Here is a 54912-nt window from a genome sequence, read left to right as displayed (position 1 = left end):
AACCGCCGCATGGCCGAGGCGCCGGGACAGTTCAATGGGTGCATGACAACTACTCAGTTACTGCTCACCGACAAGGTCGTCATGATCACCGGTGCCTCCAGCGGCATCGGCGCGGCCGCCGCCCGGCTGTTCGCGGCGGAGGGCGCGGCCGTCGTCCTGGTGGCCCGCCGCGAGGAGCGGCTGCGGGCCCTGGAGAAGGAGATCGCCGACAGCGGCGGCCGGGCCACGGCGGCGCCCGCCGACGTGACGCGGTCGGACGAGGTCGAGCGCGCGGTGGCCCTGGCGGTGGACACGTACGGCGGCCTGGACGGCGCGTTCAACAACGCCGGCTGGGCGACGGTCGGAACGGAGCTGCACGAGACCGACGACGCGGTCTTCCAGCAGATCATGGACGTCAACGTCCGGGGCGTGTGGAACTGCATGCGCCATCAGGTGCCGGTCATGCTCGGCTCGCCCTCCGGCGGCGCCATCGTCAACACCTCCAGCGTGGCGGGCGTCCTCGCCACCGGTGCCGTCGCCCCGTACGTCGCCGCCAAGCACGCGGTCATCGGCCTTACCCGGGCCGCCGCCGCCGAGTACGGGCAGCGGGGCCTGCGGGTGAACGCGCTGGTGGTCGGCAACACCCGTACGGAGCTGATGGACGAGGTGCTGGAGGAGACCCCGGAGATCGAGGCGCGCTTCCTCGCCCGCCCCATCCAGAAGCGGATGGCCGCCCCCTCCGAGGTGGCCCAGGCGGCCGCGTGGCTGTGCAGCGACCGCTCCTCCTTCGTGACGGGGGCCGCGGTCCCGGTGGACGGCGGCTGGACGGCCGCGTGAGCCCGACCCTCACCTGAGACCCGCCTACCAAGGTCCGCCGCCCCGGAACGGCCCGGGCGGCGGGCCCCACCCCCGGGCCTCCGTTACGCCCAGAGGCTGATCGCGGCCCCCCGGTCCTCGACGGCCTGGGCGGCGTCGAGGACGAGCTCCTCCTCGAAGCGGCCGCCGATGAGCTGGGCGCCGACGGGAAGGCCGTCGTCGAGGCGGACGGGCACCGTGACGGCGGGGAAGCCCAGGACGGGCACGGCGGTCATCGGCCACATCGCGGTGAACAGCCGTCCGGCGCGCGCCTCTTCGCCGAGGTCGGCGTCCTGCTCGAAGGGCAGCTCCGCGCAGACCGGGGTGAGCAGGAGCCGGCCGGAGCCGAGGAGCTCCTGGAGCCGGGTGACGAGCGTGGCGCGGCGGGCCCAGCCGGTGATGTAGGTCTCCAGGGTGGGGCGTTCGCCCCACTCGACGGCCGCGGCCGCGAAGTGCCCTGCCAGGGCTGTGCGGATCGCCGCGTCGCCGACCTGCTCGACCACCGGCAGCATGGGGCGCAGGTCCTCGGTGATCAGCAGCGACCACAGGCGCGCCGCCTCGGCGAGCAGCGGCAGGCCGTCCAGCTCCTCGACCTTGTAACCGGCGTCGCTGAGCCGCGCGGCGGCGTCGCTCAACGCCCGGTCGACGGCGGGGTGGTTGTCGACGGTGCCGATGCCGCGGACCACGGACACCGTGACGGGCCCGGTGCCGCCCGCCCGTTCGGGGATCGCCGGGACGCCGTGCGGGTGCCGCAGGTCGGGGGTGGTCATCGCCCGCAGGGCCAGCCGGGCGTCGGCCACGGTCCGGGCGAGCGGGCCCTGCACGGCGCAGGCGTGGACGGTGGGCGGGAAGTCCAGCTCGACGGGCCCGTCGGGCGTCTCGGCGAAGGCGGGCGGCGCCCAGTCGGAGATGCGGCCGACGGTGGGGCGTACGCCCACGACTCCGCAGCAGGCGGCGGGGAAGCGGATGGATCCGCCGATGTCGTTGCCCTGGGCGAGGGGCGTCATACCGGCGGCGAGGCTGCTGGAGGCGCCGCCGCTGGAGCCGCCCGGGGTGCGGCCGTGGTCCCAGGGGTTGAGCGTGCGGCCGTGCAGGTCGTTGGTGGTGAACCAGCGGAGGGAGAAGGCCGGGGAGTTGCTGCGGCCGAGCGGGATGGCGCCGGACCGGCGCAGGGCGGTGACGCAGGCCGCGTCGCCCTCGGCGGCCCGGTGGGCGAAGGCGGCGACGCCGTTGGTGGTGGCATACCCCTTCTGCTCCGTATTGACCTTGATCGACACCGGCACGCCGTGGAGCGGGCCGAGGTCTGCGCCCGCGGCGACCGCCTCGTCGGCGCGGCGGGCGTCGGCCAGGGCCTCGTCGGGGCGTACGTCCACCAGGGCGTTCAGCCGGGGGTTGGTCTCCTCGATGCGGTCGAGGCACGACCGCACCACCTCGACGGCGGAGACCTCGCGGGCCCGGACAGCGGCGGCGAGGTCGGTGGCGGTGCGCTGCCACAACTCGGTGGGCTGGGCTGCAGTTCCCATGGGATACCTCTTGGAAGGAGAGCCCCCGGGCGCGGCAGGGCGCACGGCGGGGACGGAGAAGAGGGGCGGAGAGGGCGGGGAGGAGCAGGGCGCCACGCGTGAGGTGTTCCGTGGCCGCTCGACGACAGAGGAGGAAACGCCGTCATACAACGGCGTTTCATCTCGGGGTCAGCCTGCTTCCGGGCGCCCGGACCTGTCAACCCTCACCCCTCACTCCTCTCCGGAGTGCCGCTCTCCCGACTGCCGCGACAGCAGGTCGACCAGCGCCAGCGCGACGCGCGTCCCCCGGTCGGGGTTCCAGGTGTCGGGGTCCTCCAGGGTGGACAGCCAGTAGCCCCGGAAGAGCAGGTGCAGGATGTCGGCGCTCAGCGCCGGATCGGGAACGCCGGCCTCGGCCACGAGGGCGCCCATCTCCTCACGGCTGCGCCGGGCGGTGGCCCGCCGGAGCTCCTCGACGTCCGAGCCCGCGTCGGAGCCGGCGCTGGCGATCTCCATCAGCAGGCGGCGCAGCACCTCGTCGTCCCGCTGGGTGGTGCACATCCAGCGGGCGACGGCCTGGAGCCGGTCCGGGCCGCTGACGCCCTCCAGCACCTCCTCCATCTCGCGCGCCCAGTCCTCCTCCGCGCGGCGCAGGGCGTTGATCATGAGCGCGGAACGGCTGGAGACGTAGTTGGTGACCATGGCCGTCGAGCCGCCGAGCTGCGCGGCCACGGCGCGGATGGTGACGGAGCGGACGCCTCGCTCGCGGGCGACCTGGATGGTGGCGGCGGCGATCTCGTCGAGCCGCCTCGCCTCGTCTACCTCAATCGGCATGTCGCAGACCTTAACTCAGGGGGTTGACCCGCTTATCCGGAGCTGCAATGTTGTCATACAACGCCGTTACATGACGCTGTTGTTTCTCAATTCCTGGAGAACACCGCATGACTCTGCCCTGCGAGCGGATCGGCCCCGCCCCCGTCCCCGACCAGGCCCGGCAACACCTGGTCCGGATGCGCGACGGGGTACGGCTGGCCACGGACGTCTACCTCCCGGAGGACCTCGACGAGGCCGCGGTCCCCGCCGTCCTCGTCCGCCTCCCGTACGACAAGAACAGCCGCTACGTCTTCTTCGACCGGATCGCCGCGCTCTTCACCGCCCGCGGCTACGCGGTCGTCGTGCAGGACGTGCGCGGCAAGTTCCGCTCCGGCGGCCGGACCCTGCCGTTCCTGCGCGAGCCGCAGGACGGTTACGACACCCTCGACTGGATCGTCCACCAGCCCTGGTCGGACGGGGTCGTGGGGATGTTCGGCGACTCTTACTACGGTTTCACGCAGTGGGCGGCGGTCGCCGCCGAGCACTCGGCGCTGCGTGCCATCGTCCCGCGTGTCACCACGGTGGACTTCAACGCGACCTCGCAGAGCGACCCGCTCGACGGGGGCGCGGTCGGCAGTCCCGTCTGGCTGGAGGGCATCGAGTACTACGCCCACTACTGGGTCGACAACGGCACGTACGACTACGAGCCGGACCGCTCGCTGCGCCCCGTGATCGAGCAGTACGAGCAGGCGTTCCGCGCCATCGGCGCGCGCTCCGCGTGGTTCGACACCCTCGCGCCCCGCTACACGAACCTCTTCCCGGCGCTGGGCCGCCACCCCTTCGACGCCCGGCCCGTGCCGGTGCTGCACTGCGTCGGCTGGTTCGACAACATCCTGATCCCGCACATGCGCGACTATCTGGAGCTGGCCTCGCGGCCGGGGTGGGACGCCGTGCAGTACCTGTGGGCCGGTGCGGTCGACCACGAGAACTACCACCTCGACCGTGCGCCGGTGGCCGAGGAGGACGACCACGCCGTGAGCGAGGCGGCCCTCGCGCGCATGCTGCCCGCCTACGTCGAGCCCGCCCTCGCCTTCTTCGACGTGTTCCTCAAGGGCGTCCGTCCGGTCTCCTCGCTCCCCAAGGTGGACTGGGAGCTCGGTCACGCCGGCCGGCGCACGTCCGGCGCATGGCCCCCTGCCGAGTCCGCCGAGCGCGTCCTCTGGCTGGGCGACCCGGCCGACGCGGCGGGACCTCTGCCGGGCGCCCCGCTGACCGAGGAGCCCGCGGCCGAGCAGCGCGGCACGCGGTGGGTCCACGACCCGGGGTCGCTCGTGCCGTCGCTGGTGCCCAACTCCTTCGCCTTCCTCCAGACACACCCCGACGTGGCGCCCGTCGCCGCGCGCGAGGACGTCCTCGCCTTCAGCGGACCGGTGCTGTCCGAGCCCCTCGACCTGGCCGGCCCGCTCGGCCTGGACCTCCATGTGACCAGTACCGCCCCGGTGTTCGACCTCTACGCCAAGGTGCTCGACGTCTCCCCCGACGGCCGGGCGCACCTGATCGCCCGCGGCCAGGTGTCGGTGCGCGGCCCCCAGGCGCCGGACGAGGTGCACATCGACCTGGGCCACACCGGTTACCGCGTACGCCCCGGGCACCGGCTCGCGCTGATCGTGGCGAGCAGCGACTACCCCATGTTCCTGCCGTGCCCGGGCACGGACGAGAACCCCTGGACCACGGTCACCGCGAAGTCGAGCACGCAGACCCTGCGCACCGGCGGGGCGTGCCCGTCGCGCCTGACCGTCACGGTCCTGCCTCCACGGGCCGACTGACCCCCGCTCGTACACGCCCCCCACAGAAGGATTCCCTGAAGGACCGTCAGAGCCACGCAGTCCCCGATCAGGAGCACCTCATGCACGCTCCCAGAACCACCCCCGGCACCGCCCCCGGAACCGCCCGCACCCTCGCCGCCGCCCTGTCCGCGCTGGTGACCCTCTCCGCCTGCACGTCCGGCGCCGGCGGCCCCTCCGACCCGTCGACGAGCGCCCCGAAGCTGACCACCACCACGCCCGCCGCCACCGGCGCCCTCGACCAGGTCACCTGGAACCTCCCGATGGGCGAGCCCACCACGCTCGACCCGGCCAAGGTCGGCGACTACTCGCCCAGCACCGTGGTGTCCAACCTCTGCGACCCCCTGCTGAGGCTGAAGGCCGACTACTCCATCGCGCCGGGCCTCGCGACCTCCTGGCACCGCCCGGACCCGAAGACCCTCGTCCTCGACCTCCGCGAGGGCGTGCGGTTCTGGAACGGCGAGCCCATGACCGCGCGGGACGTGGTCGCCAGCCTGCTGCGGCAGCGCGACCCCGCCACGCAGAGCGTCAACGTCGCGGTGATGGCCGGCGTCACCTCCGTCACGGCCACCGGCGCCCACCAGGTGACCGTCCGTTTCAAGGCGCCGGACCAGCTGTTCCTGAAGTACCTGGTCAACGGCTTCGGAGCGGTCAGCGAGGCCGCCTACCTGAAGAAGGTCGGCTCCTCCTACGGCACCGCCAAGGGCGGCCTGATGTGCACCGGCCCCTTCCGGCTCTCGAGCTGGAAGTCCGGCGAGTCCATCACTGCGGTGCGCAACGGCGGCTACTGGGACGCGGCGCTGCGGCCGAAGGCCGAGAAGCTGACCTTCAGGTTCATCACCGACAGCTCCACCCTCACCAGCGCCCTCCTCTCCGGCCAGATCGACGGCAGTTACGAGATCCCCTCCACCGTCACCAGGGCGCTGCGCTCCTCCCGTGCCGGCACCGTCTACTACGGCCCCTCGGCCCAGACCGTCTTCCTCTACCCCACGAGCACGGCCTCCCCGCTCGCCGACCGCCGCATCGCCGACGCGCTGTCCCTGATCCTCGACCGCGACGCCCTGATCAAGAACGTCTACGACGGCGCCGCTCAGAAGCCGAAGACCTTCATCCCGTCCCTGGTGTGGAAGAACAGCGAGGCCGCGGCCGTCTACGCCACGGCCCATGACGCGCTGCCCGCGCTGCCCGCCGTCGACGAGGACAGGGCCAGGAAGCTGGTCGAACAGGCCGCTCCCCGGCAGCGCACCCTCACCGTCGCCATGGGCGCGGGCGACCAGCAGTCCCTCCAGACCCTCACCTTCCTCCAGGCCGCGGCCAGGCGGATCGGTCTGGAGGTCGTCATCAGGCAGCTCCAGCCGACGCAGATGTCCGGCCTGTTCTACGACCCGTCCGCCCGTGAGGGCCTGGACGCCACCATGGTGCTGGGCTACGTCGAGGTACCGGACCCCCTGTCGTACGCGGAGATGCTGACGGCGCCCGAATCCCCGCTGAACTGGACGAAGTACCGCAACGCCGAGGTGACCGCGCTGCTGCGGCAGGCCAGGGCGACGCTGGACCCCGCCCGGTCGGCCGCGCTCTTCACCCGGGCGCAGGCGCTGTACGCCGAGGACCTGCCCCTGGTGCCCCTCGCCTGGCCCCACGAGCGGATGTTCCTCAACAAGCGCCTCAGCGGCGCCCCCGCGTCGTTCGCCTACATCAACATGCCGTGGGCGGCCCACCTCGGCGGCACCGGCGAGGGCGGCTCATGATCTGGCGGTTCGTCGTCCGCCGTGCGGCGATGCTGGCGGTGACCGCGCTCGTCGCCGGACTCGCCCTCCACGGCGCCCTGTTCCTCTCCCCCGGTGACCCCGCCACCCTGCTGATCGGCGGGGGCAAGCCGCCCAGCCCCGAGCTGCTGGCCGAGATCCACCGCCAGTACCACCTCGACGACCCCTTCCTGGAGAGCTACTGGCGCTGGCTGAGCGGCATGCTCCAGGGCGACGCGGGCCAGTCCCTGACGTACAAGGACTCCGTCACCCACCTGATCGCCGACCGCATCGGCAATACCCTGTTCCTGGTGGCGTACGCCGCCGTCCTGATCATCGTGCCGGGCGTGCTGCTGGGCACGCTCGCCGCCCTGCGCGGCGGCTGGGCCGGCACGCTCGTGACCGTGGTGACCACCTCCCTCATGGCGGTGCCCACGTTCGTGATGTCCGTCCTGCTGATCTGGTGGCTCTCGGTGCGGACGGGCTGGTTCCCGGCGTACGGCGCGGGAGAGGGCTTCGGCGGGCGGATCGAGCACCTCACCCTGCCCGCGCTGGCGCTCGCCGCGTCCTGGCTGGCGTACGTCGCCCAGGTGACGCGCTCCGCCGTCCGCGCCGAACTGGGCGCGGAACACGTCCAGACCGCGCGCAGCCGGGGCGTTCCCGAACGCGTCGTCGTGCGCAAGCACGTCCTGCGCAACGCCTCCGGGCCGATCTTCTCGGTGTCGGGTGTGGCGGTCGCGGGCCTGATCGCCGGCTGCGCGATCGTCGAGCAGGCCTTCGGCGTCAACGGCATCGGCGCCCTGCTCATCCAGAGCGCCGCCAAGCAGGACTTCGCGGTCGTGCAGGCACTGGCCCTGATCGCCGTGGTCGTCTTCGTCGCGGTCAACACCCTCGTGGACGTGGTCACCGCCGCCCTCGACCACCGCGTTCCGCTGGGAGGCGACGCATGAGCACGTACCAACTCGCCGCGCTCACCGGGGGCGAGGGACGGTTCGGCCGGGTCCGTGCCCTGGCCCGGGGCCGGGGCGTCCTGATCGCCGCCGGGTCGGTCGTCGTCCTGGTCGTCCTCGCCGCCGTGTGCGCGCCGCTCCTCGCGCCGTACGACCCCGACGCCGTGGACCCGTTCGCCGTGTACCAGGGCGGCTCGGCCGCGCACTGGCTCGGCACCGACGACACCGGGCGCGACATCCTCTCGCGGCTGCTGTACGGGGCCCGGCCCAGCCTGCTGGCGCCCGCCGTGGTCACACTGGCGGCCGGAACGGCCGGCACCGCCCTGGCGGTGTCCGCCGCCTGGCTCGGCGGCTGGTACGACCGGCTGGTCTCCGGCCTGCTGGACCTGGTCTTCGGCTTCCCGGGGCTGGTCCTCGCCGTCGTCGCGGCCGCCGCCTTCGGCGCGGGCCTCGGCGTGGCGGTGATGACGCTCTCCCTCGCGTACCTGCCCTACATCGCCCGCACCGTGCGCGCCGCGGCGCTGCGCGAGTGCCGGATGCCGTACGTGTCCGCCCTGCGGATGCTCGGCATGTCCGGGTGGCGGATCTGCCTGCGCCACCTGGTGCCCAATCTGCTGCCGCTGGTCCTGGTCCAGCTGACGACCGCCTTCGGGTACGCGCTGCTCGATGTGGCCGCGTTCTCCTTCATCGGTCTCGGCACCCAGCCCCCGGCCGCCGAGTGGGGGCTGATGGTCGCGAACGGCTCCACCGGGATCCTCGCCGGGCGGGCCGAGCAGTCGCTCTACGCCGGGCTGGTGATCGTGGTGTTCGTCATCGCCTGCAACCTGCTCGGCAGCGGCCTGTCCCAACGCCTCCTGGGAGACGACCGATGACCGAGTCCCCCGCCCTCCTCGAAGTGGACGGGCTGCACGTCACCCTGCCCGTCAAGGGCGGCCGCCGCGGCACGGTGATCCACCGGGTCGACCTCACCGTGCCCGCCGGGACCGCCGTGGGTCTGGTCGGCGAGTCCGGTTCGGGCAAGTCGCTGACCGCGCGTGCCGTGCTGCGCCTGCTGCCGCCGGGCGCCCGGACGAGTGGGGACATCCGCTTCGACGGCGCGTCCGTCCCGGCCATGGGCCCGGCGGCGCTGCGCGCGCTGCGCAGCCGGGACGTCGCCATGGTGTTCCAGGACCCGCGCGCCCACATCAACCCCGTGCGGACGATCGGCGACTTCCTCACCGAGGGGCTGGTCACCACGCGGGGCGTACGTCCCCGGACCGCCGAGGCGACCGTCACAGAGCTGCTGCGCGCGGTGGGCATCGCCGACGCGCCGCGCCGGCTGCGGCAGCGCCCGTCGGAGCTGTCCGGCGGCCTGCTCCAGCGGGTGATGATCGCCGCCGCGCTGGCGGGCGAGCCGCGGCTGCTGCTCGCCGACGAACCGACGACGGCGCTGGACGTGACCACGCAGGCGGAGGTCATGGCGATCATCGAGGAGGCCCGCGCCGAGCGGGGCCTCGCGATGCTGTTCATCACCCACGACCTGGCCCTCGCCGCCGCCGTCTGCGACCGCATCGCCGTGATGTACGCGGGCACGGTGGTGGAGGAGCTGCCCGCCGAGCGCCTGCACACGCGGGCGAACCACCCCTACACGCGGGCGCTGCTGGCCTCCCGCCCCGCACCGGGCGCGGACGCCCGGCCGCTGCGGGCCATCGCGGGCCGGCCGCTGTCGGCGTTCGAGGCCGGGCCGGGGTGCGCCTTCGCGCCGCGCTGCCCCGGCGTACGGGAGGTGTGCCGGACCGAGCGCCCGGCGCTGCGGCCCGTCGGCGGAGCCGCTCCGGACGGGGGCGGCGCCGCCTGCCACTTCCCGGTCACCTTCCCGATCCAGCCGCACGCCGTGCCGCGCGCGGGCGACAGGAGCACCGACCGTGTCCGACGCGACCACTGAGCCGCCCGCCCTGGAGGCCTGCGGACTGCGCAAGCTGTACGGGGACTTCGTCGCCGTCGACGAGGTCGGCCTGACCGTCCCGCCCGGCGGCGCCCTGGCCGTCGTCGGCGAGTCCGGGTCGGGCAAGACGACGACCGCCCGCATGATCGCCGGGCTGGAGACGCCGACCGCCGGGACCATCCGGCTGGGCGGCCGCGGCCGGCCCGGCCCCCGGGCGCGGACGGCCGAGCGCAGGCGCTTCGCCCGGGAGATCCAGATGGTGTTCCAGGACCCGTACGCCTCGCTCGACCGCCACCAGCGGGTCCGCGACTGCGTCGGGGAGGTCCTCGCGCTCCACACCGGGCTGCGCGGCTCCGCCCTCGACCGGAAGGTGGCCGAACAGCTGCGTGAGGTCGGGCTCGACGAGCGCCAGGCGGGGTCACTGCCCCGCGCGCTGTCGGGCGGGCAGCGCCAGCGCGTGGCCCTCGCCCGGGCGCTGGCGGTGCGGCCGCGCGTGCTCGTCCTCGACGAGGCGGTCGCGGCGCTGGACGTCTCCGTGCAGGCGCAGATCCTCACGCTGCTGCGCGACATCCGCGAACGGACGCGCGTGGCCTACCTGTTCATCACCCACGACCTCGGCATCGTGCGGCACGTCTGCGACGACGTCGTGGTGATGCGCCGGGGCCGCGTCGTCGAACGGGGCCCGGCGTCCGCCGTCCTGTCCGACTCCCAACACCCCTACACCCGTCATCTGCTCGACGCCGTGCCCCGGCCCGGCTGGAAGCCCACCCGTCGCACCGAACCCACTGGAGCATCCTCATGACGTCCGCCCCTTCCCTGACCTTCGTCTTCGAGATCCGCGCGCAGATCGCCGAGCACCTGCACATCGGCCACGGCGACGGTGAGCGCACCGAGTTCACGCCCATCACCGGCGGCAGCGTCGCCGGCCCCCGCCTCAACGGCACCGTCCTTCCCGGCGGCGGCGACTGGTCCAGCACCCGGGGCGAGATCTTCCAGCTGGAGGCCCGCTACCTCGTCCGCGCCGACGACGGCGCCGTCATCGACATCGTCAACCGCGGTTACTACCACGAGGGCGCCAAGAGCCCGGAGCAGTACGACGGCGAGCTGATGGTCGCTCGGGCCGGCACGTACTTCCGTACCGCCCCGGTGTTCCGTACCGACGCCCCGGCGCACCGCTGGCTCGCCGAGACGGTCTTCGTGGGTCTCGCCCGCGAGGAGGACGGCCACATCGTCATCCGCTGCTACAGCGTCGACTGACCCTCGGTGACGCGCAGGAGCAGCGCGTGGAGCGCGCGGCGCTGCTCCTCGTCGAGGGGGGCGAGGAGCTGCTCGGTGACGTGCGCCGCGTCGCGGTCGCTGTCCCGCAGCAGCGTCCGGCCCTCGTCCGTCAGGACGACGATCCGGTTGCGGCGGTCGCCCGGATCCGGGCGCCGCTCGGTGAGCCCGAGGCGCTGGAGGTCGTCCACGAGGCTGACGATGGCGCTGGGGTCGTAGCCGAGCCGGCTGCTCAGTTCGCGCTGGCGGGCGCCGTCGACGGTGGCGAGGTAGCGCAGCAGCGCGTAGTGGCGCAGGCGGAGTCCGTGCTGTTCGAGGGCGCTGTTGAAGAGGCTGCCGGAGCGCAGGCCGAGCCGGTAGAGGAGGTAGCCGGTGTCGGCGTGCAGCGCGCGCATCCAGGGGGCGCCGGTGATGTCGTCGCTGATCGGGGGCTCCTTGGGCCGTTCGGGACACGGATCGCGCTCACGATCCCATAGACGAGTCATCACAACAACCATTGACGACGACAATGATTGCTCTTAGCTTCTTTTCAGCGCGCCTCCCGGCGCGCTTCCGTTCGACAGATGGAGGCCGGCGATGTCCGTGGACCTGAAGCCTGTGGATCTGACGGGGAAGGTGGCCGTGGTCACCGGCAGCGGGCGCGGCCTGGGGTACGCGTACGCCGCCGCGCTCGCCCGGGCGGGCGCCGCGGTCGTGGTGAACGACGTGGACGCCGACGCGGCCGAGACCGCCGCGAAGTCCCTCAACCAGCTGGGCGGCCGCGCGGTCGCCGAAGCCGTGGCGGTGGGCACCACGGAGGCGGCGGAGCGCCTGGTGGCCCGGGCGGTCGAGGAGTTCGGCCGACTGGACGTGATGGTCACCAACGCGGGCATCCTGCGCGACCGGGTGCTGTGGAAGATGACGGACGACGACTTCGACACCGTCATCGCCACGCACCTGCGGGGCACGTTCACCTGCGCGCGCGCCGCGGCGGTACGGATGCGGGAGCAGGGCGAGGGCGGCAGCCTCGTCATGGTCGGCTCCCCCGCCGGCCAGCGCGGCAACTTCGGGCAGACCAACTACGCGGCCGCCAAGGCCGGTATCGCCGCGATGGTGCGGACCTGGTCCATGGAGCTGGCCCGGTCGGCGATCACGGTCAACGCGATCGTGCCCGTCGCCGCCACCGCGATGACCGAAACGATCCCCGCCTTCGCCCCGTACGTCGACGCCCTGAAGCAGGGCCGGCCGCTGCCCGGCTTCCTGCGCAAGGGCGAGGGGTTCGGCACCGCCGACGACTGCGCCGCGCTGGTGCCCTTCCTCGCCTCCGACGCCGCGCGCGGCGTCACGGGGCAGTGCGTCGGCATCGGCGGCGACCGGCTCGCCCTGTGGTCGCACCCGCGGGAGACGGCGGTGGCGTACGCGGACGGCGGCTGGACCCCGGAGTCCATCGCCGCGGTGTGGGACACGTCGGTCGGACGCGAGCCGCAGAGCGTCGGCATCCCCGCACCCCGGATCCCGGAGGCGTAAGTCATGTCAGCGACGCAGCAGTCGGCCCGCATCGACGTCGACTCCCTGACCGCGATCGACGTCCACACCCACGCCGAGGTCTCCAAGGACGGCCACGGCGCGCTCAGCCCCGAGCTGTTCGCGGCGTCGGAGGCGTACTTCAAGGCCCACGGCCACCGGCAGCCCACCATCGACGAGATGGCCGCGCACTACCGGGAGCGGAAGATGGCCGCGGTGGTCTTCACCGTCGACGCCGAACACGCCACCGGACACCCCCGCATCTCCAACGAGGAGATCGCCGAGAGCTGCGCGGCCCACGCGGACGTGCTGATCCCCTTCGCGAGCGTCGACCCCTTCAAGGGCCGGGCGGGCGTCCGCGAGGCCCGGCGGCTGGTGGAGGAGTACGGCGTACGGGGGTTCAAGTTCCACCCCAGCATCCAGGGGTTCTTCCCGAACGACCGGATGGCCTACCCGCTGTACGAGGTCATCGAGGAGACCGGCGCCATCGCGCTGTTCCACACCGGCCAGACCGGCATCGGCGCCTCGGTCCCGGGCGGCGGCGGGATCCGGCTGAAGTACTCCAACCCGCTGCACGTCGACGACGTCGCCGCCGACTTCCCGGAGCTCGGGATCATCCTCGCGCACCCGTCGTTCCCCTGGCAGGACGAGGCCCTGGCCGTCGCCACGCACAAGCCCGGCGTGCACATCGACCTGTCCGGCTGGTCGCCGAAGTACTTCCCGGAGTCCCTGGTCAGGTACGCCAACTCCCTGCTCCAGGACAAGGTCCTCTTCGGCTCCGACTATCCGGTCCTCACCCCCGACCGGTGGCTCACCGACTTCGACAAGCTGCCGATCAAGGACGCGGTGAAACCGAAGATCCTCAAGGAGAACGCCGCCCGGCTGCTCGGCCTGACCTGAGACCTTCCCGACCCAAGGAGCGGCCCATGCGCAACGAGGGAGTGGGGTCCTGGCCCGCACGGAGGGCCCGCAAGACCCCCGACCGCCCGGCGCTCGTCCAGACGCAGAGCACGCCCGGCGACACCACCTTCACCTACGCCCAGGTGCACGAGCGCACCACCCGCCTCGCCCACGTCCTGCGCGCGCGGGGCGTGCGCCGCGGCGACCGCGTCGCCTACCTCGGCCCCAACCACCACACCTTCCTGGAGACGCTGTTCGCGGCCGGCGTCCTCGGCGGCGTCTTCGTCCCGCTCAACACCCGGCTGGCCGCCGCCGAGATCGACTACCAGCTGCGCGACAGCGGCGCCCGCGTCCTGGTGTACGCGCCCGGCCACCAGGACGTCGTCGACGGCCTGACCATGGCCCGGCCCGACACCCTCCTGGCCGTCGGCCCCGACTACGAGTCCCGGCTCGCCGCGTCCTCGGCCGCCCCCATCGACGAGACGGTCGACGCCGACGACCTGTGCCTGATCATGTACACCTCGGGCACGACGGGCCGGCCCAAGGGGGCCATGCTCACCCACGCCAACCTCACCTGGAACGCCGTCAACGTCCTGATCGACCAGGACCTGCGCGCCGACGAACGCGCCCTGGTGGCCGCGCCGTTGTTCCACGCGGCCGGACTGAGCATGCTCACCCTGCCGGTGCTGCTCAAGGGCGGCAGCTGCGTCCTCGCCGACGGCTTCGACCCGGCCCGGGCGCTGGAGACCCTCGCCCGGCACCGCGTCACCTTCATGTTCGGCGTGCCGACGATGTTCGACCTCATGCGCCGGCAGCCCGGCTGGGAGTCCGCCGACCTGTCCTCCCTGCGCCTGCTGACCTGCGGCGGCGCACCCGTACCCGTCCCGCTCATCCGCGCGTACGAACGGCGCGGGCTGGTCTTCCAGCAGGGCTACGGCATGACCGAGGCCGCGCCCGGCGTGCTGTTCCTGGACGCCGGACACGCCGTCTCCAAGGCCGGATCGGCGGGCGTCCCGCACTTCTTCAGCGACGTACGGGTGGTGCGGCCCGACCTGACCGAGGTGGACACCGACGAGGTGGGGGAAGTCGTCGTACGCGGACCCCACGTCAGCCCCGGCTACTGGGGGCTGCCCGAGGAGACCGCCGCCACCTTCGCCGGAGGCTGGCTGCACAGCGGCGACGCCGCCCGCGTGGACGCCGACGGCTACGTCACCATCGCCGACCGGATCAAGGACATGTACATCTCCGGCGGCGAGAACGTCTACCCCGCCGAGGTCGAGAGCGCCCTGCTGGCGCACCCCGACATCGCCGAGTGCGCCGTCGTCGGCGTACCCGACGACCGGTGGGGCGAGGTGGGCCTCGCGGTGGTCGTCCCCCGGGACGGCGCCCGCATCGACCCCGAGGGGGTGCGGGCCTTCCTGGCGCCCTCCCTGGCCAAGTACAAGATCCCGAAGTCGGTGGTGGTCGCCCCCGAACTGCCCCGCAACGCCTCGGGAAAGCTCCTCAAACACCTGCTCCGTACGCGCTACGGAACCCGGAAGGACACACAGCGATGACCCTCACCGTCGACGGCCTGGACGCACTCAAGGCCCTGGCCGGCAGCGACCTCGGCACCAGCGACTGGCTCGACGTCACCCAGGACCGTGTCGACACCTTCGCCGACGCGACCGGCGACCACCAGTGGATCCACGTCGACCCCGAGCGCGCCAAGGAGGGCCCCTTCGGCGCCCCGATCGCCCACGGCTACCTCACGCTCTCCCTCTTCATCCCCCTGTTCACCGGCCTCCTGGACGTCCGCGGCGTCACCACCAAGGTCAACTACGGTCTGAACAAGGTGCGTTTCCCGGCTCCCGTCACCGTCGGGTCCCGCGTCCGGCTCGCCGCCCGCCTCGCCGACGTCGCCGACGTGCCCGGCGGGGTGCAGATCACCGTGGACGGCACGATCGAGATCGACGGCGGCACCAAGCCGGCCGCCGTGCTGCAGAGCCTCTCCCGCTTCTACGCCTGACGGTCTGGCGGTCTGGCGGTCTTGCTACGCTGCGGTACGCGTCCCGTGGGGGAAGTCCGGTGAGAGTCCGGCGCTGACCCGCAACGGTAAGCGCGAGCGCCCCGGTTCCCGGTGGCGGTCGCGCCAGCCCGATCACCCGGGGGACGGCTTGGATTCCCGACCACTCGCCGTGGACTGCGAGAGGGGGATGCGCGCGGACCCCGTCACACACCGGCGGAGTGCGGGCCACTCCTCATACGCGTGACGACACGGCGCCCGACGCGTGAGGACCACCCTTGACCACGGTGACGACCGCCACCACGGCCGCGAAGGCGGCCGGTCCCGCTCCCCCGCGCCGGATTCCGCTGCTGCCCCTGAGCGCCGCGCTCAGCGCGGTCCTGCTGCTCTCCCTGGTGTGCGGGGTGGGACTGGGGGCGTCCGGCCTGACGTGGGGGCAGGTGGGGCACTTCCTGCGCGCCGGGCTGACCGGCTCCGCGATCCGGCCCGACGAGGTCTCCGCGTACACCATCGTGTGGGAGATCCGGCTGCCGCGCACCGTGCTGGCGGCGGTCGTCGGGGCCGGGCTCGCGGTGACCGGCGTCGCCGTCCAGGCCATGGTGCGCAACGCGCTGGCCGACCCGTTCGTCCTGGGCATCTCCTCGGGTGCGGCGGTCGGCGCCAACGCCGTCATCCTGCTCGGGGCGCTGTCCGCGCTGGGCGTGTGGGCGCTGTCCGTCTCGGCGTTCGCCTCCGCGCTCGTCGCGATGGTGCTCGTCTACGCGGCGGCGCGCAGCGCGCACGGGCTGACGCCGCTGCGGCTGGTGCTGACCGGCTCCGCGATGAGCTACGGCTTCTCGGCGGTCACCACCCTGATGGTCTTCAACGCGGAACGCGGCGAGGCGGCCCGGTCGGTGATGATGTGGCTGCTGGGCAGCCTCGGCGGCGCGACCTGGGGCTCGCTGCCGTTCGCGGCCGCCGCCGTGCTCGGCGGCACCGCGTACCTGGCCGTGTCGGCGCGGCGGCTCGACGCGCTCGCCATGGGCGACGAGACGGCCGCCACGCTGGGCGTGCACCCGGGGCGCCTGCGCCGGGAGCTGTTCGTCGTCACGGCCGCCGTCACCGGCGCCGTGGTGGCCGTCAGCGGGGCCATCGGGTTCGTCGGCCTGATGGTTCCCCATGTCGTACGGATGGTGGTGGGCGCGGACCACCGGCGGGTGCTGACGGTGGCGCCCCTGGCGGGCGCGGTCCTGCTGGTCTGGGTGGACGTCCTCTCGCGTGTGCTGCTCGCCCCGGCCGAGCTGCCGTTGGGCGTGATCACCGCGGTGGTGGGCGTGCCGTGCTTCCTGCTGCTGATGCGCGGCCGTCGCGGCTACGCCTTCGGAGGCCGCTGATGCGTCTGGACATCGAGGACCTGTCGGTGGAGGTCGCGGGCGCCCGGCTCGTCCACGACATCACGCTCACCGCGGCCGAGGGCCAGGTCGTGGGCCTGGTCGGGCCGAACGGCAGCGGCAAGTCGACCCTGTTGCGCTGCGTGTACCGGGCGCTGCGCCCGGCGGCCGGGCGGGTCCTGCTGGCGGGTGACGACCTGCACGCCCTGGGCGCGCGGGAAGGTGCCCGGCGGCTGGCGGCGCTGCCGCAGGAGTCGTCGGCGGAGTTCGACTTCACGGTCGCGGAGGTCGTGGCGATGGGCAGGCTGCCGCACCGGCGGCGCGGCCCCGGCACACCGTCCGACGCGCGCGCGGTCTGCGCGGACGCGCTCGCCCGGGTCGGCGCCGCGCACCTCGCGGAGCGCGGCTTCCTCTCCCTCTCCGGCGGTGAGCGGCAGCGCGTGCTCATCGCCCGGGCGCTCGCCCAGCAGCCGCGCGTCCTCGTGCTGGACGAGCCGACCAACCACCTCGACATCGCGCACCAGTTGGACGTCCTCACGCTGGTACGGGAAGCCGGCCCGACGGTGCTGGCCGCGCTGCACGACCTGAACCTCGCGGCGCTCCACTGCGACCTGCTGTACGTGATCGCCCGGGGCCGCATCGTCGCCTCGGGCGCCCCGCACGACGTTCTCACCCCGCGGCTGCTGGCCGAGGTGTTCGGGGTCAGCGCCCACCGCGTACGGCATCCGCGGACCGGTGCCGTACAGCTCCTCTTCGACCGGCTCCGCGACCAGCTCCACGACCAGGAACAGGAACACCGCCCGTGACGCACTCCCGCCCGGCCGCCGCCATGGCCGCCGCCCTCGCCCTGCTCCTCACCCTCTCGGGGTGCGGAGCCGAGGTGTCGTCCTCCGCCTCGGGGGACGGCGGCCCGTCCTCCGCCGTCACCCTGGAGAACTGCGGGCGGAAGGTGACCTTCGCCAAGCGGCCCGAACGGGTGGTCACCAACGACGTCGGCATCACCGAGCTCATGTTCGCGCTCGGCCTGGAGGACCGCATGGCCGGTTTCGTGATGCCGGACGACAAGGGCGACGTGTCCGGTATCCCGTGGAAGTCCGGCTACGACAAGGCGAAGTGGCTGTCGCGCAACGAGATCACCAAGGAACTCGTCCTCGACGCCCGCGCCGACATGGTCTTCGCGGGCTGGAACTACGGCTTCGGCGAGGACAAGGGCCTCACCCCGGACACCCTGCGCGACCTCGGCATCGACTCGTACGTCCTCACCGAGTCCTGCCGCAACGGCCGCGGCAAGGCCCGCGGGATCATGCCGCCGATGGAGGCGCTCTACACCGACCTGGCCAACCTCGGGAAGCTCTTCGGCGTCGAGGACCGGGCGGCGCGGCTGATCGCGGACTTCCGCGCCCAGGTCGCCGACGTACGAGCCAAGGCCCCGCAGGGAGCCGACCGGCCCACGGTGTTCCTCTACGACAGCGGCCAGGACAAGCCCTTCACCTCGGGGCGCTTCGCCGCGCCGCACGACATCGTCACGCTGGCCGGCGGCGACCACATCATGGGGGACCTGGAGGACTCCTGGACGGCGGTCGGCTGGGAGAGCGTCGTCGAGCGGAACCCCGACGTCATCGTCGTCAACGACTACGGGGACACGAGCGCCGAGCAGAAGAAGGCGTTCCTGCTGTCCTACCCGCCGCTGGCGGGGGTGTCCGCGGTGAAGCACCGGCGGATCTTCACGCTCGACTACGCCGACCTGGTGGAAAGCCCCCGCAACCCCGCCGCCATCGCGGCACTCGCCGCCTACCTGCGGACGGTGCCGCCGCGAGGCTGAGCGCGCCCCTGGAGTGCGCCCCGCAGTGCGCCGGGCGCACCTCCTGGTCACTCCCCCGGGTAATGGCAGGCAGATCCCGGCCTCGGCAAGATCACGAGCGCATCCCGCTTGCCGACTTCCGAGAGAAGGAGAACCGCTGTGCCCTTGTCCGCTCAGTACGTCGCGCAAGAGCTCGAGGCCGCCAGCAAAGCCGGTGACCCCGAGGCCGACGCGCTCGTGTCCGACCTGATCGACAAGAAGGAGATCGACGGGGTCAACGCCCTGTTCCGTACGATCGGCACGCTCAAGCACGGCCAGGACCGCTCGCACCTGCCGCCGCGGCTGGCCGAGTTCCTGGAGAAGGCCGAGGCCGAACCGCCCGGCTGGAGCCCGGCGGACGTCAAGGCGGCGGAGAAGTTCTTCGACCGCCACCGCGGCGAGGTGTCCATGCTCCAGGGCACCGTGGGCCTGATCGGCACCTACCTCTCCCCCACCGGGGCGTTCACCCTGCGCTCCACGGGGCGCCTGGGCGGTGTCGAAGGCCCGGGGCGCCGCCTGTCGCAGTCCTCGCGCCTTTTCATCGACATGGACAAGAAGGGCGCCATGACGGACGGCAGCCTCGCGGCGAACGTCACCAAGGTCCGCCTGGTCCACGCCTCCGTGCGCCAGCTGCACAAGAAGAGCGGACAGTGGGACTACGCCACACACGGCGAGCCCGTCTCGCAGAAGTACACCACCGGCGCGGCCTGCGTCTTCAGCGTGCAGGTCCTCCAGGCCATGCGGAACCTCGGCATCGACGTCTCCAAGGACGACGCCCACGGTTTCGTGTGCGCCTGGCACTACGTCAACCACTACCTCGGTACCCCGGAGAAGTGGCTGCTGCCCAAGGACGCCGACGAGGTGGACCGCCTGTGGAAGCAGGAGCGCGACAAGGAGTGGAAGGAGACCGAGGACGGCAAGTTCATGACGGCGCAGGCCGTCAAGTACTACAAGAAGTTCCTGCCCGGCCCCTCCCACGACGCCTTCGTCGCCATGGTCCGTACCGCCCTCACCGACAAGTACGCCGACATGGCCGGCCTCCCCAAGGGCGTCCTGGACCTCGCGGCCAAGCCGGCCGCCGCAGGCCACGGCCTGGTCAGCAAGGTGGGCGGCGGCCTGTTCGGCGGCGGCGCCGAGAAGGTGACCGGTGTCAACCCGTACAAGGACGTCCTCGGTGTCGCGTCGAGCGCCTTCCGGGAGATGGAGCACTACGCCGTGACCCACGACCAGGACGACCAGCCCCAGATGCACCAGGAGCTGGACGACAACCGCTGAGCACCGCCGCGGGGGCCGCTCCCGCCGTGACGCACGCAGTCGCGTTCCGTCGCCCTCGTCTGCCCTTGGGGCTCCCTTACAACTCCTCGCCGGCGAGGGACGCGTACGTCTCCCGCAGGACGTCCAGGAGCGGGTGCTCGACGGCCAGGGGGGCGTCGTCGACGGCCGACAGGGCGCGTACGCCGATGAAGGCGTTGGTGGCGAAGGCGGCCCGCGCGGCCTTCGCCTCCGCGAGGGTGACCGGGGCGACCCGGTGTTCCACGTGCTGGCGGAGCAGGGCCATGGTGACGCCCGGCAGCGCGGGGGCCTTCGGCCACACGACGCCGTCGTCGGTGAGGAAGCCGACGTTCCAGGTGCCGCCCTCGGACACCTGGCCGTCGGCCCCGAAGAACAGGGCGTCGTCGAACCCCTGCCGGCGCGCCGCCCTGCGGGCGTACAGGGTGCCGAAGAGGCCGGTGTGCTTGACCTCGGGCAGGTCGCGCGCGTACCGGACGCTCTTCGCGCGCAGCGGCGGCGGGGTCGCCGTGCCGGCCGGGCGCACGCTGACGAGCACGCGCGGGTGGTCGGCGTCCTCCGGGTGTGCCACGTCGACCGTGGGGTCGTACACGGTGACGCGGACGACACACGGGCCGTCCTGCCCGTCCAGGGCCTGCTGGACGTGGGCGCGGACGCGCCCGGTGTCCAGATCCGCGCCGAACACGGCCGCGCAGTCGCGTACGAGGCGCTCCATGTGCAGGGACAGGCCTCGGGTGCGGCGGTCGGCGTCGACGCGCATGGTCGTGAAGTGACCGAAGTTCGTCAGCGCGAGCGGCAGCAGGTCATCGGGGGTCACGGGCTGTCCGTCGAGTGTCGCCATGACGCCCAGCATGTCAGGGCGGCCGGAAAAGCCGGCCGCCGACAAGGGGGTGGGCGTCTATGGTGGCGCGGTGATGACTCAGGTGATCGTTCTCAACGGTGGTTCCAGCTCGGGCAAGTCCGGCATCGTCCGGTGTCTGCAGGCGGTCCTGCCGGAGCCGTGGCTCGCCCTCGGGACGGACACGCTCGTCGACGCCATGCCGGCGTCCCTGCAGACGTCGGACGGTGGGATCGAGTTCGGCCCGGACGGAGAGGTGATCGTCGGCCCGGAGTTCCGGACGCTGGAAGCGGCATGGATCGAGGGCGTCGCCGCGATGGCCCGCGCGGGTGCCCGCGTCATCGTCGACGAGGTCTTCCTCGGGAGCGCGTACTCGCAGCAGCGCTGGCGGAAGGCGCTGGACGGGCTGGGCGTGGTGTGGGTCGGGGTGAGGTGCGACGCCACGGTGGCCGCGGGCCGGGAGGTCGCGCGGGGCGACCGGACCATCGGGATGGCGGCGTCCCAGGCGGACGTGGTCCACCAGGGTGTGACCTACGACCTGGAGGTGGACACCACGCACACGGAGGCGCTGGAGTGCGCGCGGACGATCGCCGCGCGGGTCCGGGGCCCGGTGGACGGCGGCGGGCCGACAGGTGGTCGCGGTCGCTGAGCCGGGGCACCGGGCCGGGGGGACTCGTCCGAGGGGCTCAGTGGAGGCAGAGGCAGAACGGATGGCCGGCCGGGTCGGCGTAGACCCGCCAGTTGGCGCCCGGGCGGACCTGGTCCGTCCGCTCCAGCACGGTCGCGCCGAGGGCGAGCGCCCGCTTCTCCTCGCCGTCGAGGTCGTCCACGTCGAAGTCCAGGTGCACCTGCTGCGGGCGCTCCTGGCCGGGCCATACGGGCGGTTGGTAGCCGTCCACCCGCTGGCAGGCCAGCGGTGTCCCCTCGAACCCGTGCACCTCGACCCAGTCGTGGTCCTCCTCGTCCGCGACCACCCGGCCGCCGAGCAGCTCCGCGTAGAACGCGGCGAGCCGTACCGGGTCGGCGCAGTCCAGCGCGACCGCCTGCAGTTTTCGAATCACTTCCGACGCCCCCTTGCTCTTGGGTCGCTTCCGTAACACGCCCCGTACGGGGGGTGTCGTACCCGCTGTCGCGGCGGGCATGCGCGGCGGCGCACGAACCGGCGTACCGTCACACGGCGAGCCCTGCCAGCCGTTGGGAGAGGTCCTCCCGGCGCGCCTTGACGTACGCGAACTGGCGTACCGGGGTGCAGCCCCGGGACAGCTTCACCGCGTCCGAGCCGGTGGAGTAGTGGATGTGCGTGAAACCCTCGGCCATGGCCAGACGCAGCAGTTCGTAATAGACGAGGCCGAAGTACAGCGGCAGCCGGCCCTTCGCCGTGTAGTCGAAGCCGCCTTGGCGGGCGTACATCTGCCCGCCGTGGGTGAAGGTCAGGACGAAACCCACCGTTTCACCGTCGAGGTGGGCGGTGGTGACCCGGGCCGCCGCGCCGGCGTGCGCGGCCACGCTGCGCAGCACCGCGAGGAAGGCCCCCGCGTCCGCGGGCGTGCCGTGCTTGGCGTACAGGGCCGTCTCGAGCGGGGCGATCCGCTCGATGAGTTCCTCGGTGAGCGGCTGGGTCCGGTAGGTGACGCCCGCCTCCGCCAGCACGCGGACCTCCTTGCGGATCTTCACCCGGTGCCGCGACGGGAACCGGGCGAGATATGAGCCGAAGTCCCCGTCGGCCGGCACCTCCAGCGAGTACGCCGTCTGCCCGGGCAGGACGGTGTACTCCCTGGATTCCAGCACCTGGCGCAGCAGGGCGTCGTCCTCGTCGACGTACAGGAACGAGACCGCCGCCAGGCCGGCCCGCCACGCCTCGTCCTCCGCCGTCGCGACGAGCCGGCGGACCAGCGCGTGCTGCCGCTCGGGGGGCAGGCCGGCGCGCACCCCGGCCTTGGTGTGGGAGGGGTTGCGGCCGCCGCAGGCCAGCGCGGGCATGAGCGCGCCGGCCCAGTCGGCGGCCTGCCCGGTCAGCCGCTCGTGGATCGAGGCGACCACCCGTCCGGGGCTGCAGAAGACGTACGGGGTGTCCGGCTCCAGCGGGTAGGCGGGCAGCGCCGCCACCGGCTCGCCGTCCTCCACGGCCGTGAAGTAGTACGGAGGGGTGGCCGCGGTCGCCTGGGCGTGCCGCAGCCACGGGGACGTCGTGTAGAAGCCCCGGGCCCCGAACAGCGCGTCCCAGCGCTCCGCGTCGACGTCCGTCAGGTCCCGGTGCACGGCCACGTCCTCCGCGGCCGTGCCGTCGGCAGGGACGGCTGTCACCGCGCGTCCTCGTCGGCCGTGAAGACGGGGGTGAGCTGGCCGAGGGCGGACTCGGCGCGGCGTACCGCGTCACCGGTGGTGTCCCCCGCGGCGACGACGTAGCCGAGCAGGTCCAGGTTGCTCTCCGCCGGGCGCACCCGCTCCCCGGGGTGGACCTCCAGGTCCACCTCCACCACACCGGGGACGCGCCGCGCCAGGTCCACGCCGTCGACGCGGGCGAGGGTGCCGGCGCGGTGCGCGGCCAGGTAGCGGGAGGCGGCGGCGCGCTCGCGCGTGCGGGTGAGGTCGGCGGTCTGCCCGGCGTGCAGCCGGACGACTTCCCGCTGCAGGTAGACGCCCGTCGCCTCACGTATCAGCTGGGTGATCTCGGCTCCGGGCATCCGCCCGTTGACCTCCACGATCCGCGGGCCCTCGGCGGTCACCTTCACCTCGACGTGGGCGGCCCCGAAGTCGTGACCGACCGCTTCCAGGGCGCGCCGGGCCAGGTCGGCGCAGCTCCGGCGGACCGGTTCGGACAGCATGGAGGGGAAGGTGTCGCCCATCTCCACGAAGTGGGGGTGGGAGCCGAGTGCCTTGTCGGTGACGCCGAGGATGTGCCGCTCGCCGTCCACGAGGACCGACTCCACGCTGACCTCGAAGCCGACCAGGTACTCCTCGACCAGCACGCCGGGGCGGCGCGGCTGGCCCCGGAAGTCGGTGGGGCTCGCGGTCAGGTCGCGGTAGGCCGCCACCACTTCGTCGGGCGTGCGGCACAGGGTGACCCCGATGCTCGCGGACTCCGTCATGGGCTTGACCACGCACGGGTAGCCGAAGCGGTCCGCCGCGGCCAGCGCGTCGGCCTCGTCGGTCGCCTGGTGGTAGCCCGGCACCGCGACACCGGCCGCCCGGCACGCGTCGCGCATCAGCAGCTTGTCGCGGCAGGTGCGGGCGGCCTCGGGGGACAGCCCGGGCAGACCAAAGCGGGCGGCGACCTCGGCGACGATCGGGATGTTGTAGTCGGTGACGGTCATCACGCCGCTCAGCCGGCCCGCGGCGTGGAAGGGGGTGAGCGCCTCGACGACCGCGTCGACGGAGTTGGTGTCCGTGGTGACGACCTCGTCGAGGTGCTTGGCGTACACCTCCTCGGCGAGGCTGACCACGCGGTAGCGGTCCGGGTCGTTGCTCACCAGCACGGTGTGGAAACCCAGTTCGTGGGCGGCCCGCAAGGGGGTCAGGCCGAAGTTCGACAACTGGCTCTCGACGACGGCGAGGACGCCGGGTTCAGTGCTCATGGCTGTGGCTTTCGGGATCGGGCGTCGCGGAGCGGACGCGGTCTTCTTCACGGGCCGCGGCGACGGCCGCGGCGATCGGCCGCCGGGCGGCCAGGGTAAGCAGCAGAGCGGCGCAGGTGCACGCGGCGGGCAGGGTGAGGGCCGTGACCGGGCCGGCGGTGTCGGCGATCGCACCGGTGAGCGCCGAGCCCACCGCGCCGCCCACGGCGATGAAACTGCCCACGCCGGCGAACGCCTCCGTCATCCGGTGGCGCGCCGTCATGTCGCCGATCAGCTGGAACTCCTCGGCGCCGGCGGGGGCCATGGGCAGCCCGCTGAGCGCCAGCAGCCCGCCCAGCAGGACGAGCGTCCAGGCCTCGGACAGACCCGCGCGGTGGGCAAGGACGGCCGACGGCAGTACGGCCAGCGCGAGGGTCAGTATCACCAGGAGCCGTACGTACCGGCGGAAGGTGCTGCCGCCGTGGTTGCGGGCGCCGTAGAGCAGACCGCCCACGACACTGCCCACCGACTGCAGGGCGACGAGGGAACCGGCCAGTTCGGGGGCGGATCCCTGAGCGCGCAGCGCCACCGTGACCGCCACCGCGAGGGCGCTGGACAGGGCGGCGGTGAGGGCGATCGCGGCGAGCACCGACAGCGCGGCGGCGCCGCGCCGGGTGTCCCGGCCCGCCGCGCCGCCGGGCTCGTGCGCGCGGCGCGGCATCGGCGCGCGGCGGCGCACGATGCCCGCCTGCCCGTAACCCACCGCTCCCGCTCCCAGCAGCACGGCGGTGGCCAGCAGCGCGGAGCGGGCCCCGAGAAGCCAGCCGAGCGCGCTGACCGCCGACGGCCCCAGCACGAACAGCAGTTCACTCAGGGTCGACTCGAACGCGTAGGCCCGCTTGCGCAGTTCCTCGTCCTCTGTGAGGTCCTGCCACATCGCCCGCGCCGACGCGCCCACCGGGGCGGTGGCCAGGCCCGCGCAGCAGGCGGCCGCGAACAGGACGCCGGTGGGCGCGCGGGACGCCCCGAGCGCGGCGGCGGCCAGCAGCCCACCGGCCACCGGCCCGGTGATCCTCAGCACGGACGCCGGCCCACGCCGGTCCATCAGCCGGCCGATGAGCGGCCCGCCCACGGCGTTGCCCAGCGCGTACACCGCCCCGGCACCGCCCGCCACCGCCACCGGCCGGTCCGACTGGACCAGGGCCAGCAGCAGGGCGAGCGGCACCATGGTGCCGGCCAGGCGCGCGAGCGCGGCGGGCACCGCCGCCGCACTCGCGCCGGGCAGCCTCAGCAGCTCGGCGTAGCTCCTGAGCATCACGGCGACTCGGACGGTCGGGCGCCCGGGTCGGCCAGCCGGAACACGTCCGCTCCCGTCTCGGCACGCCAGACCAGCTCCTCCCGGTCCCCGTCGACCGCGACGACGGCGGCCCGGGTCCGGATGAAGTTGTTGCTCCGGCCGAGCGAGTAGGCGCCCGTGTCGTGCAGACACAGCAGGTCGCCGACCCGCATGTCCTCGGGCAGTTCGACGGAGGCGGCGTGGATGTCGTTCTCGTAGCACAGCGGCCCGGCCACCGACCACGCGGCGGACGCCGGCGCGTAGGAACGGCCGAGCGGCACCATGCGGTGCACCTCGCCACTGCCCGTCCAGGGAGCGACGTTGTTGCCGCCGTCCAGGATCAGCCAGCGGGCGTCGGGGAGTTCCTTGCGCGACATCACCCGGGTGACCAGCGCCATCGCGTCGGAGACCAGCCAGCGCCCCGGCTCACATGCCAGGGCGACGTCGGCGAGCCCCAGCTCCCCCAGCCGCTTGTCCACGCCGGTCAGCAGCCCGGCGACGTCCATCACCGGCTCCTCGTCCGGCAGCGGCGTGCCGCCCTGCATCCCCCACAGCGCCGTAAGCGGGCCGGTGCGGGGGCGGCGGATGCCCGGGACGCCGAAGCCGCCGCCGATGTTGACCTCGCGCAGCCCGAAGGTGCGGTGCAGCGCCGCGGCTTCCCGCAGGATCGGCTCCAGCGCGGCCGCCATCAGGTCCTGGTGCACGATCTGGCTGCTGAGGTGGGCGTGCACGGCTGTCAGCGACAGGTGCGGGCAGGCCGCGATGCGCTCGACGAGACCGGCGAGCTGCGCGGAGCCGGCCGGCCAGCCGAAGCGGTTGCGGCGGGCGGCCCGTTCGGCCAGCGTCCGGTACGACGGGTCCGACGACGTCGACAGCGGCAGGCCCGGGGAGATCCGGATGCCGACCTCGATCGTCCGCCCGGCGGCCGCGGCCAGCCGCTCCAGCGTCTCGATCTCCTGCTCGCCGTCGATGTTGACCCGCACACCGTGCCGCACGGCGGCGGCCAGCTCCTCCTCGGTCTTCACCGGACCGTTGAACACGGTGGCCTCGGGCCGGAACCCGGCGGCCAGCGCGGCGTCCAGCTCGTACCCGGAGACGACGTCGGCACCCATGCCGTGGCCGGCGAGCCGCCGGCACAGATAGGGCAGGTAGTTGGTCTTCACCGAGTAGTAGACCCGCGTGGGCCTGCTCAACGAGTCCAGCGCCGCGAGCAGTTCGCGGGCCGCGCGGTCGAGGCGCCCGGCGTCCAGCACGTGCACCGGGGTGCCGTGGCGGCCCGCGATGTCGACCAGACGGTCGTAGTCCCACTCCGCGGCGGCCCGGGTGTCCTGTGCGGTCTGTACGGTCCGTGCGGTACGGCTCACGACGCGGCCTCCGCCCCGGCCGTGGCGTACCGCGACGTCCCCGTCAGCAGCCGGAACCCGGCGTCGATGCGGTCCCGCTCCAGCAGGTCGGCGTACCGGCGGTGCCATGCGCCGGACTCCAGGTCGGCGCGCAGGCGTTCCACGCCACGTTCGACGGCCGCCGGGTCGGTCAGCGCGAACGCCGAGCAGGCACGGCGGACGGCCGGCTCGAGGTAGGCCTCCGGCCGGCGCCAGAAGGCGGTCATGAAACCGTCGGTGAAGTCGTGCCAGATGGGCAGTTCGGTGACCTCGCAGGGTCCGAGCAGCGAGGTGAGTCGCTCCAGCGACGGGACCCGGGAGCGCTCGGCGTCGGCGATCTCCGGTACGTAGTCCCGGGTGAACCAGTAGTCGGCCTGGACGTCCATGTCGTAGGTGACGACGGCGAACCGGCCTGCCACGCGCAGGAGTTCACGGATCCCGGCCTCCAGGTCCGACCAGTGGTGGACGGTCAGGACGGCCATGGCCGCGTCGAAGGCCCCGTCGTCGAAGGGCAGGCTTTCGGCGCGGCCCGCGATGCAGGGGGCGCTGCCCGCGCCCCGCTGGGCGCGCATCTCCCGGGAGGGCTCGACGGCGATCAGCCGGAGGCCCTCCGGTTCGTACGCGCCTGAGCCGGCTCCCAGGTTCAGGACCGTCCGCGCGTCTCCCAGGGACTCGCGGATCAGCGCGGCCCAGCGCGGGTCGGGGCGGCGGACGGCGGAGTAGCCGACGCCGATGCGGTCATAAACGGCGGCCGTGCCCGCGTCGGTGGCGGGCGGCGTGTCGAGAACGGTGTGGGGCACGGGACTCACGCCTCACTGTTGCTCGCGAGGACCTCGGCCTCGTACTCCTCGCCGTAGCGCCGGTGCTCCCACGGGTTGACCGCGACGAGCCACACGTCGCGGTGGCCGCCCTCCTCGCCGAGGTGCTGGATGTCGGTGACGTGGTGGAACATCAGCCGGTCGTCGAAGCAGATCGCCTGACCATCCTGGAGGGTGGTGGTGAAGAAGGGCTCACCGCCGCCGAGCGGCATCAACTGCGTTTCGCCGCCGGATATGTTGTGCCGCCGGGTCACGGCGACGATGCCGTAGTGGTGGCCGTCGCGGTGCGGGCCCTCGGGGGCCGCGACGCCCTCCACGTCGGGGGTGGACACGACGCGGCACTGGTGCACGTTCAGCTGCCAGTCGGTGTCCTTGTCCAGCCCCAGAGCCTCGGCACCGGCCGCGATCAGCGGCGTGGGGTCCACCGTCAGCGGCTCCAGGGTGCGCAGCTGGCCGCCGACCAGGTCGTTGTACTGGCGGGGCTGGGCGAAGTGACGGTGCGGCAGGAGTTCGAGCTTCCACTCGCCGTCGTGGACGAGCCGGAACTGCGAGAAGCGGCGGTAGCGCTGCTTGGAGCCCGTGTACGGGTCGAGCGGGAGGTTCTCGAACTGGGAAAGGGTGAACTCGTCCAGTTCGGGCGTATCGATGATCGTGAAGCCCTGTGCGTTCAAGGTCATGCCTGACTCCCTCCTCTGCGCTCCGGAGGGCCCTGGTAGAGCCCTCCCGAGCTGCACGGATCAGTGACACGAAGGACGCTAGACAGGTGCTGTCGAAAGGTAAATGATCTTGCTGGTCGAGTGTCCCCCTGCCATCTTCGACAAAATGGCGGGTTGACCCGGGATGACGACTGTGGGAACACAAGGTGAACCCAACAAGCCTGCCGGGCAAGGTTTCTGATGACGCGTCGGCAGCGGGGGAAGACCAACGAGCGTGGGACGGCAACCGCACCACGGCTGCCGCCTACAGCTCGACGCTCACGACGCTGCGGGCGCTCCCCCACCGTGCTCCGGCTTGCGCAGCTGCTCGGCGAACGCCTCGTACGCCCGCTCGTCGAAGAGGACGAACGTGACCTCTTCGACGGCGGTCTCCGCGCTCCGCGCCGCGTCCAGGGCGATGCGGGCGGCGTCGTCCATGGGCCAGCGGTAGACGCCGGTCGAGATGGCGGGGAACGCGACGGTCCGCGCGCCCAGTTCGTCGGCGACGCGGAGGGACTCGTGGTAGCAGGAGGCCAGCAGAGACGAGCGGTCCTCCTCCGCCGAGTACACCGGGCCCACCGTGTGGATCACCCGGCGGGCGTGCAGACGGCCGGCGGTGGTGGCGACGGCACGGCCGGTGGGGAGGCCGCGGCCGTAGTGGGAGGCGCGGAGGCGGCGGCACTCCGCCAGGATCTGCGGGCGGCCCTTGCTGGGGGCACCTCCCACGCCGAAGGCTGTGGGCGCCCGTCGACGCCGCCGCCGCCGAGGAGGGAGGAGTTGGCGGCGTTGACCAGGGCGTCGGCGTGCTGCTCCGTGAGGTCTCCGCGGACCAGGGTGATCCTCACCGCCGCTCCTTGCGCAGGTGGCGCCAGACCGCCTTCGCGGCGTTGTGGCCCGACATGCCGTGGACGCCCGGGCCGGGCGGGGTCGCGGACGAGCAGAGGAACACCGCGGGGTGCGGCGTGTTGTACGGGAAGAGGGAGAGGCGCGGGCGCAGCAGGAGCTGGAGGCCGCTGGCGGCGCCGCAGGCGATGTCGCCTCCGACGTAGTTGGCGTTGCGGGCGGCCAGTTCGGGCGGGCCGGCGGTGGCGCGGGCGAGGACGAGGTCGCGGAAGCCGGGGGCGAAGCGCTCGATCTGGCGCTCGACGGCATCGGTGAGGTCGCCGCGCCAGGCGTGCGGGACATGGCCGTACGCCCAGAAGACGTGCTTGCCCTCGGGTGCGCGGGAGGGGTCGACGAGGCTGGGCTGGGCGGTGATGAGGAACGGCGTGCGGGGTGCCGTGCCGCTGGAGGCCTGGGTGAGCGCGGTGCCGATCTCGCGGCTGCTCGGGCCGACTTGGACGGTGCCGGCGCGGCGCGGCGCTTCCGCGGTCCAGGGGACGGGGCCGTCCAGGGCGTAGTCGATCTTGAAGACGGAGGCGCCGTACCGGTAGTGGTCGTAGAACCGGCCGAAGCCGGCGATGCGCGCCAGGGCGGTCGGGGAGGTGTCGAAGACGTACGCGCGGGCGGGGGGCAGGTCGTCGAGGCGCTTGACCTCGTAACCGGTGTGGACCGTGCCGCCGAGGTCCTGTACGTACGCGGACAGGGCGTCGGAGATGGACTGCGAGCCGCCGCGCGGCAGCGGCCAGCCGCCCGCGTGCGCGGCGAGCGCGAAGACGAGACCGATCGCGCCGGTGGCGAGGCCGTTCAGCGGGGCGATGACATGGGCGACGAGCCCGGCGAACAGCGCGCGGGCCCGGTCGTCGCGGAAGCGGCGCATCAGCCAGGTGGACGGCGGCAGGCCGTCGATGCCGAACCGGGCCAGCGTGACGGGGTCACGCGGCAGCGCGGTGAGCGGCAGGGACATGAAGTCGCGGGCGAGGGTGTCCCACTTGCCGAGGTACGGCGCGACGAGCCGCCGGTACGTGCCCGCGTCCCGCGGCCCGAACGAGGCCGCGGTCTCCGCGACGGAACGGGACAGCACGGCCGCCGTCCCGTCGTCGAAGGGGTGCGCCATGGGCAGTTCGGGGTGCAGCCACTCCAGCCCGTACCGGTCGAGCGGCAGGGCCTTGAACGCCGGTGAGCCGACGCCCAGCGGGTGTACGGCGGAGCACGGGTCGTGCCGGAAGCCGGGCAGCGTGAGCTCCTCGGTCCTGGCACCGCCGCCGACGGTGTCGAGGGCCTCGAACACGGCCACGGAGAACCCGCGCCGGGCCAGCTCGGCGGCGGCGGTCAGCCCGTTGGGCCCCGCCCCCACGACGACGGCATCCAGCATCGACGGCACCTTTCGGACTCCTTCGTCAGCCGATGGCCAAGGGCTTCAGGATAGGTCCCGGCTCCTACTGACGGGTCAGCAGGTCGCGGACACGGGTGGCGGTGGCCCGGTCGCGGGCCGCCGTGAACGGCAGGGCGTTGCCGCCGGTGATGCGGAAGGGCTCGCCGGACACGGTGGTGTGCGCGCCGCCCGCCTCCTCGACCAGCAGCAGGCCCGCCGCGTGGTCCCAGGCGTACTCCCAGGTGAACGCGAGCGCGTCGGTCACGCCCCGGGCGATGTCCAGGTACGCCAGGCCGGCGGAGCCGCACGGCACGGGGTGGACGCCTTCCGTGGCGAGGCGCAGCAGGGCGGCCTTCTGGTCCGGCGTGGTGTAGTCGGGGTGGGACGTCGCCACCTCCAGCACCTCGCCGGGCAGGGGCGAGCCGGACCGTATCGGGGTGCCGTTCAGCCGCGCGCCGCGCCCGCGCACCGCGACGGCCATCTCGTCCGCGACCGGGGCGTACGTCCAGCCCCCCAGCAGCTCGCCGTGGCGGGCGAGCGCGACGAGCGTGCAGAAGCCGGGCTCGCCGTGCACGAACTGGCGGGTCCCGTCGACCGGGTCGACGATCCACACGGGCGCGTCGCCGCGCAGCGCTTCGTACACGGTCGGGTCGGCGTGGACCGCCTCCTCGCCGACCACCACCGAGCCCGGCAGCAGCGCGGTGAGCGCGGCGGTCAGGTGGGCCTCGGCGGCCCGGTCGGCGACGGTCACGAGATCGTGCGGGCCGCTCTTCTCGAGGATCTCGTGCGTGGCGAGCTGCCGCCAGCGCGGCATGATCTCGGCGGCGGCCGCCGCGCGCACCGCCTCCTCGACCCGCGAGGACAGGGAACCGGAACCGTCGAGAAGCTCATCGATCATGCGTCCAGCCAATCACGGACCACTGACAACGGGCGACTGAACCGGCGGCGGACGTCGTCGGCGACTGGCACCGCGTCGTCGGCGACCGGCACCGGCGACCCTTGGCCGGACGGCCTCAGCGGCCGACCGCGTACCCCTGCATGCCGCGCGGGTTCGCCGCCGCCGAGAGGATCCCGGTGCGCGGGTCGCGGGCGACCGCGCACAGCCGTCCCTCGCTCCAGGGCCCGCCGACCGTCACCTCGTGGCCCCGCCGCCGCAGCTCCTCGACCACCGCCGGGTCCATGCGCGACTCGACGGTGACCGAGCCCGGCCGCATGGCGCGCGGGAAGAAGGAGCTGGGAAAGGCGTCGTTGTGCCAGTTCGGCGCGTCGATGGCGGCCTGGAGGCCGAGACCGCCGTGGGTGACGGCGAGCCAGAAGTGCAGCTGCCACTGGTCCTGCTGGTCGCCGCCCGGCGTGCCGAACGCCATCACCGGAACGCCGTCCCGCAGGGCCAGCGACGGCGTCAGCGTGGTGCGCGGGCGGCGGCCGGGCGTCAGCGAGTTGGGCAGCCCGGGGTCCAGCCAGGCCATCTGGAGCCGGGTGCCCAGCGGGAAGCCCAGTTCGGGCACGACGGGGTTGGACTGGAGCCAGCCGCCGCTCGGCGTGGCGGCCACCATGTTGCCCCAGCGGTCCACGACGTCGAGGTGGCAGGTGTCGCCGCGCGTGGCGCCGCTGCGCGCGACGGTCGGCTCACCGGCGCCTGGGGCCACGACGTCACCGGAGCCGGCCGGCACCGCGGCGGCGCCCGCCCCGGCCGCGTGGGCGCTGAGCAGCGGTGTACGCCCGCCGGGCCGGCCCGGGCGCAGCTCGTACGACGCCTTGGCGCCGATGAGCGCGCGCCGTTCGGCGTTGTACGCGGTGGAGAGCAGGGCGTCGAGCGGGACGTCGGCGGCGTCGCCGTACCAGGCCTCCCGGTCCGCCATGGCGAGCTTGCAGACCTCGACCAGCAGGTGGACGTAGTCGGCGGAGCCGTACGGGGGCAGCGCGTCCGGCAGCAGGGCGAGCTGCTGGAGGAGGACGGGGCCCTGGCTCCAGCCGCCCGCCTTGCAGAGGGTCCAGCCGTTCCAGTCGTACGTGACGGGGTCCTCGTACGTCGCCGACCAGCCCGCCAGGTCCGCGGCGGTGAGGGTGCCGGTGTGGCGGGTGCCGCTGGTGTCCATGGTGGGGCGGGCGGCCTGGCGTACGAACGCCTCCGCGATGAAGCCGGTGCGCCAGACGCGCCGGGCTTCCTCGATCTGCCCGACCCGGTCGTCCCCGGCGGCGGCCGTCGCCTCCTCGATCAGGCGGCGCCAGGTGCGCGCGAGGGCGGGGTTGCGGAAGAGGGCACCGGGGGCAGGGGCCTTCCCGTCCGCCAGGTAGACCTCGGCGGAGGAGGTCCACTCGGTCTCGAACAGCTCGCGCACGGTCTCGACGGTGTCGCCGACGGCCGCCACGGGCACGTGCCCGCCCTCGGCGTACCCGATGGCGTACCGCAGCACCTGGGCGAGGGACGCGGTGCCGTGGTCCCGCAGCAGCAGCATCCACGCGTCGAAGGCCCCCGGTACGGCGGCGGCGAGCGGCCCGGTGCCGGGCACCAGGTCGAGCCCGAGGGACCGGTAGTGCGCGACGGTCGCCCCCGCGGGGGCCGGTCCCTGACCGCACAGCACCCGTACGTCCCCGCCGGCGGGCGCGAGGATGACGGGCACCTCTCCGGCCGGGCCGTTCATGTGCGGCTCCACGACGTGGAGGACGAACCCGGCGGCGACGGCGGCGTCGAAGGCGTTGCCGCCGTCCTCCAGGACGGCCATCGCGGTCTGGGAGGCGAGCCAGTGGGTGGAGGACACCATGCCGAAGGTGCCCTGGAGGGTGGGCCGCGTGGTGAACATGGCCGGATCGTACGCGCTTTCGGGTGCGGGTCGAGGGGGTTCGCACGGATCCGGCCAGGAGGGATCCATGCCGTACGGATCGGTCCCGTACCGATCGGGTACCCGGGTCCGCGTCCGGACGAAAAGCGGAAAGGGGATGCCCGGATGATCGACGAGAGCCATGTACGCGAGCTGCTCGCACTGCCCGACGACGGCGCCGCGCTCGTCCTGCTGGAGGGGCGGGCGCATGTGGTCCCCCCGGACCGGCTCGCCTCCGCGCGGTACGACGGAGCGGCCGTGCTCCTGACGCGCGGCGACCTGGTGGACCGGCTCGGCACGCCGTCGCCGTCCGACGACCGGGTGCGGGAGCTGGCGGCGACCCTGCGGACCATGGCCGGGGAGCTGGGTGCGTGACCGGCGCCGGGCGGGGAACCCGTCGACCCCGGCGAACGGCTGGGACCCCAGCGGTCCGGTAGGCCCGGATACCGTGGGAGCCCCGGCAGGAAGGGCGCACGGTGCACGGTGAGTACAAGGTCCCCGGCGGCAAGCTGATCACGGTCGATCTGGACGCCGAGGACGGCGTCCTGCGGCGGGTGCGGGTCGCCGGGGACTTCTTCCTGGAGCCCGACGACGCGCTGGACGCCATCGACCGGGCCCTGGAGGGCGCCCCCGCCGACACCGACGCCTCCGGGCTCGCGGCGCGCATCGACGCGGCGCTGCCGCCGGGGACGGAGATGTTCGGGCTGACCAGCGAGGGCGTCGGCGTCGCCGTGCGGCGGGCCCTCGCGCACGCCACGGACTGGACCGACTACGACTGGCAGCTGGTGCGCGACGGGCCGCAGCCGCCCGCGTTGCACATGGCGCTGGACGAGGTGCTGACCGCCGAGGTCGCGGCCGGGCGCCGCCCGCCGACGCTGCGGGTGTGGGAGTGGGACGCGCCGGCCGTGGTGATCGGCAGCTTCCAGTCGCTGCGCAACGAGGTCGACGCCGAGGCGGCCGAGCGGCACGGCATCACGGTGGTGCGCCGCATCAGCGGCGGCGGCGCGATGTTCATCGAGCCGGGCAACACCATCACGTACTCGCTCTCCGTCCCCGAGGCCCTGGTCAAGGGGTTGTCCTTCACGGACAGCTACGCCTACCTCGACGACTGGGTGCTGGGCGCGCTCGGCGACATGGGCATCAAGGCCTGGTACCAGCCGCTCAACGACATCGCCACGGAGGCGGGCAAGATCGCGGGTGCGGCGCAGAAGCGGATCGTCGGCGGCGAGGGCGCGGTGCTGCACCACGTGACGATGTCGTACGACATCGACGCGGAGAAGATGACGGAGGTGCTGCGCATCGGCCGCGAGAAGCTCTCCGACAAGGGCACGACGAGCGCGAAGAAGCGCGTGGACCCGCTGCGCCGCCAGACCGGCCTGCCGCGCGCCACGGTCGTCCAGCGGATGATCGGATCCTTCCGCGAGCGGTACGGGCTGACGGACGGCACGGTCACGGCCGAGGAGATGGCGCGGGCGAGGGAGCTGGCGGAGACGAAGTTCTCCTCTCCGGAGTGGACGGCACGCGTTCCCTAGACGTGCCTAAAGGGCCGGGCGGTGGAGGTCCCAGCGGCGGTCGGCCTCCAGCTGCGCGGCGAGCGAGATGAGGCGCTCCTCGCTGCCGGCCGGGCCGAGGAGTTGGGCGCCGACCGGGAGGCCGTCCATCGTGAAGCCTGCGGGGACGTTCACCCCGGGCCAGCCGAGGACGTTCCAGGGCCAGGCGTACGGGCAGGCCGCCGCCATGGTGAGGTCGGTGCGCCAGGCGGACAGGCCGTCGAAGGTGCCGACAGGGGGCGGCGGCGCGGCGGTGGTGGGCGTCAGGAGGACGTCGTACGTGGCGAAGAGGGCCCCGATCCGGCGGTGCTGGCGGGGCTCGAGGGACCGGGCGGTGCGCAGGGCGCGGCCGCCGAGGCGGTGGCCGGTGCGAGTGGCGCCGCGGGTGCGCGGGTCCAGTAGGGCCGGGTCCGGGTGGCGGTCGGCGTACGCGGCGATGCCCGCGGTGGCGCGCGGCAGGAAGCTCAGCCCGATCAGGCCGTAGCGGGGGCGGGCCTCCTCGACGGTGTGGCCCAGGCGGGCGAGGGCCTCTGCGAGGTCGGTGACGGCGCGGCGTATGTCGGGGTGGAGGGGGTTGCGGGTGGCGGTGAACGCGGAGCGCCACGCGAGCGCGATGCGGAGCCGCCCGGGCTCACGGCGGGCGGCGGCGGAGGCGTCGATGGCTGCCGGTTGGTGGCGCTCGGAGGGGTGCGCGCCCGAGACGGCGTCGAGGAGCAGCGCGGCGTCGGCGACCGTACGGGCGAGGGGGCCGTTCACGGTCAGGCCCTCGAAGCAGTCGTTGTACGGGTGCACCGAGACGCGGCCGCGCTGCGGTTTGATGCCGACCAGGTGCGTCCAGGCGGCGGGTATGCGGATGGACCCGGCGCCGTCGGAGCCGAGCGCGGCGGGGACCAGCCCGGCGGCGACGGCGGCCGCCGAGCCGCCGGACGAGCCGCCGGGCGTGTGGCCGGTGTGCCAGGGGTTGCGGGTGGCGCCGAAGGCGGGGCCCTCGGTGAAGGCCCACTGGCCCAGCTCGCAGGTGTTGGTCTTGCCGACGATGACGGCGCCCGCGGCGCGCAGCCGCCGCACGGCCTCCCCGTCGGCGCTCGCCGCCGGGAGGTCGCCTCGGCACCCGAAGGCGGTGGGGAGTCCGGCGACGTCGGTGTCGTCCTTGACGGCCACCGGTACGCCGAGCAGCGGGGCCCGCTCCCCCGCCGCCAGGCGGCGGTCGGCCTCCTCGGCCTCCGCGAGGACGGCCTCGGTGTCGCGTACGAGGCGGAAGGCGTTCACCGTGGACCGGGTGGCCTCGATCCGGTCGAGGGAGGCCCGGACGAGGGCGGCGGAGGTGACCTGACCCTCCGTCAGCACGCGTACGGAGTCGGCGAGTCCAGCTATGGCGGGGGTGGACATGGCCGGAGCGTACTGGAGGGTAAGTAAGGCTGTCAGCCGGTCGGTCGGCCAGGTGTCCGCGCGGCGGCCGAAGCGAGCAGCAGGGCTGCCGGCAAGGCGGCCGAGCGCAGCCCGAGGGCGGAGGCCAACGCGCCGCCCAGGAGCCCCCTGAGCGGCATGCTCCCCCAGGCGAGGACGTGGTAGGCGGCAGTGACCCGGCCGGTGAGCGCGTCCGGGATGCGGGCCTGACGCTCGGAGACCGTGTCCACGTTCCACACCACCACCAACAGCCCGTTGACGGCCGGCAGGGCCGCGGCTTGCCCCGAGCTGACGAGGTGTCATGCGGTGACAGGCCGGATCGTGCTGCATGTGGTGCTCAGCCCCCTCGCTCAGTCGTCCACATGGGACCGCGTCCCCGTACCCCGGACGGGAAAACGGCAGATCGCGTTCTCCGCCGGGGGGACCATTCGTCGGGCCGCTCTCTACTCCTGCGGTCGGAGGCGCAAGGGGTCCGGCGGCGGATTCGCCCAACTCCCGTTTCCGAGAGGGTGGGTGGGTCCCAATCGCCTCCTTCACAAGGAACGGCATCATTGTGCGAAGCAGACGAATAGCCCCTCTTCTGGCCGTGGGCGCCGTCGCGACCCTGATCCCGGCCCTCGCGCCCGCCACCGCGTCCGCCGCCCCTTCGGCGCCTTCCCGTCCCGCCACCGCGGACCCGCTGCAGCGGTACCTGCAGCAGAAGCCGCAGTGGAAGCGGTGCGACCCCGAGAGCCCCGCCGCCTTCCAGTGCGCGACCCTCAAGGTGCCGCTCGACTACAGCCGCCCCGGCGGCAAGCAGATCGACATCGCGGTGTCGCGGCTGAAGGCGAGCAGCGCCAGTGAACGCCGCGGCGTGCTCCTGCTCAACCCCGGAGGCCCGGGCGGGTCGGGGCTGGACATGCCCCTGTACCTGGGGCCCGAGCTGCCCGCGGCCGTGAAGAAGCAGTACGACCTCATCGGCTTCGACCCGCGCGGCGTCGGCCGGAGCACCCCGGTCGGCTGCGGCCTCGCGGACGACGAGCTCAACTGGATGCGCCCGTACAAGGCGGCGACGTTCGCCAAGGACGTGAAGTGGGCGCGCACGGTCGCCGACAAGTGCCGGGCCAAGGGCGGCGCGGCCCTGCCCCACCTCACCACCCGCAACACGGCACGCGACATGGACGTCATCCGCGGTGTGCTCGGCGAGAAGAAGATCTCGTACCTCGGGTACTCCTACGGAACGTACCTCGGAGCCGTCTACACGCAGATGTTCCCGCAGCGGGCGGACCGGTTCGTGCTGGACAGCGCCGTCGACCCCCAGCGCGCCTGGCGGGGCATGATCCAGGTGTGGGCCGAGGGCGCCGAGCCCGCGTTCACGCGCTGGACCGAGTGGACCGCCCAGCGCCACGAGACGTACGGGCTGGGCGACACCCCGGCGAAGGTCCGCAAGGCGTACTGGGACCTGGTCGCCCGGGCCGACCGCAAGCCCATCGACGTCGACGGGACGCCCATGACCGGCGACGACATCCGCGCCGAGCGGGCCGTCTTCTTCTACGTGCAGAGCGCCGCCGAGCGGGTCGCCGAGCTGAAGAAGGCCGCCTCGGGCCAGAAGGCCGCCCCGTCCCGGGACAGCGGCTCGTCGCCGCGCCCCGCGCGCCCCGCTCCGCCGTCGTTCGCCCGGGCCGACGTGCCGTCGGACAACGGCGACGCGGCCTTCTGGGCCGTCGTGTGCGCCGACACCCGGGCCTGGCCGCGCGACCCCGAGCAGTACCGCCGCGACGCGATCCGCGACAAGGCCAGGTACCCGCTGTACGGCGACTTCGCGTCGAACATCATGCCGTGCGCGTTCTGGAAGCACGGCAGTGAGCCCGCCACCACGGTGAACAACAAGGTCGGCGCGCTGATCCTGCAGAACGAGTGGGACTCCCAGACGCCGCTGGTCAGCGGCCAGGGCCTGCGCAAGGCCATGAAGGGCGCGCGCATGGTGACGGTCCTGGGCGGAGAGGGCCACGGCGTCTACGGCACCAAGTCCTGCGCCGACAAGACCGCCACGGCCTACCTGACCACCGGCAGGCTCCCGGCGAAGGACCTCACCTGCCGCACGCCGGCCGCCTCCGACCAACCGGCCCGCACGCGGCTTCCGCTTCCGGTGCCTCCGGGGGTCCCGGCGATGACGGCACGCTGACCCCGCTCGCCGCCGGAGCGGGGCCTTCCCTCGCGGGAACCCGCTCCGGCGGACACGGCGGTGGGCGTCAGCCGGTCGGCAGGCCCAGCCCGTAGTACCTGACGTCGTAGCCGTCCACGTACTCGGCCTCGCCGCCGACGACCAGGTCGGTGGGTTCGCTCACACCCACCGCCCTGGCCGTCGCCACGAGCATCTCCGCGAGCGCGCGGCCCTTCGGTTCCCCGGGGCCGCCCGCGTCCACACGCCACACCGGGTCGTCATCGTCGTACAGCGACGCCGTGTTCGGGTGCTCGGACACCGTGCCCCAGCCGAGGGCGGCCGGATCGACGTCGTCCGGGGCGAAGCAGCCGATCGTCAGCCGGTCGCCGCATGCCACGTCGAAGAGGAGGGGTGCGCCGCGGTCGGTGCTTCCGTAGATCGGCATCGCGATCCTGATGCCGAGGGCGGTGGTCTCGGCGGGCAGGGCCCCCAGGAAGTCGTCCAGCGACCGGATGACGGTCTCCCAGCTGCGGGCGCGCCAGCCGCCGGGGTAGCCGAGACCGGAGTTGGCCGGGCTCCGGGTGCTGCCGAAGTAGCCGCTGATCGCGTGCTCCTCGCCGTGGCCCTGACGCCAGAACCAGTTCTCCGCCGGGTCGGTGGGCTGCAGGACCAGCTCCGGCCCCGACTTCCCGGCGCGCAGCTCCAGGGTGTCGGGCCTGCCGCGCCAGCGCAGGAAGGGCGCACCCCAGATCGGCCCGCTGTCGTAGAAGGGGCCCAGGTCGCCGTGCGAGCCCACGATGGACGGCTTGCCCAGCGCCGCGGTCACCTCCTCCCGGACGGCGCGGAAGGCGGCGGCCTGCGCCGCGGCGTCGGAAGAGGCGGTCGCCACGGGGACCGCGAGCTCCACGTACGACTCCCCGTCGGTGTACGGCTCCTCGAACCTGCCGACCGGGCGCAGGCGGGCGTTGCCCGCGGCCCGGCCGGTGGTCAGGACCGGCTTCTCCGGTGTGCCCTCCCAGGCCCAGCCGAGCTCGGCCGCCAAGGCCCTCACCCCATCGGGCGTCCAGCCGCCGGTGTCCGCCGCGACGAGTCGCCGGGCGAGTCCCGCGACGGATTCTTCTTCGGTGCTTCCCCGTTGTGCGTTCATGCGGTCATCGTTCCGCATCCCCGAGCGGACCGATGCGCGGGGGTGTTTCAGCCGGCCACGCGTACGCGTTGACGCCGGGCGGCCGGGCGGACGCGGTCCTCGGCGGCACCGTTCCGGGCGGTGTGCTTGGTGCCGAGGGACACCAGGTACCGGCCGTCGTCCTCCGGAATGTTGCGGTGGACCACATCGGAGAGCGAGCGGGTGCGGCGCAGGATCTCCAGCCCCTCCGCGGAGAAGGTCGCCGGGGTGAACAGCCGCGGTGACAGCAGCGGGTTGGTGAGGGCCTCGGAGAAGGAGTCGATGCCGATGACGCGTCCGAGCAGGTTGCCGAAGAGACTGCCGTGCCGGGCGTCCTCGGCGAAGAGGCCGACGTACAGGTCCAGTTCGTCGACGCCGCCGTACAGGTCGTGCAGTGCCTCGCGCACGACCGGGTCGCCCGACACCTGGCGCAGGTCGGTCGCGCGGGGGAAGCCGAAGTGCTCCCGGTAGTCGTTGTACGAGGCCACGTGCAGCTCACGGCCGATCTCCACGCTGCGGGCCTCGATCGGCAGCAGGAGGGGGTCGGTGTTGAAGAGGCTCATGCGCCCGGCCGGCTGGCGGGAGAGGTCGTCGAAGAGCGGGCCCATGCCCCGCTCCTCGATGATGCGGCCGTTGGCGAGCGTGTGCATCAGCGGGACGTCGCGGCCCGCGATGCGGTAGGTCGAGGGGATGAGGCTGTGCCAGCGGTAGACCAGGCTGAACTCGATGGTCGACCAGTTCTCCCGGTGCCAGCTCGACCGGACCGTGCGCATCGGGTCGAGGATGAAGCGGAAGTGGAACGGGGTCAGGTGGTTGATGTACTCCTCCAGGACCAGCCGGATCGTCATCACCACCAGGATGTTGCGGGTGGTCTGGAAGACCCGCTCGTCGTCCCACGCCGGGTACGCGCGGGACAGGAGGCCGGCGATCCGGTTGTGCTCGCGCAGGAACAGCACGTTGACGAGCATCGGGCCGATGTGGGCGTGCGCCCTGTCCCCGCCGGTCGCGAAGACCGTGTCGCGCAGCGGCTCGGGCACGTCGTCCCACCGGACCGGCTTGAGCCGCTCGAACTCCGTCCTGATCCGCCCCCGGTCGCACAGCAGCGGCGGGAACTCTCCCCCGCCGACCGTCCGGCTCTTCAGCCGCCCGCCCTCGAATTCGCGCAGGCACGCCGTGACCTCCTCGCCGGCGCCGTACAGCTGCACCAGGTCGATGGTGTGCGGCGAGTCGGTGCGCCGCGGATCGCCGCCCTGCCCGTGCCCGCGCAGGAAGCCGTCGGTGAACCACTGGGCGAAGGCGGGGAGCAGGGCCGTCGACCGCGCGCACATCCGTCCGGGCCCTTCGCGGCGGAAGAGCTCGGCCGCCCGCTCCGGGGCCGGGCGCCCGGGGTGCGGCGCGGTGTCCGGGGGCAGGTGCCGGCCGACGTACGACCGGTCCGTGAGCGAGGGCCACGACGTGTACGGCGCCATGGTGCTCAACGGGTTGGGGCGTGGCGGGGCCTTCAGGACGGCGAGGTCCGTCAGCAGGGCGTTGGTCTTCCGGTGCAGCCACCGGTTGCCCTGCACGGCCCGCCACAGCGGCGCGTAGTGGGTGAGGACGTACGCCTCGACGCGGTTGCGCAGCCCGTCCCGGGAGGGGTCGCGGCCGTCTTCGTCCGCCGCCTGGATCCGGCGTGGGGTGGTGGTCATCTGGTGCCTGCTCTCTGGTCGGCGGCCGGTGACGCCCGCACGGTCAGGACGGTGCCCGGGCCACGGTCAGGACGGTGCCCCGGCGCCCGCCGTCACGGTGTAGTGCTGCGGATAGGGCGTGCCCGCGTGGTCCAGGGCGCGTTCGGCACCGGGCAGCGGCCTGACACCCGGGCGCAGGAGCACCCGCCGCACCATCTCGGGGACGATCGCCCGGGCCGGGTACTTGCCCACGCACGCGTGCGCCCCGTGGCCGAGCACCATGTTGTGCACGGGCGTCCGGTCCGGCCGGAAGGCGTACGGTTCCTCGACGACCGTCTCGTCGAACATCGCCGACGCCATGTGCGCGTGCACCACGGTGCCGGGCGTGAGGCGGGTCTCGCGCGGTGTCCCGGCGGCCAGCACGTGCTCGCGCACGCAGAGCCGGGGTGTCGACGGCACGAAGGGGTGGAAGCGCAGCGCCTCCCAGACGTAGCCGTCGAAGGGCGCGGTGTCGTCGTCCTCGGCGGCCAGCCGCTCGGCGCGGGCGAGCTCCTCGGGGCGGGTCGCCAGCTCCTTGAGCGCGGTCGCTGCGCACTGGGCGGCGTTCTGCTGGAAGCCGATCAGATAGCCGACGAGCTGGTGGTTGACGCGCTCCTCGTCCAGCGGCCGGCCCGTCCCGGGCGGCAGGACCGTGCGCAGCATGCGGCCGAGGACGTCGTCCGGCACGTCGTCGGCGCCCGGTGACGACGCCGCGGCGGCCCGGCGGCGGATCACACCGGCCACGAGGTCGTGCAGTTCCTTCCCGGCCGCCACCCCGGCGGCGTGCGCCTCGGGGTCCCGGTCCTGGTTGACGAAGACCGCGCGCTGGACCCGCTGCGAGAGGCTGTGCAGCGCCTCCTCGGGCACGTCCGTGAAGCCCAGGTACTCCCGGGCCACCCGTGCCGCGACGGGGGCGGCGAACTCCTGGACGTAGTCGAACGTCGTACGCCCCGCGGCGCGGGCCGTCGCGATGGCCCGGTCCAGGGCGTCGTCGGCGAGCCGCGCGGTGAGCCGGCGCACCGGGAGGAAGTCCTCCGCGGGCAGCATCAGCTGGGCGTGCGCGCGGTCGTGCCAGTGGAGGTCGGCGCCGTCCCGGGCCAGCATGAACGGCCCGTGCAGCGCCTCCTCCAGGACCGGGCCGTACACGCCGACGGTGAAGACGTCGGGCGTCGACAACACCTCGACCACGTCGGGCATCCGGGTGACGAAGACGCCCACCGGCGTGGCGAACACCGGCCGCTCGGTGCGCAGTTCGCGCAGCATGGCCGGTCCGCCGGTCTTCATGTGCTGCCGCAGCAGCGCCACGCGCCGGGCGGCGTCGCTCTGCGGGATCGCGTCGTACGCCGCGAGAAAGTCCATGGCTCCACCCAGACGTGGCAGGGCGACGCGGACACGCGGTCGCCGGGGGGTTCCCCCTCATTACGGCACGGAGTCGCCCGGGCCGCACCGCGGCCGCGTCACTGGTGTGAATATGCGCGTGGCACACGGGTGCGACCGCGTGCCGTCGGCCTCCTCCCCCGGTGGCACCGCAGCATGGACCCGGACCGCACCCGGCGACGACAGGAGGCCCCCACCATGCTGGGAACAGGCGAACCCCCGGGGCCGCACCCCGCGCCGGCGGCGGACGGGCCTTCCGCGGGGGTCCCGGCGGGCACCGTCCCGGTCACCGGGGCGGAGTACACCGGCTATCTGGTGGGCATCATCGTGCTGCCCTTCGTGGTGCTCGCCGCGGCTCTGCCCGTCGCCTGGGGGTGGGGGGTCGGCGTCCTCGACGTGACGCTCGCGCTCGTCATGTACGTGATCTCGATCGCGGGCATCTCGACCGGCTACCACCGGCACTTCACCCACCAGTCCTTCAAGGCCAAGCGGCCGCTGCGCATCGTCCTGGCGCTGGCCGGCGGCATGGCGATGGAGGGCCCGGTCGCGCTGTGGGTCGCCGAGCACCGCCGCCACCACCAGTTCTCCGACCGCCCGGGCGACCCCCACTCGCCGTGGGCGTTCGGCACGGGACGCCGCGCTCTGCTGAAGGGCCTGTGGCACGCGCAGATCGGCTGGTTCGCCCGCCGGAGGCGCGCGGACCTCGCCCACTACGCCCCCGACATCCTGAGCGACCCCGACATCAGCCGGCTGGACCGCTGGTACTGGGCCACCGTGACCGCCTCGTTCGCGCTGCCGCCGCTGATCGGCGGGTTGTGGACGATGTCCTGGTACGGCGCCGCCACCGCCTTCTTCTGGGGCAGCCTGGTGCGCTACGCGGTCGTCCACCACGTCACCTGGTCGGTCAACTCCGTCGCCCACGCCTTCGGACCCCAGCACTACCGCAGCCGCGACCAGTCGCGCGACGTCCGCTGGGTGGCGCTGCTGACCTTCGGCGAGGGCTGGCACAACCTGCACCACGCCGAGCCGACCAGCGCCCGCCACGGCGCGCTGCCCGGACAGCCCGACGCGACGGCCGCCCTCATCCGGCTCTTCGAGCGCCGGGGGTGGGCCCACGACGTGCGCTGGCCCGACCGGGAACGGCTCGCCGCACGCCGGCTGTGACCCACGTGGGAGTGAACGGCGCCCTCTTCGCGTGTGTCGCGATCATGGGGTGACCCCGGCGGGGCGCCGCGGTGGTAGGCAAGGACCGTCTTCCACCGCCCCGCGCCGCCCGCGCGTGGGCCGTGCCCCTTCTGGCGTTCCGGAGGTCCTCCGTTGCACGCGCACGCGCGCACACGTGACGTCGCCGTCACCGGCATCGGTCTGCTGTCACCCGCCGGGACCTGCGCCGGCACCTCATGGGCCACCCTGCTGCGCGGCGTGTCGGTGGCCCGCCCCGACCCCGTCCTCGCCGGGCTGCGGACCGACTTCTCCTGCGCGGTCCCCGACTTCCAGGCCCGCTCCCGGCTCGGCCACACCACGGCACGGCGCCTGGACCCGTACGCCCAGATGGCGGTGGTCGCCGCGCGCCAGGCGGTGGGCGACGCCGGCCTGGACCCAGGTGCGTGGCACCGCGACCGCGTCGCCGTCGTCCTCGGCGTGGGCAGCAACAGCCTGCACTCGTACGAGGAGCCCTTCCGGCTGCTGCGCGAGGACCGGGCCGACCGCGTCTCCCCGTACCAGGTCACCCGCAGTGTGCCCAGCATGGCGGCGGCCGAGGTCGCCCTCGACCTCGGGGCGCACGGCGTCAACTTCACCACCAGCAGCGCCTGCGCGTCCGGGGCGACGGCCCTGGGGACGGCGCTGGACCTGCTGAGGGCGGGGCGCTGCGACATCGTGCTGGCCGGCGGCAGCGAGTCCGCCCGCAGCCGGATGACGACCACCTGCTTCGGCCAGATGCGGGCCATGTCGTCCCGGCGGTCCGACCCGGCCACCGCGTCCCGGCCCTTCGACGTCGAACGCGACGGCTTCGTACCGGGGGAAGGGGCCGCCGTGATGGTCCTCGAACGCCCCGAGGACGCCCACCGGCGCGGCGCCCGCGTGCGCGGCTACCTCGCGGGGTACGGAGCCACCGCCGACGCCCACCATCCGGCCGCGCCGCACCCCGAGGCCCGTGGCGCCCAGGCGGCGGTACTGGCGGCGCTGCGGGACGCGGACTGTACGCCCGACGACATCGACCACGTCAACGCGCACGCCACCTCCACCCCGCTCAACGACCTCACCGAGGCGCGCATGCTGCGCCGGCTCTTCCCGCACGACCCGCCGGTGACGGCGAACAAGAGCGTCATCGGGCACGCCCTCGGCGCCGCGGGCGCCATCGAGGCGGCGCTGACGGTGCTGACCCTCCAGCACCGCACCATCCCGCCGACGGCCAACCTGCGCCGTCAGGAGGCGGGGGCCGAACTGGACGTGGTCACCGGCGCGCCCCGGGTGGTGCGCATGCGCACGGCGCTGAGCACGTCGTTCGGCTTCGGTGGCCAGAACACCGCGCTCGTGCTGCGCGCGCCCTGAGCCGCGCGGTGCCGCGGGCCGAAGCGGGCCGAAGCGGCGGGCCGTCACCTCGGGCGGCGGCGCGCCACCGGCCCGGCGCCGGCCCGGGCGCCCGCGCAGCGGTCTGCGTGCCTGCCGACGAGCGCCGCGGCCGCGGCCAGGTCGTCGGCGGCCCGGCGGCAGCACGCCGCCTGCCGGTGGAGGGTCGGCACGCACCAGTCGGGCACGCCGGGCCGCCCCTCCAGCGCGGCCGCCTGCTCCAGCAGCCGGGCCCCGGCGTCGGCGAGACGTTCCGCCTCGGCCCGCAACCGGGCCTCGTACGCGACCGGTTCCTCGTCTCGGCGTACGGCTTGCACGGCCACCGGCTCCCTCGCTTCCCTCGTCACGTCGTCGTCCTGTCCTCGTCCCGTCCTCGTACCGCCGCGCTGTCTTCCTCAGCGCGGCAGCGCCGCTCCGGAACCGCGCCGCGCCTGGTACTGCGGTGCGCTCAGCACACACAGCGGCCGGGCCCCGTCCAGCCCCAGGGCCCGCAGCTGCCGTACGAGCGGCTCCTCGCTCCCGTCCGCCGCCGTCCCCGGCGCGCAGCGCAGCCGCACGCGCGGCGCCGCGTGGAAGCGCTGGCGTCCCGCGCAGTGCACCAGCGACCGCAAGGTCGCCTCCTTCGTACGCCCGTAGAGCACCGCGTCCATGTGCGGAGCCGGTACGTACGGGCCGAGGTCCCCCGCCAGCCGGACCAGTGGCTCCGCCGCGGTCCCGCCGGGCCCTTCCGGCCCGGTCAGGGCGGCGTGCAGCCGGTTGCCGGTCAGCCGGACATCGACCAGGGCGCGCGTGGCCGGCTGGCCCCACAGCTCCCGGCCGGCGGCCTCCGCCTCCGCGGTGGTGACGGCCACGGCCGTGACCTGCCGCCCCGTGCGGCGCGTGTCCGCCCGGCGCAGCAGCTCGCGCAGCACGTCGTGGCCCCGGGGCCGCCACAGGTCGTTCACCAGGACCGCCAGGCTCAGCTCGTTGTACGGGCCGAGGCTCACGCAGCGGTGCTCGTACGCGGAGAGCGCCACCAGGACGCGCCGGCCCATGCGGCTGGGGCTCATCCAGGCGGTGTCGGCCAGCAGGCCCGCCGCCCTGCCGGGGTCCACGGCGAAGAACGCCACCACGGCCGTCGAGTCGTAGTACCGCACCGGGGTCTCCACCGGGCCCGCGGCGGTGACCGCCGGGGTGACCGGCACCGCCATCAGGGGGTAGCCCTGCGGCGGGTTGGCCCGGTCCTTCAGCTGGTAGACCTGCGAGCGCACCACCGGCCCCCGGTACGGCGCGAGCGCCTCGTCGATGTCCCGGCGGGCCTCCGGCAGGTCCTCCTCCAGGTTGGCCATGTACCTGCCCAGCGAATGGCACAGCGGGAACTCGTGGTGGGGGTCGGTGTAGTCGACCTCGTACCAGTCCGGATGGGGCGTGAACACCGCGCCCGAACCCGCGCCCCGGCCGTCGAGCGTGGGGACGAGGTCGTGCTGGTTGGTGACGCTCGCCACCCACGTACGGGGGTCCGCGGGCCGCTTGTTGTCGATGGGAGAGCCCACCGCCACCACGTGGGTCACCCGGAACCGCCGGCAGAAGGCGCTGTTCTGCGCCAGGTTCATCAGGGCGATGCCGCCCTCGCTGTGGCCGATGAGGGCGAGGTCGGCGCCGGCGGGCAGCCCGTACTCCTCCACGGCCAGCAGGATGCCGCGCGTGTAGGGCGACTCGGGGTCGAAGAGGTTGCTCCAGGCCCCCACGAAGTCCTGGGGCGAGTCGTTGCGCGGCCGGCCCGGCGCCATGCCGGGGGCGTGCAGCACGTGCCGCACCACTCCGTCCGGGCCGCGCACGTCCTGGAGCAGCACCCGGCCGTCGGTGCGGAGCAGGTCGATGTTGCGGAGGAACCCCATGAAGGAGCCCTCCTCGGCGAGCGACCGGCGCTCGTCCTCGTCCAGCTCCACCGGAACCGCCGCGCCCTCACCGGCGTCGAAGGCCGCCAGGTGCCGCGCCGAGATGCCGAACCACGGATCGGCGTGCAGCGCCTCGCCGGTGGCGATCTGCCAGCCGACGACGTCGTTGGCGGGGTTCTCGTCGAGCAGGGCCCGGATCGCCGAGAGTTCCGCGAACAGCGGCGCCAGCGTCGACATGGCCCGCTCGGCGCCCTTGTCCTTCATCAGCGCGCGCAGGGCGCGCAGCGCCTCCACGTCCCGGTCACCCGCGACGGCGTCCATCAGGCGCCGCATCCCGGGGTCGCTCCGCAGCTCCGGGTGTTCCACCAGCACCGCGGCGGCGCGCAGCCGCAGCGACGTCACGGCGACCCGGTTCGCCAGGCTCTCCCCACCGCAGACGGTGCCCGCCCCGCCCAGCCGCTTCAGCCACCCTCCCGCGGCCCCGACCGCGAACCCCAGGCCCGACGACCGGGTCAGCGCCCGGACGAGTGCCCCCTGCGCCGCGAGGCCGCTCCGCGGATGCCGCAGGGTGGTCGACCGGGTGAACCCGGGGTCGGCGAGCACGGCACCCGCCCGGGCGGCGGCGCCCCGGATGTCCGTGGCGCTGCGCGAGACCTCCAGGGCCGCCTCCCGCAACAGCCGCGCGGTGGCGACGGCGTCGGCACCACCGGGGTGTGCCGCGCCGACGTGGTGGTGAGTCGCCATGACGGCCCTCGCAAAGAAGACGTGGAGACCGGCCGGCCGACTCGGCCTGCCCTGGGGACGATGATCGCGCCTCCCGCACCCGCGCGCATCCGGGCGGACGGTGGGCGCCAGGGGTGGTGTCGGCGGTGGATGCTACGGTGCCGCCACCACAGGGGGCAGGGCGGAGCAGGGGGGGCTCGGTGGAGTGGTTGACGTTGGTGGCGACGCTCGGGGGCGCGGTCATCGCGATAGCGGGGACGGTGCTCGCCGACCGGCTGCGGACCCGGCAGGAGCAGGGACGGGGACTCGGCGCGCTGCGGCGCGAGGTGTACATCGACTTCATCTCCGCGGCGGGCACCGCCCACACGCGGCTGCGTGAACTCGCCCAGGATCCGGATCCCTCCCTCGACCGGGAGGCGGAGAGCCGTGCCGCGCTCGCCGACGCGCGCATCTACGAGGTGCGGGAGCGGCTGTTCATCGACGCCGCGGCGCCGGTCGCCGGGGCCGGGCAGGCCATGTTCGAGCAGCTGCGCGCCCTGCGGCGCGCCGTCGCCGCGGGCGCCCTGCTGTCCCAGCCGCGCTTCCACGACGTCTACCACCCGTACATCGCGTCGGTGTGGGACTACCGGGTCGCGGTGCGCGACGAGTTGGAGGGGCGTTCCCTGTCGCCGGGCGTCTTCGGGTGGACGGACTGGGACGGCAGGGAGCGCTGCTCTCTGTGTCGTACGGAAGGCAAGGCCGGGGCGGCCGGGACCGAGCAGCGCCGGTTCAGCTCTTCAGCGTGAGGACGATCAGGCGCATGGTGTCCGCGCCGGCGTGCGTGACGAACACGCCCGCGCCCTTGGCCATGGCCTTCGGCGTGACGGTCTCCTCCGGCAGGGGTGTGGCGGCGCCCGTGGTGGCGGAGACGGAGACCGGGGTCAGTGGCGCGTCCTCGCCCGCCGTGCCGTAGGCGGTGCCGTCGTCGCCGACGGACGCGAGGGAGATCTTCTTGGCGTCCTCCCCGCTGTCGGTGCACACGCCCTTGCCCGTCTGCAGGTCGAAGACGTTCCCGCCCGTGACCAGGAAGCGGCCGTTGGGGGACAGGGCCGGCTTCGTCGCCGCCGGATTCTTCGGGCTGGGAACCGCCGCCATGTACTCGGTCGCCTTGGTCCGGCAGGGGGCGGTGGCGCGGACCGCGCCGGTCGACAGGTCGTGGACGGCGGAGATGCGGTCCGCCGCCGTGAGCCAGTCGGCGATCACGTAGTCGCCGGCGGCCCCCACGATGCGGCCGTTCGGCGTCTCCGTCATGCCGAAGCCCACACTCTCCTCCTTGCGGATCGCTTCGACGCCGGGCGGTGCCACCTTCGTGCTCTGCCAGTCGCCGTCGGCGCCGAAGCCGCCGTCGGCCCCGGTGCGCTCCGGGCCGTTGGTCACCAGACCCTTCGGGCCCGGGAACGACATCAGGTAGTCGGGGTCGACCGCCTTTCCGTTGATGGTGACTTTCGCATCGCTGGTGTCGGTGACCTTGCCGTCGGGGGACACCAGAATGCTGTCACCGCCGTACGAGGCGACGACCAGGCCCCCCGGCCCGGGGAAGACGCCGGGCCGGTCGAACTCGCCGTCCGGGGCCTCCGCGTTCCCCGCACCGACCGGGGCCACCCCCTGCCCCGAGGCGTCGGCCGGGTAGAAGGCCACGGAGACGGCCTCCTTGTACTCGTGGAGCTCGTCCTTCCGGGTCTCGCCCCGCGCCCACACCGCGAAGTACTCACGGTCCTGACCGGAGACCAGGGCGATCTGCGGGACCGCCAGCTTGCCGGACTCCTCATCGGCCTGCTCTTCGGTGAGCTTGGGTGCCTGCCACGGCTTGCTCGTCGACAGCACCTTGCCGGACACCGCGTCGCGCACATTGAGGACGTAGCCCTGCTCCGTCTTGTCGAGAAACGCGACCTTTCCGGCCTTCGGCGCGACCGCGTAGGGGAAAGGTTGACCCGGCGGAAGCCAGGCGGCCTGGACCTCCCAGCCCTTCGCGCTGTCGAAAGCCGCCGGGGCGGCGATCTTGCTCTTCAGCGGCGTGCCGTCGGCACCGCCCGTACTGCCCGTAGCCCCCGCACCGCCCTTGTGCGCGTCGCCGCCGCCGTCCGGGCCGCAGCCGGACAGGGCGCCCAGGAGTGCGCTCGCCACCAGGACGGATATCGCCGTCTTACCGACCTTCATCCCTACTCCCTCACCTCCCGGGGGAGTTGAGGCGAGTCGCCGTAGTCCCCCATGCTCTGCAAACGATCAAGCAAAGGGGGACAGTAGCAGCGCGCTGCCCGTGAAGGGCGGGGCGAGGATTCGCGTCAGCGGCGCCCGCGGAGCCGAGCGAGCAGCCCGCGGGCCCGGGTGCGGTTGCGCGGGTCGGCGGCGGCGCGGCGCGCCGAGGCGATGGTCCGCCGGCCCTGCGGGCTGCGGGTGAAGCGCTGGATGCGTGCCATCAGTCCGGACATGGCTCCTCCTGAGGTCTGTCTGTACTGCTCTCCTACCCGGAGACGCCCGACGGATGTGTGCACGGGTCCAAGATGCGCCGCATGGACGCGGCGGATCGTACGGCGGCGTCGGCGCAGCAGTTGTTGAACAGGACGTGCAGGTGCGTGACGCGCTCGGCCAGGGCGCGGAGGCGGGGCCGCCACTCGCACAGCTCGTCCTCCGCGTAGGTATGGCGGAAGCGGTCCTCCTTGGTGCCCGTGCCCCACTCTGGGCTGCGCCCGTGGAAGCGCACCACCGCCAGCTCGGGTGAGGCGACCGGGGTGACCGGCGGTATCGAGGTGGGCAGGCCCTGCGGCGTGTCCACGGCCACGGCGGCCGCGTCCAGCTCCCTCAGCAGGGCGGTGGTACGAGCCCGGTGGTCGTCCCGCCACCAGCCGGGGTGCCGGAACTCCACGGCCACGGGCCAGTCGGCGGCGCGCCGCCGGGTGTACCGGAGGGCGGCCTCGGCCCGCGCGCCGGGGGCGAACCAGGGCGGGAACTGGAACAGCAGGGTGCCGAGGCGGCCGGCGTCCCGCAGCGGGCGGAGGGCTTCGCTGAAGCGGTACCAGACCTCGTCGAGGAGCCCGGGGTCGCGGGCGGTGAGGGGCCGGTCGCGCAGGTCGGCGGGCAGGGCGGCGCTGCGGGTCGGGTGGCCGGTGAGGAGGGAGAACGCCTTGACGTCGAAGCGGAAGCCGGGCGGGGTGCGCTCGGCCCACAGCAGACTGTTGCGCGTGCTGGGCAGTGCGTAGTAGGTGGCGTCGACCTCCACCACGGGGAAGTGCTCGGCGTAGTGCCGCAGCCGCCCCTCCGGGTCCCGCCGCCCCGGCGGGTACCACCCGCTGGCCACAAGTGCCTTGTCCGTCCAGGAACATGTACCGATCAGGATCTCACCCATGCCCGCCCGCATACCCCCGCCTGGTCGGCTCCCACAGCCCGGAGCGCCTTCCGCTTGTCATTCCTCGGGTGGTGCCCTGTACCCCCGCATGCGCGTTCGGTTAGGGTGACCTTGCTTGGCTGCAGGTTCGGGTTCCGGTGCCGCAGGTGGCAACCCATAGGACGGAACGGACAGAGGCGGGGCGCAGGTGAGAGACGGTGGTGGCTAGGATCGCGCTCACGGCCGGAGCCCTGTATGTGATCGTCCTGCTTCGCGCCGGAGGGACGTTCGCCGTCGGGTGGCTCGCCGGCGCCGGCGCCCGGCGCAGCAGGTTCGCCGAGCGGACCTCCTCGGCGAAGTTCCGGCGCGCCGAGCGGGCGATCCAGCGGTGGGGCGCGCCGGTGGTGGCCGTCTCCTTCCTGACCGTCGGTTTCCAGACCGCCGCCAACTTCCTCGCGGGCAGCATGCGCATGCCGTTGCCGCGCTACCTCCCCGCCCTGTTCGTGGGCGGAGCGGCCTGGGCGCTGATCTACGCGACCGCAGGGCTCGGTGCGCTCGAGATGCTGAGAAGACTCTTCGCCGAGCAGACGGCGCTCGGGGTGTCCGCCGTGGCCGTCCTGCTCCTCACGGTGTGCGGGGTGGTGGTGTACCGCAGAAGAAGGGCGGCCCTGTCCTCCGGTGACACCGAGGCCGGGGAATCGTGAGCTGTGGATGATCAGCCCCTGAGCGCCGGGATGACGTCGGAGCCGTACGCGTCGATCGCCGCTTCCCTCACGGGCCTTGATGTACGCGGTGAGGGCCTCGGAGGCCAGATCCGAGTGCTCGCCGTAGCGGCTCACCAGGACGGCGACGTGGTTGCCGACCATGCCGCCGAACCAGCGGCACTGGTCGCGCGCGTGGGCCAGGTCGTCGCCGACGTACGCGGGCGCGGCGACGCAGACGGTGATCGAGGCGGGGTCGCGGCCGGCCTCCTCGGCGGCCTTCCGGACCGCCTCGACCATCCACTCCGTCAGGAAGGGGTCGGCCAGCTGGAGGATGAAGCCGTCGGCCTTCTGCCCGGCCAAGAAACTGGACGGGGGCCTGGGCCTCCTCCATGTGGGGGAGGCGGATCATGCCGACGCATGATCCCCGCGCGCGGCGGGTCCACAACAGTGAACCCATGGCAATCGATTCTTCCGCCGTCTCCCGACCGTCGACTGTGTCGACGACGAGGGACCGTCCATGACCGCTCTGCTCATGTCGTTCCCGGCGTTCGTGTCTGTGCTGGCCTTGTTCGCGCTGGTGGAGAGCGCGTGGCGCTGGTTCACAGGGCTGGGCTTGATCCCGTGGTTCCGCAGGCGCACGGGGCGGTCGCTGTCGAGCATCGCCTTCGACGAGTTCACGGCGGTCGTGAACGGAAACAAGACGGTGGAGCTGGAGCAGCGGAAGGTGGAACTGCTGCGGCGGGACGACGAGAGCGACGGCGCTCCGCCCCGCTCCAGCATTGACCTGACCCAGGGCACGGCGTTCATCGTGCTGCCCCAGCAAGCGGACGGCCCGCGCGCTGACGGGCACGCCCGTGAGGGCGAGCGGTGAGACGCCGACCGGAGGGAGCAGACGCGGAACCGTCCATGCTGTGGGGGCGCGGTGCGTGCTGCTGGGCGACCGTGTTCGCCAGGTTGCATGTGACGGGGCCGTCGGCGGCGATGTGGGGCTGAGCATCTCCGCCGGTTCACTGGCCGCCGAGCGCCCGCTGCCCAGCACAGATAGCTGGCCGCGAGGGCCGGTCGAGTCTCCGCACGCGCCGGCCACCCCGGCGGTTGCGCCACCCCGGCCCGTCAGAGCGGCGCAACATAGCGCGGGATGCCGGTTAGCCAAACCGGCATCCCGCGCACCATGAGTAGTCCACCGCCACGCCCTGCCCGTACATCGAAAGGCACCACCCGACGACCACAGACCAAACGCGAGACACTCACGGCCAAGCTGCCGCCGAGCGATCACGCCGCCGCGTAGCTCGCGCGGAACAGATCCTGTGCGCGCTCCACGTCCTTCAGCGTGCGGAGCTGCACCTCCAGATCCCCCGTCCCATGGTGCCCGAGCCCGGACACGTCCCGGGTGAACCCGGGAACGAAGTCGACGTGCTTCGGGTCGCCCTTCGGGTAGACCAGGAGCTTGCTCCGCTGGGGCGGGCAGACGCAGGCGGAGTTCCGCAGCCGCTGGTACGCCTGGTACTGCTTGCGCTCCACGCGGTTCACGCCCTCGCCGAGGCCAAGCAGCGCCTCGTCGACCGCGTTCGCCAGCTCGACCATCGAGGCGCCCTGGACATCGGCTGCTGCCCGGGCGAGCGGCGTCATGCAGGCACCCTCCGATCCCTGCCGCAAGGGGCCCCATGGCCGAGGGCGAGCCAGAGGGGCTGTCGAGGAAGCCGTCCATGTTGCTGACACTGCTCACCCTGCTGTGCTGACATGACAGGACCCGAGCTGGGGAAGATCTGGGCGGCGGTCTCGTATGGTGGCTGCCGCCAGGTCGGTACCGAGGGCAAGGAAGTGGAGGGTGCCGGTGGACAGGCTGGTCATCACACCGGCGGTGGTCGAGCGGGATGCGGTACTGGCATTGGCCGGTGAACTCGACATGGGCAGCGAGGAGCTGCTGGCTGAGGCGGTCGCGGAGTTGATCGACGCGGGTTACCGGCGAGTCGTGCTGGACTGCGCGGGTGTAGCGTTTTGCGATTCGCGTGGCTTCAACGCGCTGCTGGCAGCCCGGCAGGACGCACAGGACGCCGGGGGCGCGCTGGCGCTGGCCGCGATTTCAAAACGGCTGCAGTGCCTGCTGGGCCTGGTCGGCGGAGAGATGATCTTCAATATCGCCCCTACCGTGGAAGAGGCACGACTCCTGCTTGCCGAATCCGTCATCAACAGCGAAGCCGAGCCCGCCTAGCCTGCCGCACCCAGCGGTTTCACCCGGCCACAGTCAGGCTGCGGCTGGACCTGTCGGCGTGCCCGGGGAGGGCTGAACGGGCCGCACTTGCCATCTATCCATCCCTCATCAGGCTCGGCCTCTGATATCGGGACCTTTTTCCTGGGCAGGCGTATCAGCAGCACCACGAACCACCGGTTGCCTGCCTCGGGGGATGACGTTGATGACCGTAAGCGTGCAGCGCTGCGTCGACTTGGATGGAGCCCCGGACGCTCCCGCCCGGGCCCGCCGAATCGCCACCGGCTTCCTGACCGACGCCGAACGGGCGTGCGGAGGCCCGGCAAGCCCCGCCGTCACCGACGCAGTGCTGCTGGTGACCAGCGAACTGGTTACCAACGCCGTTCGGCACGCCCCAGGGCCCTGCACACTGCGCCTGACCCTGCACGACGCGAGCGTGCTGGTCGAAGTCAGCGACACCAGTGCCAGCCCCCCGCGGCCGCGGGGGGGGGGGGGGGCCCCCGGGGGGGGGGGGGGGGGGGGGGGGGGGGGGGGGCGTGAGCTCCATGGTGCGGCGCAGGGTGGCGCCGAGGCGTTCGCGTACGTCTTCGAGGCCTGCCGCCGAGCCGCCGGGGGCCGGGAGGGG

50 protein-coding genes, 4 pseudogenes and 1 riboswitch are annotated in these 54912 nt (G+C 73.4%); of the genes and pseudogenes, 27 read left to right on the top strand and 27 right to left on the bottom strand.

From position 1 onward, the window contains the following. Positions 1–42: 42 nt before the first annotated feature. Entirely contained in the window at positions 43–816 is a 774-nt protein-coding gene (locus ACIRNI_RS30040) for an SDR family NAD(P)-dependent oxidoreductase (RefSeq protein WP_403556243.1), read from the top strand. An 83-nt stretch (positions 817–899) separates the two neighbouring features. Here the strand turns inward: ACIRNI_RS30040 and ACIRNI_RS30035 are convergent, their stop codons facing one another. Both ACIRNI_RS30035 and ACIRNI_RS30030 read right to left on the bottom strand, forming a co-directional pair. After that, positions 900–2357, bottom strand: coding sequence for an amidase (locus ACIRNI_RS30035; protein ID WP_403556241.1), 1458 nt, complete (start codon positions 2355–2357; stop codon positions 900–902). A 210-nt stretch (positions 2358–2567) separates the two neighbouring features. After that, positions 2568–3170: a TetR/AcrR family transcriptional regulator gene (locus ACIRNI_RS30030; RefSeq protein ID WP_403556239.1), complete on the bottom strand. Its 603-nt coding sequence runs from the start codon at positions 3168–3170 to the stop codon at positions 2568–2570. Between the two features lie 107 nt (positions 3171–3277). Here ACIRNI_RS30030 and ACIRNI_RS30025 point away from each other — a divergent pair, with 107 nt between their 5' ends. The 8 genes and pseudogenes from ACIRNI_RS30025 (at position 3278) to ACIRNI_RS29990 (ending at position 10869) form a co-directional block, all read left to right on the top strand. Beyond that, positions 3278–4975: a CocE/NonD family hydrolase gene (locus ACIRNI_RS30025; RefSeq protein WP_403556237.1), complete on the top strand. Its 1698-nt coding sequence runs from the start codon at positions 3278–3280 to the stop codon at positions 4973–4975. A gap of 80 nt (positions 4976–5055) precedes the next feature. Further along, complete coding sequence (locus tag ACIRNI_RS30020; protein WP_403556235.1) at positions 5056–6741, top strand: ABC transporter substrate-binding protein; 1686 nt, start codon at positions 5056–5058, stop codon at positions 6739–6741. Then, on the top strand, positions 6738–7688 hold the full coding sequence (locus ACIRNI_RS30015) for an ABC transporter permease (protein WP_403556233.1): 951 nt from the start codon (positions 6738–6740) through the stop codon (positions 7686–7688). Before ACIRNI_RS30020 ends, ACIRNI_RS30015 begins: the two co-directional genes overlap by 4 nt. Beyond that, complete coding sequence (locus ACIRNI_RS30010) at positions 7685–8560, top strand: ABC transporter permease (RefSeq protein WP_403556231.1); 876 nt, start codon at positions 7685–7687, stop codon at positions 8558–8560. Before ACIRNI_RS30015 ends, ACIRNI_RS30010 begins: the two co-directional genes overlap by 4 nt. Beyond that, entirely contained in the window at positions 8557–9612 is a 1056-nt protein-coding gene (locus ACIRNI_RS30005) for an ABC transporter ATP-binding protein (protein ID WP_403556229.1), read from the top strand. Before ACIRNI_RS30010 ends, ACIRNI_RS30005 begins: the two co-directional genes overlap by 4 nt. Positions 9613–9697: 85 nt before the next feature. Then, positions 9698–10069 (top strand): annotated as a pseudogene (locus ACIRNI_RS30000) (ATP-binding cassette domain-containing protein); the annotation flags it as partial. Between the two features lie 195 nt (positions 10070–10264). Further along, a complete protein-coding gene (locus ACIRNI_RS29995) occupies positions 10265–10414 on the top strand; it encodes a hypothetical protein (RefSeq protein WP_403556335.1) in 150 nt (49 codons plus the stop codon). After that, positions 10411–10869 carry a DUF3237 domain-containing protein gene (locus tag ACIRNI_RS29990; RefSeq protein WP_403556227.1) on the top strand — a complete coding sequence of 153 codons (459 nt, stop codon included), beginning with the start codon at positions 10411–10413 and terminating at the stop codon, positions 10867–10869. The genes ACIRNI_RS29995 and ACIRNI_RS29990 overlap by 4 nt, the downstream gene beginning before the upstream one ends. Here ACIRNI_RS29990 and ACIRNI_RS29985 read toward each other — a convergent pair. Continuing rightward, positions 10854–11282, bottom strand: coding sequence for a MarR family transcriptional regulator (locus ACIRNI_RS29985; RefSeq protein WP_355353478.1), 429 nt, complete (start codon positions 11280–11282; stop codon positions 10854–10856). The two genes, ACIRNI_RS29990 and ACIRNI_RS29985, sit on opposite strands and share 16 nt — an antisense overlap. 181 nt (positions 11283–11463) lie before the next feature. Between ACIRNI_RS29985 and ACIRNI_RS29980 the strand changes: the two genes are divergently transcribed. The 8 genes from ACIRNI_RS29980 (at position 11464) to ACIRNI_RS29945 (ending at position 19780) form a co-directional block, all read left to right on the top strand. Beyond that, positions 11464–12393, top strand: a complete 930-nt coding sequence (locus ACIRNI_RS29980) for an SDR family NAD(P)-dependent oxidoreductase (RefSeq protein ID WP_403556224.1) — start codon at positions 11464–11466, stop codon at positions 12391–12393. A gap of 3 nt (positions 12394–12396) precedes the next feature. Continuing rightward, the gene (locus ACIRNI_RS29975; RefSeq protein ID WP_403556222.1) at positions 12397–13290 is read left to right on the top strand and encodes an amidohydrolase family protein; all 894 of its coding nucleotides are present in this window, start codon (positions 12397–12399) and stop codon (positions 13288–13290) included. Positions 13291–13316: 26 nt separating this feature from the next. Continuing rightward, complete coding sequence (locus ACIRNI_RS29970; RefSeq protein WP_403556220.1) at positions 13317–14846, top strand: long-chain fatty acid--CoA ligase; 1530 nt, start codon at positions 13317–13319, stop codon at positions 14844–14846. Then, positions 14843–15298, top strand: coding sequence for a MaoC family dehydratase (locus ACIRNI_RS29965; protein ID WP_403556218.1), 456 nt, complete (start codon positions 14843–14845; stop codon positions 15296–15298). The genes ACIRNI_RS29970 and ACIRNI_RS29965 overlap by 4 nt, the downstream gene beginning before the upstream one ends. 48 nt (positions 15299–15346) lie before the next feature. Beyond that, a riboswitch (cobalamin riboswitch) is annotated at positions 15347–15436 on the top strand. 146 nt (positions 15437–15582) lie between these two features. Further along, positions 15583–16668: a FecCD family ABC transporter permease gene (locus ACIRNI_RS29960; RefSeq protein ID WP_403556333.1), complete on the top strand. Its 1086-nt coding sequence runs from the start codon at positions 15583–15585 to the stop codon at positions 16666–16668. Continuing rightward, on the top strand, positions 16668–17471 hold the full coding sequence (locus ACIRNI_RS29955; protein ID WP_403556216.1) for an ABC transporter ATP-binding protein: 804 nt from the start codon (positions 16668–16670) through the stop codon (positions 17469–17471). Before ACIRNI_RS29960 ends, ACIRNI_RS29955 begins: the two co-directional genes overlap by 1 nt. 23 nt (positions 17472–17494) lie before the next feature. Further along, a complete protein-coding gene (locus ACIRNI_RS29950) occupies positions 17495–18487 on the top strand; it encodes an ABC transporter substrate-binding protein (RefSeq protein ID WP_403556331.1) in 993 nt (330 codons plus the stop codon). 138 nt (positions 18488–18625) lie between these two features. Then, the gene (locus ACIRNI_RS29945) at positions 18626–19780 is read left to right on the top strand and encodes an oxygenase MpaB family protein (protein ID WP_403556214.1); all 1155 of its coding nucleotides are present in this window, start codon (positions 18626–18628) and stop codon (positions 19778–19780) included. Between the two features lie 76 nt (positions 19781–19856). On the opposite strand, the gene ACIRNI_RS29940 is transcribed toward ACIRNI_RS29945, so the two are convergent. Then, positions 19857–20636, bottom strand: coding sequence for an aminotransferase class IV (locus ACIRNI_RS29940; RefSeq protein ID WP_403556212.1), 780 nt, complete (start codon positions 20634–20636; stop codon positions 19857–19859). 73 nt (positions 20637–20709) lie between these two features. Here ACIRNI_RS29940 and cpt point away from each other — a divergent pair, with 73 nt between their 5' ends. Further along, on the top strand, positions 20710–21282 hold the full coding sequence (cpt, locus tag ACIRNI_RS29935) for a chloramphenicol phosphotransferase CPT (RefSeq protein ID WP_403556210.1): 573 nt from the start codon (positions 20710–20712) through the stop codon (positions 21280–21282). A gap of 37 nt (positions 21283–21319) precedes the next feature. Here the strand turns inward: cpt and ACIRNI_RS29930 are convergent, their stop codons facing one another. The 11 genes and pseudogenes from ACIRNI_RS29930 to ACIRNI_RS29880 all read right to left on the bottom strand — a co-directional run bounded on the left by ACIRNI_RS29930 (position 21320) and on the right by ACIRNI_RS29880 (position 33476). Beyond that, positions 21320–21694 carry a VOC family protein gene (locus ACIRNI_RS29930; protein WP_403556208.1) on the bottom strand — a complete coding sequence of 125 codons (375 nt, stop codon included), beginning with the start codon at positions 21692–21694 and terminating at the stop codon, positions 21320–21322. A 109-nt stretch (positions 21695–21803) separates the two neighbouring features. After that, positions 21804–22937, bottom strand: a complete 1134-nt coding sequence (locus tag ACIRNI_RS29925) for a GNAT family N-acetyltransferase (RefSeq protein WP_403556206.1) — start codon at positions 22935–22937, stop codon at positions 21804–21806. Then, entirely contained in the window at positions 22934–24208 is a 1275-nt protein-coding gene (locus tag ACIRNI_RS29920) for an ATP-grasp domain-containing protein (RefSeq protein WP_403556204.1), read from the bottom strand. The genes ACIRNI_RS29925 and ACIRNI_RS29920 overlap by 4 nt, the downstream gene beginning before the upstream one ends. Then, positions 24198–25502, bottom strand: a complete 1305-nt coding sequence (locus ACIRNI_RS29915) for an MFS transporter (protein ID WP_403556202.1) — start codon at positions 25500–25502, stop codon at positions 24198–24200. Before ACIRNI_RS29915 ends, ACIRNI_RS29920 begins: the two co-directional genes overlap by 11 nt. Further along, the gene (locus ACIRNI_RS29910) at positions 25502–26887 is read right to left on the bottom strand and encodes a diaminopimelate decarboxylase family protein (RefSeq protein ID WP_403556200.1); all 1386 of its coding nucleotides are present in this window, start codon (positions 26885–26887) and stop codon (positions 25502–25504) included. Before ACIRNI_RS29910 ends, ACIRNI_RS29915 begins: the two co-directional genes overlap by 1 nt. Beyond that, the gene (locus tag ACIRNI_RS29905; RefSeq protein ID WP_403556198.1) at positions 26884–27705 is read right to left on the bottom strand and encodes a class I SAM-dependent methyltransferase; all 822 of its coding nucleotides are present in this window, start codon (positions 27703–27705) and stop codon (positions 26884–26886) included. Before ACIRNI_RS29905 ends, ACIRNI_RS29910 begins: the two co-directional genes overlap by 4 nt. 5 nt (positions 27706–27710) lie before the next feature. Then, the gene (locus tag ACIRNI_RS29900; RefSeq protein WP_403556196.1) at positions 27711–28400 is read right to left on the bottom strand and encodes a 2OG-Fe dioxygenase family protein; all 690 of its coding nucleotides are present in this window, start codon (positions 28398–28400) and stop codon (positions 27711–27713) included. 297 nt (positions 28401–28697) lie between these two features. Continuing rightward, positions 28698–29263 (bottom strand): annotated as a pseudogene (locus tag ACIRNI_RS29895) (O-acetyl-ADP-ribose deacetylase). After that, on the bottom strand, positions 29260–30681 hold the full coding sequence (locus tag ACIRNI_RS29890) for a phytoene desaturase family protein (protein ID WP_403556194.1): 1422 nt from the start codon (positions 30679–30681) through the stop codon (positions 29260–29262). Before ACIRNI_RS29890 ends, ACIRNI_RS29895 begins: the two are co-directional and overlap by 4 nt. Positions 30682–30736: 55 nt before the next feature. After that, entirely contained in the window at positions 30737–31570 is an 834-nt protein-coding gene (locus ACIRNI_RS29885) for an inositol monophosphatase family protein (RefSeq protein ID WP_403556192.1), read from the bottom strand. Positions 31571–31685: 115 nt separating this feature from the next. Beyond that, a complete protein-coding gene (locus tag ACIRNI_RS29880; RefSeq protein WP_403556190.1) occupies positions 31686–33476 on the bottom strand; it encodes a gamma-glutamyltransferase family protein in 1791 nt (596 codons plus the stop codon). A gap of 144 nt (positions 33477–33620) precedes the next feature. On the opposite strand from ACIRNI_RS29880, the gene ACIRNI_RS29875 reads away from it, so the two are divergent. Beyond that, positions 33621–33869 (top strand): hypothetical protein, encoded by a 249-nt coding sequence (locus ACIRNI_RS29875; RefSeq protein WP_355353222.1) that lies wholly within the window; start codon positions 33621–33623, stop codon positions 33867–33869. Between the two features lie 101 nt (positions 33870–33970). Beyond that, positions 33971–35026 carry a lipoyl protein ligase domain-containing protein gene (locus ACIRNI_RS29870; protein ID WP_403556188.1) on the top strand — a complete coding sequence of 352 codons (1056 nt, stop codon included), beginning with the start codon at positions 33971–33973 and terminating at the stop codon, positions 35024–35026. Positions 35027–35032: 6 nt separating this feature from the next. Here ACIRNI_RS29870 and ACIRNI_RS29865 read toward each other — a convergent pair whose 3' ends face one another. Both ACIRNI_RS29865 and ACIRNI_RS29860 read right to left on the bottom strand, forming a co-directional pair. After that, positions 35033–36433, bottom strand: a complete 1401-nt coding sequence (locus ACIRNI_RS29865; protein ID WP_403556186.1) for an amidase — start codon at positions 36431–36433, stop codon at positions 35033–35035. 32 nt (positions 36434–36465) lie between these two features. Then, on the bottom strand, positions 36466–36681 hold the full coding sequence (locus ACIRNI_RS29860; RefSeq protein ID WP_403556185.1) for a hypothetical protein: 216 nt from the start codon (positions 36679–36681) through the stop codon (positions 36466–36468). A 323-nt stretch (positions 36682–37004) separates the two neighbouring features. On the opposite strand from ACIRNI_RS29860, the gene ACIRNI_RS29855 reads away from it, so the two are divergent. Then, a complete protein-coding gene (locus ACIRNI_RS29855; protein WP_403556183.1) occupies positions 37005–38615 on the top strand; it encodes an alpha/beta hydrolase in 1611 nt (536 codons plus the stop codon). Between the two features lie 67 nt (positions 38616–38682). Here ACIRNI_RS29855 and ACIRNI_RS29850 read toward each other — a convergent pair whose 3' ends face one another. The 3 genes from ACIRNI_RS29850 to ACIRNI_RS29840 all read right to left on the bottom strand — a co-directional run bounded on the left by ACIRNI_RS29850 (position 38683) and on the right by ACIRNI_RS29840 (position 42824). Then, the gene (locus tag ACIRNI_RS29850; protein WP_403556181.1) at positions 38683–39741 is read right to left on the bottom strand and encodes a hypothetical protein; all 1059 of its coding nucleotides are present in this window, start codon (positions 39739–39741) and stop codon (positions 38683–38685) included. 47 nt (positions 39742–39788) lie between these two features. Further along, a complete protein-coding gene (locus tag ACIRNI_RS29845) occupies positions 39789–41447 on the bottom strand; it encodes a peroxidase family protein (protein ID WP_403556179.1) in 1659 nt (552 codons plus the stop codon). Positions 41448–41513: 66 nt separating this feature from the next. Beyond that, complete coding sequence (locus ACIRNI_RS29840; protein ID WP_403556177.1) at positions 41514–42824, bottom strand: cytochrome P450; 1311 nt, start codon at positions 42822–42824, stop codon at positions 41514–41516. A gap of 216 nt (positions 42825–43040) precedes the next feature. Here ACIRNI_RS29840 and ACIRNI_RS29835 point away from each other — a divergent pair, with 216 nt between their 5' ends. Both ACIRNI_RS29835 and ACIRNI_RS29830 read left to right on the top strand, forming a co-directional pair. Next, the gene (locus ACIRNI_RS29835; RefSeq protein WP_403556176.1) at positions 43041–44006 is read left to right on the top strand and encodes an acyl-CoA desaturase; all 966 of its coding nucleotides are present in this window, start codon (positions 43041–43043) and stop codon (positions 44004–44006) included. 153 nt (positions 44007–44159) lie between these two features. Beyond that, complete coding sequence (locus ACIRNI_RS29830) at positions 44160–45395, top strand: beta-ketoacyl-[acyl-carrier-protein] synthase family protein (protein WP_403556174.1); 1236 nt, start codon at positions 44160–44162, stop codon at positions 45393–45395. A 44-nt stretch (positions 45396–45439) separates the two neighbouring features. Here the strand turns inward: ACIRNI_RS29830 and ACIRNI_RS29825 are convergent, their stop codons facing one another. Together ACIRNI_RS29825 and ACIRNI_RS29820 are read right to left on the bottom strand one after the other, a co-directional pair. Further along, positions 45440–45760, bottom strand: coding sequence for a hypothetical protein (locus ACIRNI_RS29825; RefSeq protein ID WP_403556172.1), 321 nt, complete (start codon positions 45758–45760; stop codon positions 45440–45442). A gap of 48 nt (positions 45761–45808) precedes the next feature. Beyond that, positions 45809–48034 carry an acetoacetate decarboxylase family protein gene (locus tag ACIRNI_RS29820; protein WP_403556170.1) on the bottom strand — a complete coding sequence of 742 codons (2226 nt, stop codon included), beginning with the start codon at positions 48032–48034 and terminating at the stop codon, positions 45809–45811. A 179-nt stretch (positions 48035–48213) separates the two neighbouring features. Here ACIRNI_RS29820 and ACIRNI_RS29815 point away from each other — a divergent pair, with 179 nt between their 5' ends. Continuing rightward, positions 48214–48798: a CchlQ gene (locus ACIRNI_RS29815; protein ID WP_403556168.1), complete on the top strand. Its 585-nt coding sequence runs from the start codon at positions 48214–48216 to the stop codon at positions 48796–48798. Here ACIRNI_RS29815 and ACIRNI_RS29810 read toward each other — a convergent pair. The 3 genes from ACIRNI_RS29810 to ACIRNI_RS29800 form a co-directional block, all read right to left on the bottom strand. Then, positions 48782–50209: a hypothetical protein gene (locus tag ACIRNI_RS29810; protein ID WP_403556166.1), complete on the bottom strand. Its 1428-nt coding sequence runs from the start codon at positions 50207–50209 to the stop codon at positions 48782–48784. The two genes, ACIRNI_RS29815 and ACIRNI_RS29810, sit on opposite strands and share 17 nt — an antisense overlap. A gap of 125 nt (positions 50210–50334) precedes the next feature. Further along, positions 50335–50481, bottom strand: a complete 147-nt coding sequence (locus ACIRNI_RS29805) for a hypothetical protein (RefSeq protein ID WP_355353198.1) — start codon at positions 50479–50481, stop codon at positions 50335–50337. Between the two features lie 32 nt (positions 50482–50513). Next, entirely contained in the window at positions 50514–51395 is an 882-nt protein-coding gene (locus tag ACIRNI_RS29800; protein WP_403556164.1) for a DUF72 domain-containing protein, read from the bottom strand. A 200-nt stretch (positions 51396–51595) separates the two neighbouring features. On the opposite strand from ACIRNI_RS29800, the gene ACIRNI_RS29795 reads away from it, so the two are divergent. Beyond that, positions 51596–52078, top strand: coding sequence for a DedA family protein (locus ACIRNI_RS29795; protein ID WP_403556329.1), 483 nt, complete (start codon positions 51596–51598; stop codon positions 52076–52078). A 63-nt stretch (positions 52079–52141) separates the two neighbouring features. Here the strand turns inward: ACIRNI_RS29795 and ACIRNI_RS29790 are convergent. Then, positions 52142–52441 (bottom strand): annotated as a pseudogene (locus ACIRNI_RS29790) (LLM class flavin-dependent oxidoreductase); the annotation flags it as partial. Between the two features lie 154 nt (positions 52442–52595). On the opposite strand from ACIRNI_RS29790, the gene ACIRNI_RS29785 reads away from it, so the two are divergent. Then, complete coding sequence (locus tag ACIRNI_RS29785) at positions 52596–52949, top strand: DUF6191 domain-containing protein (protein ID WP_403556162.1); 354 nt, start codon at positions 52596–52598, stop codon at positions 52947–52949. Positions 52950–53350: 401 nt separating this feature from the next. On the opposite strand, the pseudogene ACIRNI_RS29780 reads toward ACIRNI_RS29785, so the two are convergent. Next, positions 53351–53698: pseudogene (locus ACIRNI_RS29780) on the bottom strand (transporter); the annotation flags it as partial. A gap of 214 nt (positions 53699–53912) precedes the next feature. Here ACIRNI_RS29780 and ACIRNI_RS29775 point away from each other — a divergent pair. Further along, entirely contained in the window at positions 53913–54290 is a 378-nt protein-coding gene (locus tag ACIRNI_RS29775) for an STAS domain-containing protein (protein ID WP_403556160.1), read from the top strand. Positions 54291–54912: the final 622 nt, after the last annotated feature.

The sequence above is a fragment of the Streptomyces sp. NPDC093546 genome, from assembly GCF_044765045.1.
Lineage (GTDB): Bacteria > Actinomycetota > Actinomycetes > Streptomycetales > Streptomycetaceae > Streptomyces.
The sequence above is the reverse complement of the archived record's forward strand: the minus strand, read 5'-3'. Positions and strand labels throughout refer to the sequence as shown.

Excerpts from the sequence above, each read along its gene's own strand:
- ACIRNI_RS29800 (WP_403556164.1), bottom strand. The coding sequence starts at position 51,395 with ATGGGTGAGATCCTGATCGGTACATGTTCCTGGACGGACAAGGCACTT.
- ACIRNI_RS29835 (WP_403556176.1), top strand. The coding sequence starts at position 43,041 with ATGCTGGGAACAGGCGAACCCCCGGGGCCGCACCCCGCGCCGGCGGCG.
- ACIRNI_RS30020 (WP_403556235.1), top strand. The coding sequence starts at position 5,056 with ATGCACGCTCCCAGAACCACCCCCGGCACCGCCCCCGGAACCGCCCGC.
- ACIRNI_RS29940 (WP_403556212.1), bottom strand. The coding sequence starts at position 20,636 with ATGGCGACACTCGACGGACAGCCCGTGACCCCCGATGACCTGCTGCCG.
- ACIRNI_RS29875 (WP_355353222.1), top strand. The coding sequence starts at position 33,621 with ATGATCGACGAGAGCCATGTACGCGAGCTGCTCGCACTGCCCGACGAC.
- ACIRNI_RS29845 (WP_403556179.1), bottom strand. The coding sequence starts at position 41,447 with ATGACCACCACCCCACGCCGGATCCAGGCGGCGGACGAAGACGGCCGC.
- ACIRNI_RS30005 (WP_403556229.1), top strand. The coding sequence starts at position 8,557 with ATGACCGAGTCCCCCGCCCTCCTCGAAGTGGACGGGCTGCACGTCACC.
- ACIRNI_RS29915 (WP_403556202.1), bottom strand. The coding sequence starts at position 25,502 with ATGCTCAGGAGCTACGCCGAGCTGCTGAGGCTGCCCGGCGCGAGTGCG.
- ACIRNI_RS29810 (WP_403556166.1), bottom strand. The coding sequence starts at position 50,209 with ATGAAGGTCGGTAAGACGGCGATATCCGTCCTGGTGGCGAGCGCACTC.
- ACIRNI_RS29955 (WP_403556216.1), top strand. The coding sequence starts at position 16,668 with ATGCGTCTGGACATCGAGGACCTGTCGGTGGAGGTCGCGGGCGCCCGG.
- ACIRNI_RS29850 (WP_403556181.1), bottom strand. The coding sequence starts at position 39,741 with ATGAACGCACAACGGGGAAGCACCGAAGAAGAATCCGTCGCGGGACTC.
- ACIRNI_RS29840 (WP_403556177.1), bottom strand. The coding sequence starts at position 42,824 with ATGGACTTTCTCGCGGCGTACGACGCGATCCCGCAGAGCGACGCCGCC.
- ACIRNI_RS29980 (WP_403556224.1), top strand. The coding sequence starts at position 11,464 with ATGTCCGTGGACCTGAAGCCTGTGGATCTGACGGGGAAGGTGGCCGTG.
- ACIRNI_RS29950 (WP_403556331.1), top strand. The coding sequence starts at position 17,495 with ATGGCCGCCGCCCTCGCCCTGCTCCTCACCCTCTCGGGGTGCGGAGCC.
- ACIRNI_RS29805 (WP_355353198.1), bottom strand. The coding sequence starts at position 50,481 with ATGTCCGGACTGATGGCACGCATCCAGCGCTTCACCCGCAGCCCGCAG.
- ACIRNI_RS30040 (WP_403556243.1), top strand. The coding sequence starts at position 43 with ATGACAACTACTCAGTTACTGCTCACCGACAAGGTCGTCATGATCACC.
- ACIRNI_RS29785 (WP_403556162.1), top strand. The coding sequence starts at position 52,596 with ATGACCGCTCTGCTCATGTCGTTCCCGGCGTTCGTGTCTGTGCTGGCC.
- ACIRNI_RS30015 (WP_403556233.1), top strand. The coding sequence starts at position 6,738 with ATGATCTGGCGGTTCGTCGTCCGCCGTGCGGCGATGCTGGCGGTGACC.
- ACIRNI_RS29970 (WP_403556220.1), top strand. The coding sequence starts at position 13,317 with ATGCGCAACGAGGGAGTGGGGTCCTGGCCCGCACGGAGGGCCCGCAAG.
- ACIRNI_RS29885 (WP_403556192.1), bottom strand. The coding sequence starts at position 31,570 with ATGATCGATGAGCTTCTCGACGGTTCCGGTTCCCTGTCCTCGCGGGTC.
- ACIRNI_RS29965 (WP_403556218.1), top strand. The coding sequence starts at position 14,843 with ATGACCCTCACCGTCGACGGCCTGGACGCACTCAAGGCCCTGGCCGGC.
- ACIRNI_RS30025 (WP_403556237.1), top strand. The coding sequence starts at position 3,278 with ATGACTCTGCCCTGCGAGCGGATCGGCCCCGCCCCCGTCCCCGACCAG.
- ACIRNI_RS29820 (WP_403556170.1), bottom strand. The coding sequence starts at position 48,034 with ATGGCGACTCACCACCACGTCGGCGCGGCACACCCCGGTGGTGCCGAC.
- ACIRNI_RS29985 (WP_355353478.1), bottom strand. The coding sequence starts at position 11,282 with ATGCGCGCGCTGCACGCCGACACCGGCTACCTCCTCTACCGGCTCGGC.
- ACIRNI_RS29990 (WP_403556227.1), top strand. The coding sequence starts at position 10,411 with ATGACGTCCGCCCCTTCCCTGACCTTCGTCTTCGAGATCCGCGCGCAG.
- ACIRNI_RS29975 (WP_403556222.1), top strand. The coding sequence starts at position 12,397 with ATGTCAGCGACGCAGCAGTCGGCCCGCATCGACGTCGACTCCCTGACC.
- ACIRNI_RS29865 (WP_403556186.1), bottom strand. The coding sequence starts at position 36,433 with ATGTCCACCCCCGCCATAGCTGGACTCGCCGACTCCGTACGCGTGCTG.
- ACIRNI_RS30010 (WP_403556231.1), top strand. The coding sequence starts at position 7,685 with ATGAGCACGTACCAACTCGCCGCGCTCACCGGGGGCGAGGGACGGTTC.
- ACIRNI_RS29995 (WP_403556335.1), top strand. The coding sequence starts at position 10,265 with ATGCGCCGGGGCCGCGTCGTCGAACGGGGCCCGGCGTCCGCCGTCCTG.
- ACIRNI_RS29900 (WP_403556196.1), bottom strand. The coding sequence starts at position 28,400 with ATGACCTTGAACGCACAGGGCTTCACGATCATCGATACGCCCGAACTG.
- ACIRNI_RS30035 (WP_403556241.1), bottom strand. The coding sequence starts at position 2,357 with ATGGGAACTGCAGCCCAGCCCACCGAGTTGTGGCAGCGCACCGCCACC.
- cpt (WP_403556210.1), top strand. The coding sequence starts at position 20,710 with ATGACTCAGGTGATCGTTCTCAACGGTGGTTCCAGCTCGGGCAAGTCC.
- ACIRNI_RS30030 (WP_403556239.1), bottom strand. The coding sequence starts at position 3,170 with ATGCCGATTGAGGTAGACGAGGCGAGGCGGCTCGACGAGATCGCCGCC.
- ACIRNI_RS29880 (WP_403556190.1), bottom strand. The coding sequence starts at position 33,476 with ATGTTCACCACGCGGCCCACCCTCCAGGGCACCTTCGGCATGGTGTCC.
- ACIRNI_RS29920 (WP_403556204.1), bottom strand. The coding sequence starts at position 24,208 with ATGAGCACTGAACCCGGCGTCCTCGCCGTCGTCGAGAGCCAGTTGTCG.